General features: G+C 71.1%; 55 protein-coding genes (2 of these 55 cut by a window edge). 31 read left to right on the top strand and 24 right to left on the bottom strand.

The window, feature by feature from the left end; all coding sequences use genetic code 11:
• Positions 1-278 carry the 5' end (the start) of a SigB/SigF/SigG family RNA polymerase sigma factor gene (locus tag IF04_RS0114535; RefSeq protein ID WP_425428417.1) on the bottom strand. The gene continues 616 nt to the left of window position 1, outside the view, so the window shows 278 of its 894 coding nt (coding positions 1-278); it begins with the start codon at positions 276-278; the stop codon falls past the left edge of the window.
• Positions 279-622: 344 nt separating this feature from the next.
• On the bottom strand, positions 623-856 hold the full coding sequence (locus IF04_RS0114530) for a hypothetical protein (RefSeq protein ID WP_030256082.1): 234 nt from the start codon (positions 854-856) through the stop codon (positions 623-625).
• Between the two features lie 217 nt (positions 857-1,073).
• On the opposite strand from IF04_RS0114530, the gene IF04_RS0114525 reads away from it, so the two are divergent.
• Positions 1,074-1,793 (top strand): L,D-transpeptidase family protein, encoded by a 720-nt coding sequence (locus tag IF04_RS0114525; protein ID WP_030256079.1) that lies wholly within the window; start codon positions 1,074-1,076, stop codon positions 1,791-1,793.
• Between the two features lie 89 nt (positions 1,794-1,882).
• On the opposite strand, the gene IF04_RS0114520 is transcribed toward IF04_RS0114525, so the two are convergent.
• Entirely contained in the window at positions 1,883-2,836 is a 954-nt protein-coding gene (locus tag IF04_RS0114520; protein WP_030256076.1) for a MerR family transcriptional regulator, read from the bottom strand.
• Between the two features lie 144 nt (positions 2,837-2,980).
• Here IF04_RS0114520 and IF04_RS0114515 point away from each other — a divergent pair, with 144 nt between their 5' ends.
• From IF04_RS0114515 to IF04_RS0114505, 3 genes are all read left to right on the top strand, one after another.
• Positions 2,981-3,628, top strand: a complete 648-nt coding sequence (locus tag IF04_RS0114515) for an RNA polymerase sigma factor (RefSeq protein ID WP_051831238.1) — start codon at positions 2,981-2,983, stop codon at positions 3,626-3,628.
• Positions 3,629-3,828: 200 nt separating this feature from the next.
• Positions 3,829-4,476 (top strand): HNH endonuclease family protein, encoded by a 648-nt coding sequence (locus tag IF04_RS0114510; protein ID WP_030256071.1) that lies wholly within the window; start codon positions 3,829-3,831, stop codon positions 4,474-4,476.
• Positions 4,477-4,569: 93 nt separating this feature from the next.
• A complete protein-coding gene (locus IF04_RS0114505) occupies positions 4,570-4,914 on the top strand; it encodes an MmcQ/YjbR family DNA-binding protein (RefSeq protein ID WP_030256067.1) in 345 nt (114 codons plus the stop codon).
• Between the two features lie 61 nt (positions 4,915-4,975).
• Here the strand turns inward: IF04_RS0114505 and IF04_RS0114500 are convergent, their stop codons facing one another.
• On the bottom strand, positions 4,976-5,530 hold the full coding sequence (locus tag IF04_RS0114500) for a MarR family winged helix-turn-helix transcriptional regulator (protein WP_245654401.1): 555 nt from the start codon (positions 5,528-5,530) through the stop codon (positions 4,976-4,978).
• Between the two features lie 16 nt (positions 5,531-5,546).
• Between IF04_RS0114500 and IF04_RS0114495 the strand changes: the two genes are divergently transcribed.
• Together IF04_RS0114495 and IF04_RS0114490 are read left to right on the top strand one after the other, a co-directional pair.
• Complete coding sequence (locus IF04_RS0114495; protein WP_078600289.1) at positions 5,547-6,869, top strand: multidrug effflux MFS transporter; 1,323 nt, start codon at positions 5,547-5,549, stop codon at positions 6,867-6,869.
• Between the two features lie 171 nt (positions 6,870-7,040).
• Positions 7,041-8,045 (top strand): alpha/beta fold hydrolase, encoded by a 1,005-nt coding sequence (locus IF04_RS0114490; RefSeq protein ID WP_030256058.1) that lies wholly within the window; start codon positions 7,041-7,043, stop codon positions 8,043-8,045.
• Positions 8,046-8,193: 148 nt separating this feature from the next.
• On the opposite strand, the gene sbnA is transcribed toward IF04_RS0114490, so the two are convergent.
• From sbnA to IF04_RS0114455, 6 genes are all read right to left on the bottom strand, one after another.
• The gene (gene sbnA, locus IF04_RS0114485; RefSeq protein ID WP_030256055.1) at positions 8,194-9,180 is read right to left on the bottom strand and encodes a 2,3-diaminopropionate biosynthesis protein SbnA; all 987 of its coding nucleotides are present in this window, start codon (positions 9,178-9,180) and stop codon (positions 8,194-8,196) included.
• A 52-nt stretch (positions 9,181-9,232) separates the two neighbouring features.
• Positions 9,233-10,303: a 2,3-diaminopropionate biosynthesis protein SbnB gene (sbnB, locus tag IF04_RS0114480; protein ID WP_030256051.1), complete on the bottom strand. Its 1,071-nt coding sequence runs from the start codon at positions 10,301-10,303 to the stop codon at positions 9,233-9,235.
• On the bottom strand, positions 10,300-11,304 hold the full coding sequence (locus IF04_RS0114475; protein WP_030256048.1) for a TauD/TfdA family dioxygenase: 1,005 nt from the start codon (positions 11,302-11,304) through the stop codon (positions 10,300-10,302). Before IF04_RS0114475 ends, sbnB begins: the two co-directional genes overlap by 4 nt.
• Before the next feature lie 23 nt (positions 11,305-11,327).
• Complete coding sequence (locus IF04_RS0114470) at positions 11,328-14,579, bottom strand: non-ribosomal peptide synthetase (RefSeq protein ID WP_030256045.1); 3,252 nt, start codon at positions 14,577-14,579, stop codon at positions 11,328-11,330.
• Between the two features lie 147 nt (positions 14,580-14,726).
• Positions 14,727-17,177, bottom strand: coding sequence for a Pls/PosA family non-ribosomal peptide synthetase (locus IF04_RS0114465; RefSeq protein WP_030256041.1), 2,451 nt, complete (start codon positions 17,175-17,177; stop codon positions 14,727-14,729).
• Between the two features lie 1,147 nt (positions 17,178-18,324).
• Positions 18,325-19,320, bottom strand: coding sequence for an alpha/beta fold hydrolase (locus tag IF04_RS0114455; RefSeq protein ID WP_030256036.1), 996 nt, complete (start codon positions 19,318-19,320; stop codon positions 18,325-18,327).
• 571 nt (positions 19,321-19,891) lie between these two features.
• On the opposite strand from IF04_RS0114455, the gene IF04_RS0114450 reads away from it, so the two are divergent.
• The 6 genes from IF04_RS0114450 to IF04_RS0114425 all read left to right on the top strand — a co-directional run bounded on the left by IF04_RS0114450 (position 19,892) and on the right by IF04_RS0114425 (position 28,754).
• Complete coding sequence (locus tag IF04_RS0114450) at positions 19,892-21,289, top strand: tetratricopeptide repeat protein (protein ID WP_030256034.1); 1,398 nt, start codon at positions 19,892-19,894, stop codon at positions 21,287-21,289.
• 750 nt (positions 21,290-22,039) lie between these two features.
• A complete protein-coding gene (locus IF04_RS0114445) occupies positions 22,040-22,936 on the top strand; it encodes a Rossmann-fold NAD(P)-binding domain-containing protein (RefSeq protein WP_051831237.1) in 897 nt (298 codons plus the stop codon).
• Between the two features lie 78 nt (positions 22,937-23,014).
• Positions 23,015-24,247, top strand: a complete 1,233-nt coding sequence (locus IF04_RS0114440) for a glycosyltransferase (RefSeq protein WP_030256024.1) — start codon at positions 23,015-23,017, stop codon at positions 24,245-24,247.
• A complete protein-coding gene (locus IF04_RS0114435) occupies positions 24,244-26,049 on the top strand; it encodes a right-handed parallel beta-helix repeat-containing protein (protein WP_030256021.1) in 1,806 nt (601 codons plus the stop codon). Before IF04_RS0114440 ends, IF04_RS0114435 begins: the two co-directional genes overlap by 4 nt.
• A gap of 78 nt (positions 26,050-26,127) precedes the next feature.
• Entirely contained in the window at positions 26,128-27,816 is a 1,689-nt protein-coding gene (locus IF04_RS0114430; RefSeq protein ID WP_030256017.1) for a right-handed parallel beta-helix repeat-containing protein, read from the top strand.
• Between the two features lie 71 nt (positions 27,817-27,887).
• Entirely contained in the window at positions 27,888-28,754 is an 867-nt protein-coding gene (locus tag IF04_RS0114425) for a polysaccharide lyase (protein WP_030256012.1), read from the top strand.
• 25 nt (positions 28,755-28,779) lie between these two features.
• Here IF04_RS0114425 and IF04_RS0114420 read toward each other — a convergent pair whose 3' ends face one another.
• Complete coding sequence (locus tag IF04_RS0114420; RefSeq protein ID WP_030256009.1) at positions 28,780-29,796, bottom strand: LacI family DNA-binding transcriptional regulator; 1,017 nt, start codon at positions 29,794-29,796, stop codon at positions 28,780-28,782.
• 241 nt (positions 29,797-30,037) lie between these two features.
• Here IF04_RS0114420 and IF04_RS0114415 point away from each other — a divergent pair, with 241 nt between their 5' ends.
• Genes IF04_RS0114415 through IF04_RS0114400 form a run of 4 tightly spaced genes read left to right on the top strand, consistent with a single transcriptional unit; the run spans position 30,038 to position 34,665 of the window.
• Positions 30,038-31,354: an ABC transporter substrate-binding protein gene (locus IF04_RS0114415; RefSeq protein WP_051831236.1), complete on the top strand. Its 1,317-nt coding sequence runs from the start codon at positions 30,038-30,040 to the stop codon at positions 31,352-31,354.
• Between the two features lie 25 nt (positions 31,355-31,379).
• A complete protein-coding gene (locus IF04_RS0114410; RefSeq protein WP_051831235.1) occupies positions 31,380-32,330 on the top strand; it encodes a carbohydrate ABC transporter permease in 951 nt (316 codons plus the stop codon).
• Positions 32,237-33,172 carry a carbohydrate ABC transporter permease gene (locus tag IF04_RS0114405; RefSeq protein WP_051831252.1) on the top strand — a complete coding sequence of 312 codons (936 nt, stop codon included), beginning with the start codon at positions 32,237-32,239 and terminating at the stop codon, positions 33,170-33,172. The genes IF04_RS0114410 and IF04_RS0114405 overlap by 94 nt, the downstream gene beginning before the upstream one ends.
• Entirely contained in the window at positions 33,169-34,665 is a 1,497-nt protein-coding gene (locus IF04_RS0114400; RefSeq protein WP_078600285.1) for a GH1 family beta-glucosidase, read from the top strand. The genes IF04_RS0114405 and IF04_RS0114400 overlap by 4 nt, the downstream gene beginning before the upstream one ends.
• 21 nt (positions 34,666-34,686) lie before the next feature.
• On the opposite strand, the gene IF04_RS0114395 is transcribed toward IF04_RS0114400, so the two are convergent.
• The 3 genes from IF04_RS0114395 to IF04_RS0114385 all read right to left on the bottom strand — a co-directional run bounded on the left by IF04_RS0114395 (position 34,687) and on the right by IF04_RS0114385 (position 36,222).
• A complete protein-coding gene (locus tag IF04_RS0114395; RefSeq protein ID WP_030255999.1) occupies positions 34,687-34,920 on the bottom strand; it encodes a DM13 domain-containing protein in 234 nt (77 codons plus the stop codon).
• Positions 34,921-34,940: 20 nt separating this feature from the next.
• Complete coding sequence (locus IF04_RS0114390; protein ID WP_030255996.1) at positions 34,941-35,624, bottom strand: TNT domain-containing protein; 684 nt, start codon at positions 35,622-35,624, stop codon at positions 34,941-34,943.
• Positions 35,625-35,895: 271 nt separating this feature from the next.
• Complete coding sequence (locus IF04_RS0114385; RefSeq protein ID WP_157847650.1) at positions 35,896-36,222, bottom strand: hypothetical protein; 327 nt, start codon at positions 36,220-36,222, stop codon at positions 35,896-35,898.
• A 292-nt stretch (positions 36,223-36,514) separates the two neighbouring features.
• Between IF04_RS0114385 and IF04_RS40375 the strand changes: the two genes are divergently transcribed.
• Positions 36,515-36,592 carry a 50S ribosomal protein bL37 gene (locus IF04_RS40375; protein WP_370443954.1) on the top strand — a complete coding sequence of 26 codons (78 nt, stop codon included), beginning with the start codon at positions 36,515-36,517 and terminating at the stop codon, positions 36,590-36,592.
• Between the two features lie 80 nt (positions 36,593-36,672).
• Here the strand turns inward: IF04_RS40375 and IF04_RS0114380 are convergent, their stop codons facing one another.
• On the bottom strand, positions 36,673-36,960 hold the full coding sequence (locus IF04_RS0114380) for a hypothetical protein (protein ID WP_030255990.1): 288 nt from the start codon (positions 36,958-36,960) through the stop codon (positions 36,673-36,675).
• 97 nt (positions 36,961-37,057) lie between these two features.
• Positions 37,058-37,465 carry a DUF3224 domain-containing protein gene (locus tag IF04_RS0114375; RefSeq protein WP_030255987.1) on the bottom strand — a complete coding sequence of 136 codons (408 nt, stop codon included), beginning with the start codon at positions 37,463-37,465 and terminating at the stop codon, positions 37,058-37,060.
• Positions 37,466-37,575: 110 nt separating this feature from the next.
• On the opposite strand from IF04_RS0114375, the gene IF04_RS0114370 reads away from it, so the two are divergent.
• Positions 37,576-38,553, top strand: a complete 978-nt coding sequence (locus IF04_RS0114370; protein ID WP_030255982.1) for a helix-turn-helix transcriptional regulator — start codon at positions 37,576-37,578, stop codon at positions 38,551-38,553.
• A 68-nt stretch (positions 38,554-38,621) separates the two neighbouring features.
• On the opposite strand, the gene IF04_RS0114365 is transcribed toward IF04_RS0114370, so the two are convergent.
• Positions 38,622-39,191 carry a TetR family transcriptional regulator gene (locus IF04_RS0114365; RefSeq protein ID WP_030255979.1) on the bottom strand — a complete coding sequence of 190 codons (570 nt, stop codon included), beginning with the start codon at positions 39,189-39,191 and terminating at the stop codon, positions 38,622-38,624.
• Positions 39,192-39,285: 94 nt separating this feature from the next.
• On the opposite strand from IF04_RS0114365, the gene IF04_RS0114360 reads away from it, so the two are divergent.
• Positions 39,286-40,509 (top strand): FAD-dependent monooxygenase, encoded by a 1,224-nt coding sequence (locus IF04_RS0114360; RefSeq protein ID WP_030255976.1) that lies wholly within the window; start codon positions 39,286-39,288, stop codon positions 40,507-40,509.
• A gap of 100 nt (positions 40,510-40,609) precedes the next feature.
• Here IF04_RS0114360 and IF04_RS0114355 read toward each other — a convergent pair whose 3' ends face one another.
• Positions 40,610-40,840: a hypothetical protein gene (locus IF04_RS0114355; protein ID WP_030255973.1), complete on the bottom strand. Its 231-nt coding sequence runs from the start codon at positions 40,838-40,840 to the stop codon at positions 40,610-40,612.
• A gap of 132 nt (positions 40,841-40,972) precedes the next feature.
• A complete protein-coding gene (locus tag IF04_RS0114350) occupies positions 40,973-41,857 on the bottom strand; it encodes a helix-turn-helix transcriptional regulator (protein WP_030255969.1) in 885 nt (294 codons plus the stop codon).
• A gap of 99 nt (positions 41,858-41,956) precedes the next feature.
• Here IF04_RS0114350 and IF04_RS0114345 point away from each other — a divergent pair, with 99 nt between their 5' ends.
• Genes IF04_RS0114345 through IF04_RS0114335 form a run of 3 tightly spaced genes read left to right on the top strand, consistent with a single transcriptional unit; the run spans position 41,957 to position 44,239 of the window.
• Positions 41,957-42,586, top strand: coding sequence for a non-oxidative hydroxyarylic acid decarboxylases subunit B (locus tag IF04_RS0114345; RefSeq protein WP_051831234.1), 630 nt, complete (start codon positions 41,957-41,959; stop codon positions 42,584-42,586).
• Positions 42,556-43,980, top strand: coding sequence for a non-oxidative hydroxyarylic acid decarboxylases subunit C (locus IF04_RS0114340; RefSeq protein ID WP_030255962.1), 1,425 nt, complete (start codon positions 42,556-42,558; stop codon positions 43,978-43,980). The genes IF04_RS0114345 and IF04_RS0114340 overlap by 31 nt, the downstream gene beginning before the upstream one ends.
• A gap of 31 nt (positions 43,981-44,011) precedes the next feature.
• Positions 44,012-44,239 carry a non-oxidative hydroxyarylic acid decarboxylases subunit D gene (locus IF04_RS0114335; RefSeq protein WP_030255958.1) on the top strand — a complete coding sequence of 76 codons (228 nt, stop codon included), beginning with the start codon at positions 44,012-44,014 and terminating at the stop codon, positions 44,237-44,239.
• A 28-nt stretch (positions 44,240-44,267) separates the two neighbouring features.
• Here the strand turns inward: IF04_RS0114335 and IF04_RS0114330 are convergent, their stop codons facing one another.
• From IF04_RS0114330 to IF04_RS0114320, 3 genes are all read right to left on the bottom strand, one after another.
• Positions 44,268-44,516, bottom strand: coding sequence for a hypothetical protein (locus tag IF04_RS0114330; protein ID WP_030255954.1), 249 nt, complete (start codon positions 44,514-44,516; stop codon positions 44,268-44,270).
• A 120-nt stretch (positions 44,517-44,636) separates the two neighbouring features.
• Entirely contained in the window at positions 44,637-44,990 is a 354-nt protein-coding gene (locus IF04_RS0114325) for a hypothetical protein (protein WP_030255952.1), read from the bottom strand.
• 139 nt (positions 44,991-45,129) lie between these two features.
• A complete protein-coding gene (locus IF04_RS0114320; RefSeq protein WP_030255948.1) occupies positions 45,130-45,675 on the bottom strand; it encodes a MarR family winged helix-turn-helix transcriptional regulator in 546 nt (181 codons plus the stop codon).
• 76 nt (positions 45,676-45,751) lie between these two features.
• Here IF04_RS0114320 and IF04_RS0114315 point away from each other — a divergent pair, with 76 nt between their 5' ends.
• The 4 genes from IF04_RS0114315 to IF04_RS0114300 all read left to right on the top strand — a co-directional run bounded on the left by IF04_RS0114315 (position 45,752) and on the right by IF04_RS0114300 (position 48,284).
• A complete protein-coding gene (locus IF04_RS0114315; RefSeq protein WP_030255945.1) occupies positions 45,752-46,477 on the top strand; it encodes an SDR family NAD(P)-dependent oxidoreductase in 726 nt (241 codons plus the stop codon).
• Between the two features lie 77 nt (positions 46,478-46,554).
• Positions 46,555-47,373: an SDR family NAD(P)-dependent oxidoreductase gene (locus IF04_RS0114310; protein WP_030255942.1), complete on the top strand. Its 819-nt coding sequence runs from the start codon at positions 46,555-46,557 to the stop codon at positions 47,371-47,373.
• Between the two features lie 73 nt (positions 47,374-47,446).
• Positions 47,447-47,851 carry a nitroreductase family deazaflavin-dependent oxidoreductase gene (locus IF04_RS0114305; protein WP_030255939.1) on the top strand — a complete coding sequence of 135 codons (405 nt, stop codon included), beginning with the start codon at positions 47,447-47,449 and terminating at the stop codon, positions 47,849-47,851.
• A gap of 100 nt (positions 47,852-47,951) precedes the next feature.
• Positions 47,952-48,284, top strand: coding sequence for a DUF3140 domain-containing protein (locus tag IF04_RS0114300; RefSeq protein WP_030255936.1), 333 nt, complete (start codon positions 47,952-47,954; stop codon positions 48,282-48,284).
• A gap of 7 nt (positions 48,285-48,291) precedes the next feature.
• Here the strand turns inward: IF04_RS0114300 and IF04_RS0114295 are convergent, their stop codons facing one another.
• Positions 48,292-49,239, bottom strand: coding sequence for a LysR family transcriptional regulator (locus IF04_RS0114295; RefSeq protein ID WP_051831233.1), 948 nt, complete (start codon positions 49,237-49,239; stop codon positions 48,292-48,294).
• Positions 49,240-49,414: 175 nt separating this feature from the next.
• On the opposite strand from IF04_RS0114295, the gene IF04_RS0114290 reads away from it, so the two are divergent.
• From IF04_RS0114290 to IF04_RS0114280, 3 genes are all read left to right on the top strand, one after another.
• Entirely contained in the window at positions 49,415-50,131 is a 717-nt protein-coding gene (locus tag IF04_RS0114290; RefSeq protein ID WP_051831232.1) for a CatB-related O-acetyltransferase, read from the top strand.
• 305 nt (positions 50,132-50,436) lie between these two features.
• Entirely contained in the window at positions 50,437-51,864 is a 1,428-nt protein-coding gene (locus tag IF04_RS0114285) for an amino acid permease (protein ID WP_030255926.1), read from the top strand.
• 66 nt (positions 51,865-51,930) lie between these two features.
• Positions 51,931-53,643 carry a DUF885 domain-containing protein gene (locus tag IF04_RS0114280; RefSeq protein ID WP_051831231.1) on the top strand — a complete coding sequence of 571 codons (1,713 nt, stop codon included), beginning with the start codon at positions 51,931-51,933 and terminating at the stop codon, positions 53,641-53,643.
• Between the two features lie 18 nt (positions 53,644-53,661).
• On the opposite strand, the gene IF04_RS0114275 is transcribed toward IF04_RS0114280, so the two are convergent.
• A complete protein-coding gene (locus IF04_RS0114275) occupies positions 53,662-54,519 on the bottom strand; it encodes an SDR family oxidoreductase (protein WP_030255921.1) in 858 nt (285 codons plus the stop codon).
• A gap of 88 nt (positions 54,520-54,607) precedes the next feature.
• Here IF04_RS0114275 and IF04_RS0114270 point away from each other — a divergent pair, with 88 nt between their 5' ends.
• Both IF04_RS0114270 and IF04_RS0114265 read left to right on the top strand, forming a co-directional pair.
• Positions 54,608-55,288, top strand: coding sequence for a CatB-related O-acetyltransferase (locus tag IF04_RS0114270; RefSeq protein WP_030255918.1), 681 nt, complete (start codon positions 54,608-54,610; stop codon positions 55,286-55,288).
• Between the two features lie 32 nt (positions 55,289-55,320).
• Positions 55,321-55,522, top strand: the 5' portion of a protein-coding gene (locus IF04_RS0114265; RefSeq protein WP_030255915.1) for an Lrp/AsnC family transcriptional regulator. 254 nt of this gene lie beyond the right edge of the window; only the first 202 of its 456 coding nucleotides appear in the window; it begins with the start codon at positions 55,321-55,323; its stop codon lies off the right edge, out of view.

The raw sequence follows: 55,522 nt of genomic DNA, 5'->3' as shown, positions 1-55,522 counted from the left end.
TCGCCGCGGTTGCGGAAGCGCAGCGCGAGGCGCTCGGCCATCGGCATCCACGCGCAGACCAGCCGCTGGGCGAGGTCCTCGCGCTCGGGGCCGTCGGGCAGGGCGGCCAGGCGGCGGAAGTCGGCTTCCGTGTCCGGGGCGTCGTGGTGCGGGTGCCGGCCACGGCGGCGAGGGGTGGGGGTGGTCTCGCGCTGCCGGCGAGTCCGGCGGGCGGGCTTGCCCGGCGGGCGAGTACGGGACGTCTCCCCGTGGCGACGGGCGGTGGAGCGCCGCGCCACGGTGGTCTCGGCCGCCGCCGGTTCCTGCGCGGGGCGCGTGTCCTCGTTCTGAAACTCGGCCTGGACCTCGGCCTGAATCTCGGCCGGAATCTCGGTCCGGTTCGTGCTCTGGGGCTCGTCGGTGGCCGTAGACGTGTTCGTGATTGTGGGGGACGTGCTGAGCATGGTCCTGGCTCTCCCTGGTCCTCGACACTCTTCTTGCCGGGTCCGTGGGCGGAGCAGCGACCAGCCAGACGCGCCCGACAGGAAGCCACTTCTCCCACGGGGCGTGCCTACAAGTCCGAAGCACGTGATTTTCTGCCTGCCCGACAGTGCGGGCGGTAAACACATCCTCTTGGACGCGGTCAGGCACTTACGGTTGCTGCCGCGATGTCCGGGGTGTCCACGGTGTCCGGGGTGTCCGGGGTGTGGACGACCACTCGTAGGCGTACCAGCGCGACACCCAGTACGAACAGGAAAAGGACCAGCAGGCAGACGGGACGGAAGGCGACCGTCTGGAAGTTCAGGGCCGCGGCCAGGGCCGGGTAGATCGAGCCGCTGGCGGCCTCCAGGCCCTGTTCGGCAAGACGCGCCGTCACCTCGTAGTGGTAGACGCCCCGTAGCCGTGGTCACCGAGGTGCCGCACCACCGATCATGGCCACCACCGGGGCCTGTTGTTCGGTAATCGCCGGTTTTGGTGGCTGATTGGCGTCTAATCTGAGGAAGTGCGGGACTCATGAGGTGTTCGTGGCCTCATGCGGCGCAATCACCCATTGGCGGACGCCCTGGACGGCGTCGAGACGGAAGCGGTGGTCCATGACGAGTAGTCGAATATCTCGCGGAAGACGCGGGGCTGTTTACGCGGCGGCGGCCGGGTTGCTGTCGCCGCTCTTAGTGGTCGGGCTGCAGTCGGCGCCCGCACACGCCGCCTCCGGTTCCTGGTGCGGTGGCCTGCAGGGGCCGTACCAGAAAGCGGCCGAGAGGTTTCTCGGGCGGAAGGCCGACGGCAGACAGTCGGTCGGCGACTGCCGCGCGATCCGGGATTTCCAGCGTGCGCACGGCATTTACCCGCAGTACGGATACGCGGGGCCGGTCACCTGGAACGTGATGAAGGTCGTGAAGCAGCAGCGGGCCGCAGGGAAGAACCCCAATCGGGCGGGCAACTGCCCCGTGAACAAAGGCCGCATCGCGTGCGTGGACCTGACCCGGCAGATCAGCTGGATCCAGGACGGCCGCAAGCTCGTCAAGGGCCCCGTGCCGGTACGCACAGGGCGGAACAAGCACGAGACGCGCACCGGACTGCACCAGGTCTACTGGCGTCACAAGGACCACGTCTCCTCGCTGTACGACGTGCCGATGCCGTACAGCCAGTTCTTCGACGGCGGCGAGGCGTTCCATGCCATCGACGGCAGCGTGTGGTCGGCACCCGGCTCGCACGGCTGCGTCAACATGCGGCCCGCTGACGCGAAGAGCTACTGGAAGCTGCTGAAGACGGGCGACGAGGTGTACGTCTACGGGCGCAAGGCCGGCACCTGACGTTGTCCATCGCCGTCCCCGTCCTGGCATTGCCGGACGGGGACGGCGCACCCCGGAAGTGCGTCGACACGACCGGTCGGCCGGCGTGACTAGTTGGTCGGCGCGGGGCTGTTGGCCTCGTGGAGTTGCGTCAGGGCCGTGAGGGCGTCGTGCAGGGTGAGGGGGTGCCGCATTCCTGCCGGCGGGGGACCTGCTGTCCAGCCGGGGCCGCAGAGGAGTACGGCGGGCTGGCGGCGGGCGCCCCTCATGCCCCACCGTGTGGCGGCCACCTGCCTGGCGAGGGGCTGGCCGGCGGTGCCGCGTACCTGGGACCAGAGGACGATTGCCGGGGGCCCGGTGCGCCGTACGGCCGCAGCGAGCGCATCTATAGGCACTGCCGCGCCGAACATACGGGTGGGCAGGCCGCGTTCGGAGAGCGCGGCGTTGAGCGCTTCGAGAGGCAGCGTGTGCTGCTCCTCCGGTACGCAGGCCAGGAGCAGCGGCGTGGCGCCCGGCGTCGGGGGTGCGGTAACACGGCGGAGCGCTGTGGAGACGTGCCAGGACAGCAGGTGTTCGGCCTCCACGTAGCGGTCGCTGGACGTGGTTTCCCATTTGCGGCCGACGGCGTGCAGGGTCGGCACCATCACCTGTTCCCAGGCCGTGACCAACCCGTGCGCGTCGATGAGGGACGTCAACCGGTGGGACACCGCCGGGGCGTCGAGTCGGGTGGCGGCGCGGATGAGGCCCCGGCACTCCAGGCGCGCGTCACCGGGGCGCAGAGCGCTGCGTAAGGAGGCAGCCGGGAGCGCGGGCTGTCCCTCGTCGTGCTCAGCTCGTCGACTCGCTGACGTGGCCCATTGCTTGGCGATACGGGCGGCCTCGGCCGGGGGCACGCCGGCGGACGTGAGGCGGCACATCTCCTCCAGTACGGCGACGTCCTGCGGGGTCCAGCGCCGGTGCTGTCCCTCGGGGCGCACGGCGGGGCCGAGACCGTAACGCCGTTCCCAGGAGCGCAGGGTGGTGGGCGCGACGCCGAGGCGCCTGGCGAGGTCGCCCGTCGTCATCGCAGTACCGGAACCAGAACCCGTGTGTCCGCGCTCCACGGGCCGAGCATACGACGCACAAACGACGCGAGTTGCCGGGACGGAGGAAGCGTTTTCAGGATGGTGCCGCCGTTCCGCCAGGCCTTGCCAGGAGGCGCAGCCGTCATGTCCGCAGACCGTACCGCCGCGCCCCGACCGGCACCGCAGCCCTCACCCGATCCGCAGCCCACAGACGCCCCGACGCCGGACCCGCTCACGGACGAGGAACTCGTGCGCCGGCTCGCCGCGGGCAGCGAGGCGTGCCTGGCCATCGCGTACCACCGCTGGCAGCCGCTGGTCCTCGCCCTGGCCCGGAGGGCGCTGGGCGACTCGCAGGAGGCCGAAGACGTCACCCAGCAGGTCTTCCTCGCCGTGTGGCGGCACCGGCACCGGTACCGGGCGGGCCGCGGACCGGTCACCGGGTGGCTGATCGGGATCGCCCGGCACAAGATCGCGGATACGTTGGCGGCACGCACGCGCCGGGCGCGGCTGATCGTTGCGGCGGGTTCGGCCCTGTCGCCCGCCGACGAGGCGATCGGCCGACCGGACGAGGCACTCGACCGCGTACTGGTGAGCCGGGAGCTGGCCCGGCTGCCGGAGCCGCAACAACAGGTGCTGCGCATGGCCTTCTACGACGACCTCACCCAGGCGCAGATCGCGGAACGCACTGGCTGGCCCCTCGGCACGGTCAAGAGCCACGTCCGTCGTGGCCTGCACCAGCTCCGCCGCGGCCTGGAGCCGGGCCGGAGCGGCGCTGTCGAGCCGAAGAACTGACCCAGCGGGCGGCAACGGGCGGGACGCCGGCCCTTCTCAGGCGGGTCGGTCTGTGGTGTCGGCGTGCCGCCGTGCAGTCACGCAGATTTCACCTCCGGCGTCTACCCGCATAGACGGAAGCGGAGCACTATGAACCCGCCACTCCCCCGCAGTTGTTGTGCTCGGAACACCGTCGTCCGTCTCGGAACGTGGAGCGTGTCATGCACATATCCGTTCGTCGTCGTGGTGCCGTCGCCACGAGTGTGGTGGCCGCTGCCACCGCCGCCTTGACTCTCTTCAGCACCGTCCCCGCGCAGGCCGCGTTGCCCACTCCGGTGAGCGCCGCTACCGCCCGTTCGTATCTGGCATCGCTCAGCGTCGGTGCTGAGCATTCGCGGGACGGGTACAGCCGCGACCTGTTCCCGCACTGGATCACCATCAGCGGGGCGTGCAACACCCGCGAGACGGTGCTCAAGCGCGATGGCACGAACGTCGTCACGGACTCCTCCTGTGCCGCGACCAGCGGTAGCTGGTACTCGCCCTACGACGGCGCCACGTGGTCGGCCGCCTCCGATGTCGACATCGACCACCTCGTGCCGCTCGCCGAGGCGTGGGACTCCGGCGCGTACGCCTGGACCACCGCCAAGCGGCAGAACTTCGCGAACGACCTCACGCGGCCGCAGCTGCTCGCCGTCACCGACAACGTCAACCAGTCCAAGGGCGACCAGGACCCGGCCACCTGGTGGCCCTCCCGCACCACCTACAAGTGCACCTACGCGCGGGCCTGGGTCCAGGTGAAGTACTCCTACGGGATGAGCGTCGACTCCGCCGAGAAGAGTGCGCTGTCGTCGGTGCTCAACGGATGCTGATCACCGCTTGAGCAGGGGCTGTTCCGGCCGGCCGGGTCGGCCGGGCGGGCGTTCCGGCGGGCCGATGTCAGTGGTGCGGTTTACGGTGATCCCATGCCCGACTCCGATGACGTACGCCGGATCGCCCTCTCCCTGCCGGAGACGGTGGAGAAGGAAGCCTGGAGCATGCCCACCTTCCGGGTCGCCGGGAAGATGTACCTCACGCTCCCCGACGACGAGACCTCGTTCGCCGTGCGATGTCCCGTCCTGGAGCGCGGAGAGCTGATAGCGGCGGAGCCGGAGAAGTTCTGGGTGCCGCCGCACGAGGCGAGTTCCGCCTGGGTGCGGGTGCGGCCGGCCGCGCTGGAGGACCTGGACGAGCTGCGGGACATCGTCGTGGACTCCTGGCGGCAGGCCGCGCCGAGCCGTCTTCTGGACACTGTCTCGGGGGCGGGCTGACCGGACACCGTTTCCGGGGCGGGTTGAGCGCGCCCCGGACGCGGGTGTCTCCTCGGTTCGCTCAGGACGGGGAGGCGTGCTGGAGCACCTCGGCGAGGCGGGCCAGGGCGTCCAGTACGCGTTCGCGGTCCTCGCCCAGGCCCTCCAGCAGCTCGGCTTCGATGGCGAGCTGGCGGGGGAAGAGCGCGTCGACGGCGTCCTTGCCGGCCTGGGTGACGGTGACGAGGGCGGCGCGGCGGTCCGCCGGGTTCGGCGTGCGGGCGATGAAGCCGCGCTTCTCCAGCTTGGCCAGCGCCTTGCTGGCGCCGGCCCGGGAGATGCTCATGTGCTCGGCGAGGCGGCGGGCGATCACCGGCTCGTCCGCGTGCCGGAGCGGGATGAGCAGGTCCACCTCGGGTGCGGTGAGCGGCGCCCCCTCGTAGAGCGGTTCGACCGCGCGGTCGACCAGGGCCGTGATCTGCTTGAGCAGTGCCACCACCTCCATCGGCGAGGTGTCCAGCCCGGGATGGTGCGCGGCCCACTGCTCGCGGACGCGGGAGGGGGGAGGCAGCATGTCGGCGATCAGCGCCTTTCGGATCTCGGCGAGTGCGGCTTGTTTCGTTAACTGGTGAACCATCGGTTATCTTTTTGCCATGATATCTCGCTCTCCCGCTGCCGCGGACCCTGCGCACGCCCCTCCGGGCACACCCAGCACACCCAGCACATCCGGCACATCCGGCACCGCCCCGGCCGCGGCACCGAGGCGTGCCGGCGCGCTGATTGCCGTGCTCGGTGCGCTCACCGCCGTGGCCCCACTCGCGACCGACATGTACGTGCCGGGCTTCCCCGCCATGGGTGCCTCGTTGCACGCCGGCAGCTCAGCGATCCAGCTCACCATGACCGCCTTCCTGGCCGGGCTCGTCGTCGGCCAGCTCGTCATCGGACCGCTGAGCGACAGCCTCGGGCGCCGGCGGCTGCTCGTGGCGGGTTCCGCGGGTTTCGCACTGTTCTCGTTGGTGTGCACGGTCGCGCCCGGCGTGGAGGTACTGACCGTCGCCCGCTTCCTTCAGGGGGCGACCGGCGCCGCCGGCATGGTGCTGGCCCGGGCGGTGCTCACCGACCGCTTCCACGGGGCCGACATCCCGCGCTACTTCGCCCTGCTCTCACAGATCCTCGGCGTCGCGCCGGTGGCCGCGCCCGTGCTCGGCGGCGCGGTCCTGTCGGTGTCCACGTGGCGGGCCGTCTTCGTCGTCCTCACCGTCATCGGCGTGCTGCTCCTGTTGGCAGTGCTGGCCAAGGTGCCGGAGTCGCTGCCTCCGGAGCGGCGGCACGCCGGCGGGGTGAGTGGCACGTTCCGGGCGATGGGCCGGCTGCTGGGCTCCCGGGCCTTCATGGGGTACGTGCTCGTGCTCGGCTGCACGGCGGCCGCGCTGTTCTCGTACATCGCCGGCTCCAGCTTCGTCTTCGAGAACCTGCACGGCGTCTCCCCCACCACGTATTCGCTGATCTTCGCCGTCAACGCCCTCGGCATGCTGGCCGCCGGGGCGGTGTTCGGGCGGCTGGCGCGCCGGGTGCGGCTGAACGTTCTGCTGGTCGCCGGGGTGGCGCTGGCCGCCGTCGGCGCGCTCGCGCAGGTCGTGCTGCTCGCGGTCGCGGGCGAGACCTTCGCCGGGACGTGGCTGTCCCTGTTCGTGACCACGTGCGGCATCGGGCTGGTCTTCCCCGCCACCATGAGCCTCGGGCAGACGCTGGGCCGGTCGGCGCCCGGTGCGGCCTCCGCGCTGCTGGGCGGCCTCCAGTTCCTGTTCGGCGCGATCGCTTCGCCTTTGGTCGGCCTGTTCGGGGAGGACAGTTCCGCGCCGATGGCACTGATCATGCTCGGCGCGCTCGTGGCGGCCGGTGGCTGTCTGCTCGTCCTCGTCCGCCCCTGGCGCGGCGCCGGCGAGGTCGCCGCGCGGGAGAGCGCCGGCGGCTGACGACCGGCTCCCCGCAAGGCCGGTCGCGCCCGGCGGAAGGTCCCCATGACGGGGCCTCAACTCCCCCGATCGAGAAGGCGGAAAGCGGAACAAGGCCGTCTCCCGGACCGTTCATGAAGTGTGACCGTGACCCAAGGTCACGTAACGCAACGCACGAGCGCAGGAGGACAGGTGACCCCTTCCGTCGAGGCCCCTTCCGTCGAGCACCGGTTCGTCGAGGTCAACGGCGTCCGGCTGCACATCGCCGAGCAGGGGCAGGGGCCGCTGGTCCTGCTGCTGCACGGCTTCCCGGAGTCGTGGTACTCCTGGCGGCACCAGTTCGGGCCGCTGGCCGCGGCCGGGTACCGGGTCGTCGCCCCCGATCAGCGCGGCTACGCCCGCAGCGAGCAGCCGGCGGACATCTCCGCGTACACCATGCTGCATCTCACCGGGGACGTGATCGGGCTGATACGGGCCCTCGGTGAGGAGCAGGCGGTCGTGGTCGGGCACGACTGGGGCGCGCCGGTCGCCTGGACGACCGCCATGCTCCGCCCGGACGTGGTGCGCGGCGTCGCCGGGCTGAGCGTGCCGCCGGTGCCGCGCGGCACGGCCGCCCCGCTGCCGGCCCTGCGCGCCCAGCTCGGCGAGGGGTTCTACCAGCAGTACTTCCAGGAGCCCGGGGTCGCGGACGCCGAGCTGGCCCGGGACGTGCGGTCGACGTTCCGCCGGCTGCTGTACGGCGGTTCCGGGGACAGCCCGCTCACCGACCCGCCGGTGCCGTGGGTGATCCCCGAGGGCCATTCGGTGCTGGACACGATGCCGGAGCCGAAGGAGTTGCCCGGCTGGCTCACCGACGCCGACCTCGACGCCTTCACGCGCGATTACGCCCAGCACGACGACCGGGCGTTCACGGGCGGCCTCAACTGGTACCGGAACATCGACCGCAACTGGGAGCTGCTCGCGCCGTTCCACGGCCGGGGCATCGACATACCCGCGCTGTACGTCGCCGGGGACCGGGACCTGGTCCGGGCGTTCCCCGGCATGGACCGGCTGCTCCCGGCCCTGGACCAGGTACTGCCGCGGCTGCACGCCAATGTCACACTGCCCGGCTGCGGCCACTGGACGCAGCAGGAGCATCCCGAAGAGGTGAACGCGGCACTGCTGGACTTCCTCGCGCAGCTGCCCGTACGCGACTGAGGACGGCGTCGAGGACGTATTGGAGGACGTACTGCGTGTTCGGCTGTCTCGTCGAGCGCGCGTCCGCGCTCCGGCGAACGCCGTGCCCACCGGCCCCCTTGCGTAGCGGGGCCGGTGGGCGCGGGGGCAGCGCCTCACGGCGCGTGCGTCAGGCCGAGCGGGTGCCGGCCGTCAGCTCGTCGGCGCTGAGGATCTCCTCTCCGTACAGGTCCTGGAGCCAGTTGGTCTGGTAGATGGTGTCGAGGTAGCGCTCGCCGAGGTCAGGGGCGATGGCCACCGCTGTCACGTCGCGGTCCTCATGACGCGCCAGCCAGTCGGTCGCGCCGCTGACCACCGTGCCGGTGGAACCGCCGAACAGGAATCCGCTGCGGGCCAGACGGTGGCAGGCGCGGACGGTGTCGGCCTCCTCCACCTGGATCACCTCGTCCACGTAGGACTCGTCCAGCAGCGCCGGGCGGACGCTGGTGCCCAGGCCCGGGATCATCCGGCGGCCGGGCGGGCCGCCGAAGGTGACCGAGCCGACGCTGTCGACGGCGATCACGCGGACCCTGCGGTGGTACTCCCAGAAGTAGCGCGCGCAGCCCATCAGCGTGCCGGTGGTGCCGGCGCCGACGAACAGCACGTCCAAGTCCGGGAATTGACGGGCGATGGCCGGTGCGGTGGTGCGGTAGTGCGCCTTCCAGTTACCCGGGTTGGTGTACTGGTTCAGCCAGACGTACCGGTCGTCGGAGGCGCACAGGGCACGCACGTAATCGATCCGCGCGCCCAGCCAGCCGCCGTGGGTGTCCGGTTCGGCGATGATGTGCACCTGGCTGCCCAGGGCTTCCATCATCCGCCGGGACGACAGATTGCAGCGCGGGTCGGTCACGCAGACGAACCCGTAGCCCTTGCTTGCCGCGATCATGCTGAGTGCCACGCCCAGGTTTCCGGACGAGGACTCCACCAGGACCGATCCCGGCAACAGTGCACCCTCGCGCTCCGCGGCCTCGACCATCTCCGCCGCTGCCTTCAGCTTGATCGACCCGGCGAAGTTGAACCCCTCGCACTTCAGGAACAGTGGCTGTCCGAAGGTGGATCGCAGATCGACGTAGAGCTCTTCCTCATTGAAGTCCAGGGGAACTGATATGACTGGCACGATGACCCCCTCATTTGATGACCCCCCATGTGCGGCCGTAGGACCCGGCCGCTCATCCGTACCGGCGCAGCTCGTGGAAGAAGCCGTCGATGACGTGCAGCTCCCCCGAGCGGACCACTTCGTCGTAGACGTACTTGCCGACCGCCAGGTCCAGGACCCCCAGTCCGAACGGCGAGAAGACCAGCGGGCGGTCCGCCGGCGGCCGCACCTCCCCCGCCATCACCTCGGCCAGCGTCCCGTGCAGGAAGTCCCTGCTGCCGGAGAGCTGTTCGGCCAGGTGCGGTGAGGTATCGGCCTTCAGGCAGTGTTCGACGTCGTCGACGATGTTGGACGAGGCGAGCACGATCTGCGGCGCGAGGTCGCGCAGCGAGACGTGCAGCACCAGTGGATGGTGTGCGAACCACGACACGTCGCTGACGTGCGGCCGGCCCGCGACCGTGGCGAAGATCACCAGGTCGCTGTGGCGGATCAGCTGCTCGGCGCTGTCGTGGACGGTGATCCGGCCGTTGGTGCCGGACTGTTCGAGGTACGTGCGGAAGCCCGCGGCGCTGTCGGCGGACACGTCGTGCACGCCGATGTCCTCGAACTCCCAGCCGGTGGCGGCCAGGAAGGTGTGGATGTAGCGGGCGATGAGGCCCGTACCGAAGAAGCCGACCCGCACGGGCCGCGGCCGGCCGCGGGTGAGCCAGTCGGCCGCCGACGCCGCCGAGGCGGCCGTGCGGGTGGCGGAGATGATCGAGCTCTCCAGGCAGGCGAACGGGTACCCGGTGTCGTGGTCGTTGAGGATCAGGACCGCCGACGCCCGGGGAATGCCGGCCGCGACGTTCTCGGGAAAGCTCGATATCCATTTCAGGCCGTCGACCGGTTCCTGGCCGCCCACCGATGCGGGCAGCGCGATGATCCGCGAGGACGGCCGGTCGGGGAACCGCAGGAAGTACGAGGGCGGGTTGACCGTGTCGCCGGCGCCGTGCAGCCGGTAGGTGGCCTCGACCAGGTCGACGAGCTCCCGCTCGCGGCCCTGCAGGGCGCGCTGGACCTGGGAGCCGGAGACCACCGCGAACGGCGGCACCTTCTTCGGCCCCTGGCCGGTGGCTTCGTCGGCGGTGGGGTGGATGGTCGTCACCGGGCACTCACCTCGATGGTGGGCGCGCAGTCGGCCAGCCGCACCCCGTCGGCCATCGCCACCAGCACCTCGCGCGGTCCTTCGAAGGGTTCCCTGCTGTGCGCGGTACGGATGTTGTCCACCAGGAGCAGATCGCCGGCCTGCCAGGGCTCGCGGGCGGTGTGCTCCTCGTAGACCTTGTTGAGCAATTGCACGATGTCCTCTCCGATGGGGTCGCCGTTGCCGAAGCGCGTGTTGAACGGCAGCCCGTCGGGGCCGTAGACCTCCACCAGGTACTCGTGCACCTCGGGCTCCATGGTCCATTCGTTCAGGAAGGCGATCTGGTTGAACCAGCAGCGCCGGCCGGTGACCGGGTGGCGTACCACGGCACTGCGGCGCTGGCGGGTGCGCAGGCCGTTGTCGTCCTGCCATTCGAAGTCGATCGCGTTCGCGCGGCAGTACCGCTCGACAGCTTCGCGGCTGTCGGTGCCGAACGCCTCCTCCCAGGACGCGCCGATCTCTTCGTTGTAACTGCGGGTGAGCAGCCAGCCCTCCCGCTCGAAGCGCCGCACCAGTTCGGTGGGGAGCGCGTCGAGCACGGCGGACGCGTCGGCCACCGTGGTGGCCCCGCCCTCGGCCGGCGCGGTCAGGCAGGCGAACATCATCAGGCCGGGGAAGGTGAGGGTGTAACTCAGCTCGTGGTGCATGCACATCTGCTGGTTCGGCGGCCATTTGGTGGAGGAGTAGACCCCCTCCTCGGGATAGGACCGCCGGGGCGCGAACGCCTCCTGCTCGCGCACCATGCCGGTGGCCAGCCGCCGGAAGACGGCTCCGGTACCGGCCGGATCCCGTAACCCGAGGCCGCGGACGAGCAGTGCGCCGTGTTCGGCAACGGCGGCGCGCAGGGCGTCCCGGTGCTCGGCGACCCAGCGCGGCGCGTCACCGGTGGTCTCGGCCCGCAGCATCGGGGGCCTGCCTGGCTGGCGTTCCACGTCGAGCAGGGACGCCGGGAATTGCGACATTTCCGATCTTCCTTTCGTTGTTATCAAGAAGAAGCCAACAAAGCGGCGGCGGCCTGTACGGCCTGTGCCGCCCGGTCGGGGCGGGTGCGCAGGAAGTAGTGGCCGCCGTCGGGCAGTTCGTGCAGGCCCACGTCCTCGGCGAGCAGCTGCCAGTCCTGGTGGCGGAGGCCGGCGTCGGCCGTGGCCGGGTCGTCGGCGGCGACGACCACGGTGACCGGCGCGGACAGCTTCTCCGCCGGCGGGTCCTGCAGCAGGCCGGCGAAGTACCGGTGGGCGGCGAGGCAGTCGTGGCGGTAGGCCGCGCCGACGTGCTCGGCGCGCTGGGCGTCCAGTTCCTCCAGTTCGGTGTAGCCGCCCTCCGCCGACAGCTGCGCGGCGATCGAAGCGTTGTCGCGGCCGGCGAGTACGGTCATGGCGGCGCGCCGGGCGGCGGCGTCGCCGGGCAGCTGGGCTGCGAGGAAGAGGCGCTGGACGGTCACGCCGCGCTGTTCCAGGCGCCGGGCCGTCTCGGCCGCGAAGGCGGTGCCCGAGGAGTGGCCCCACAGCAGTACGTTGTCCAGGCCGCGCCGGACGATCTCGGTGGCGGCCTGCTCGGCGACGTCCTCCAGGGAGACGAACGGCTCGCTGTGCGCCGTGAGGTCGTGCCCGGGCAGTTCCACGGCGTACACCGCGCGCCCGGTGCCGCGCAGGGCGCGGGCCAGCGGCTGGAAGTTGACCGCGTTGCCGCCGGCGTACGGGAAGCACACCAGCGCCCCGGCGCTGTCGCCGCCCGGTTCCGCGAGGGCGTGCAGCAGCCCTTCGCGGCGTACGGAGCGGCCGTCGACCACGTCGGCCAGGTCGGCGAGGACCGGGTGGCGGGTGACGTCCTTCAGGGAGACGGCGCGCTTCAGGGTGACGGCGAGCTTCACCGCCGACAGCGAGGTGCCGCCGCGGTCGAAGAAGTGGTCGCGTCGGCCGATGCGTTCCTGCGGGATGCCGAGCACGGTGGACCAGGCGGCGGCCAGCCGCCGTTCGGTGGCGGTGCGCGGCGCGTGGTAGTCCTCCTCGGCCATCCCCAGCCGGCCGGCCAGCGCGGTGAGCGCCTTGCGGTCGATCTTGCTGTTGGCGGTCAGCGGCAGGCTGTCCAGGTGGTGGAAGGCGGTGGGCACCATGTAGCCGGGCAGCGACTCCCCCAGCCCCTGGCGCAGTGTGGTGACCTCCAGTTCGCGTCCGGAGTAGAAGGCGATCAGGTGCTTGCTGCGGTCGGCGCGCTCGGCGACGACCACGGCGCCGTCCCGCACCCCGGCCATCCGCAGCAGTGCGTTCTCGATCTCGCCGATCTCGATGCGGAAGCCGCGGATCTTGACCTGGGTGTCCCGGCGGCCGAGGAACTCCAGCTTGCCCTCCGCCTGCCAGCGGCCCCGGTCCCCGCTGCGGTACAGCCGGGCGCCGGGCCGGTGCGGGTCGGGCAGGAACGCCTGCCGGGTCCGCTCCGGGTCGTTGACGTAGCCGCGGCCGACGCAGACGCCGGAGAAGACGATCTCGCCGGGGGCACCGAGCGGTACCGGGGCGAGGTGGTCGTCGACGACGTGGACGTGCACATTGCGCACGGCGGGGCCGAGCGGTACCCGGTCGCCCTCGGGCGCGCGGTGCATCACCTCATGGTTGGTGTCGTCCGAAGTCTCGGTGAGGCCGTAGGCGTTGACCAGCTTCAGGCCCGGCAGGACCGTGAAGAACCGCTGGGCCAGCTCCTTCTTCAGGGCTTCGCCGGTGACGGACACACAGTGCAGGTCGGGCAGTTCGCGAGGAGCCGCCTCCAGCGCGGACAGCACGACTTCGAGGTAGGACGGGACGACCTGGACCACGCCGGCCCGGCCCTCGACGACGGTGTCGACGAACCGCTGGACGTCCAGTACGGCGTCCTGTCCGACCAGCAGCGTCCGGCCGCCGACCAGCAGTGCGGAGACGAGCTGCCACAGCGAGATGTCGAAGCACTGGGGTGCGGTCTGGGCGACCACCTGTCCCTCGCCGATGCCCAGGTCCTCGATCTTGGCGTAGAGATGGTTGAGCATCCCGGCGTGTTCGCACATCGCGCCCTTGGGCTCGCCGGTGGAGCCGGAGGTGAAGTAGATGTACGCGAGCTGGTCCGGCTCGATGACGATCCCGAGGTCGTCCTCGGTGTGTCCCTCCTCGTACGCGGTGCCGATGAGGAGCTTGCGGGCGCCGGGCACGGCGGCCAGCGCCTCGTCCAGGGTGTCGGTGCTGCCGGGTTCGGTCAGCACGAGGCCGCACTCCGCACGGGAGAGCGTGGTGGCGATGCGGTCGGCCGGGAAGTGCGGCTCGATGGGCAGATACACACCGCCGGCCTTGAAGACCGCCAGCACGGCGGCCATCCAGTCCAGGTTGCGTTCGGTCACCACGGCGACGGTGCCTTCCCGGCGCAGGCCCCTGGCCAGCAGGGCGCGGCCCAGCCGATTGGCGCGGGCGTTGAGCTCCCGGTACGTCCACTGCCGGGTGCCCTGTACGGCGGCGACGGCGTCCGGGTGGGCGCGTACGCGTTGCTCGAACAGCTCGTGGAAGCGGGCGTCGGGCAGCTCGCGCTGCGGTCCGGCCAGCTCTTCGAGCTGGTGGCGGAGTTCGCCGGCGGACAGCAGGCTCTGCCGTGTGTGGTCGGCGTCGGGCCCGGCGGCCAGCAGCGCCAGTGCGCGGCGGTGGTAGCCGGCGATCCGGTCCACGCACGCCGCGTCCAGCGCCTCGGTGCGGTACCGCAGCCGCAGTACCAGTTCCTCGCCGCGTGCCAAGACGCCCATCCGCAGCACGGTGTCGCCGGTCGGGTCGCCCTCGCCGCCTGTAGGGTCCCACACTGCCTCGAACTCCGGCCCTGTGACGCCCAGTTCGCGCCGGAGGTCCTCGACCGGGAACTCACGGTGCGTCAGAAGCCGCGAAACGGCGCGGTCCACGTCGTGCACCAGCGCCCGCCAGGTGGCAGCGCCCGTCGTCAGCGGGCAGGGCAGCGGCCGACCGTCCCGTACTGCGACATGTCCGGTCACCACGTCCCGCTCGCCCGCCAGTGCCGCGAGCACCTTGGCGTGCGCGGCCAGCAGAAGGGAGTCGAACGGCACCGCCAGCTCCTCCGCCAGCCGGCGTACCGCCGTGACCACCTCGGCCGGGACGCTCGCCACTTGTTCGGCGACGCCCGGTACTGGATGCCGGGTCCACCGCGGGAGCGCGGTGGCGCCGCCTCCCACGAGTACACCCCGCCAGAATTCCCGACCGCTCTCAGCCGGCTTTGCCATGGGATCTTCCCCCTCCATGCACCGCTGTCACGGTGCCGCGCGCCGCTGTCCGGAGCGGCGCGGTCGTGGTCATCTGTTTGCCGGCCGTCCCGGTCGGCCCACCGCGGTGCATGCCTTCCGGCACGCGCGGTGGTCGTGGTCGCTGGGTCATGCGGTCCGCTGGGGCGCCCGGCGTGTTTCGGCGGCCGGGTTTCCCGCCCACCGTGCGTGCTGCGGGATCTCCTCGCCCTTCATCAGGAAGGAGTCGGCGGCCAGCACCGCGCCGTCGCCCATCGTCACGCCGTAGTGGACCAGGGCGCCGATGCCCAGCGTGCAGCCGGCGCCGATCGTGCTGTGGTCGGATTTGAAGGTGCCGTCCTCCTGCGAGTGGCACTGGATCTTGCTTCCCATGTTGAGCGTGGCGTCGTCCCCGATGGCGGTGAGCGTCCGCTCCGTGATGTAGCAGCCGTCGTCGAAGACCCGCCGGCCGAGCCGGACGCCCAGCATCCGCCACAGCAGGTTCTTGAACGGGGTGCCGTTGAACGCGTTGAAGTGGGTGTCGGGCACCTTCCACAGGCGCTCGTGCCACCAGAAGTAAGGCTGGTAGATGGAGCAGAGCTGCGGCTGCAGCGGGCGGAAGCGCAGGATGATCCGCTCCATCATGCTGAAGTAGACGGCGGTGAAGACCATGCTGAGCGCCATGTACGCCGCGATCAGCAACTGCTCGGCCACGCCGTACAGTTCGATGGCCGCGACGGCCAGCACGGTGAGCACGAAGACGTGCACCCACCGCAGGAACAGGAAGAGGCCGATCGTGACGGTGTTGTGCCGGTTCTTCGCCGCGAGGCGCGTGCGGAATTCCTCGCCCGTGCGGTAGCGGTCGAAACGGGTGTCGCGCTCCACGGAGCGGGGGATCTCGAAGCTCGGCGAGCCGAGCAGCCCCACCCCTTCGCGGATCTCGCCGTCCAGCGGCACCATCACCTTCGTCGCGAGCAGGCAGTTCTCTCCGGTCCTGCCGCCCGAGGGATAGGCGATGAAGTTGCCGAGGAAGTTGTGCGCGCCGATCGTCGCCCGGGACACCCGGAAGGACGTGCTGGAGAAGTCGGCGTTGATGATGGACAGTCCGTCGGCGACCATCGTGCCGCTGCCGACGGTGGCCAGGTACGGGGTCTCGTGGGCCACGTCCGTGCCGAAGTTCGACCCGGTCTGCTCGATCCGGGACATGTTGTACCCGAGGTAGCGCAGGTAGTGGACGATGTAGGAGCTGTCACCGAAAAGCCACTTGAAGAACTTGTTGTTGGTCATCCGCGTGACGGCGCGGTGCACCGAGTAGTGGAAGCCGTACAGCGGATACACCTTGTCCGGCTCGATCATCAGGTTCAGCAGCCGCGGCACGGTGAGCAGCCAGACCAGGCCCAGCAGGGTGAAGCCGAAGAACACCACCACGGAGATGACCAGCGCGTCGAGGTAGAGCGCCGCCGAGGTGAGCCCTTCGGTGCCGGGACCCAGCCACCTGCCGAGCGCGGGGACCTCCGTCAGCAGGAAGTACATGAGCCCGACGCCCAGCGGCACGTAGACGACGCACACCTGTACCAGGGTGAGGAAGCCGTACCCGAAGCGGCGCAGGGTGCTGCAGCCGGTCGGCGCGACGCGTACGTAGTCCACGTCCGTGCGCTGCGCCGGAGAGCCGTGCCACCGCTGCCCGGCCGGTACCGCCTCGCCGCTCTGCAGGGCGGAGGTGTGGCCGAGCTGGGCGCCGTCGCCCATCGAGGTCTTGATGTCCAGCACGGTCCGCTCGCCGATGAAGACGTCCCGGCCGAGGGTGACGGGGCCGGTCTGGATCCGCCCGGCGTGCGCCCGGTAGCAGAGGAAGTACGCCTCCTTGCGGATCACCGTGTTGGCGCCGATGGTGAGCAGGTCGGTGCAGACGGGGACGGCGGGCGAGAGGATCGTGACGTTCTTGCCGATGCGCGCGCCGAGGGCCCGGAGGTACAGCACGTACAGCGGATTGCCGATGAAGAGCCGCATCGGGTTCGCGTGGATCAGTACCCGGACCGTCCAGAAACGCAGATAGGCCAGGCTCCACACCGGGAATTCCATGGGCCGCCAGCGGCCGACGAGAATCCATTTGGCCGCCACCGGAAAGAGGCACATGCCGAGGAATCCGGCACTGCCGAACACGGCCGACCGCAGATAGATGTCGACCAGTCCGGAACCGGCGGACACCCAGGTGAAACCGCGGATGGTGACCGTTCCCGCGAGGTAGGAATAGCCGAGGAAAATCAGCAGCTGGAGCGTTCCGCACAGCACGAACCGCGGTGAACTGCCGGGCGGCGTCGGGTCCTCGGGGACCGCCGGTGCCCGTTCTTCGGTGGCGGTGGACGGGACGGCCGGCAGGGACATGGCCAGGCTGCGGATGGTCGGGTGGCGGTAGACGTCCTTCATGGAGACCGACGGCAGGTCGCCGCGCTTCCTGACCCGCGCGCAGAACTGCGCCATGAGCAGGGAGTTGGCACCGAGGTCGTCGAAGAAGTGGCTGTCGACCGGGACCCGCTCGGCACTCACCAGACCGGCCAGCACCTCGGCGAGGATCCGCTCGGTGGCGGTCGTCTCCGGCAAGGTATTCCCATGATCAATAGTTGAAGATTCAACCAGGTCCGCTGTCGAGATCTCGACAGGTTTTCCCACCACGTGAGCTCCTTGTAAGTCAATGTCGTCGGCTGTGCGGGAATTCAAGGCATTCGGCCTGTGCGGTGGGGGGACTGGTGCGAATCCGTACACGGCGAGCCGGAATCGGGGCGGGGCACTGGGCCCGGACAGCTCTGCCGCCAGTACGGCGGAATCATCGACGCCCTCGGCGGCCGGCTCCCCGCGCAGGGGAGGAAACGGCCGCGAGGCACGGAGAGAAGGGGCGGACGGCCGGCGCCCGCCGCCGGGCCCGCCATCAAGGCGTGCGCTACCCGGGTTCCGGTGCGGTCGTACTGATCGCTCTCGCCGTCGTCCTCGGCGTGGCCCGGGTCCTCTGTGGGGCGAGGATCCTCGGTGCGGTGACTGGAGCCCGGCGCGGTCTCCAGGCCCTGTGCTGCGTCCGGGGCGACGGCCCGGCCGGTCGAGTCGGCCTTCAGGGCGGCCCGGTCAAAGTATCCGCACATCCTCAGGCGTCTGCTACGCGCCGGGTCCGCCCGGCGCGTGCGGTGGCTCTCCGGGGCCCGCCCGAAAGGCGCGGAACAGCTCACCCGGTGCGACGGGACACGGTGCGGCGGCACGGTCACCATGCACGCCCCCGCGGCGCGCACGGCCCGAGCCGGCCGGTCGTACGACGAGCGTTCCAGGAATTCCCCCCGTTCCCCGTGAGCGACCGGGCCCCCCGACCCGGACGCTTCCCCCCTACCAACCAGGCTGTCGTAACCCTGCATCGACGTCATGAGCACGGCTCCCCCTCGAGACGCGCATAGGTGGTGACAGCAGGTTAAGCACGCCCAGACTTGGGAACCATCCGGTGGCCGAACTCGGCGCGAACCGGTTCACCCACAGGTTTAAGTGCAGGTAGCAGGACTGAACAACGGAACCGGACGGCCTCACACGCCACGGCTCGGAGGGCGTGGGGGCGCACGCAATGAGCACGCGCCCGCGCGCGCCGCCCGCTGTCAACACCGGAGTGCGCCCCACCGCTCACCGTCGCGAGTGCAACGAGGGGCGCCAGCCGCTTCTCGGTGCAGGAGCCCGCTGGCCGGCGCCGTTCCACGGTGTGTGATTTAGCCGACTCTCACGGCCTGGAAGCCGACTTCACGGCCGGGGAACGGAGCCAGTCGATGAGGAGCCGGTTCACCTCGTCGGCGCGCTCCTGCTGGATCCAGTGGCCGCAGCCCTCCAGGAGGTGGCAGGAGACCAGGCCGGGAAGGGTCGTGGGGTACGCCTCGATGGCCTCGCGCATCCAGGTGGTGGAGGCGTCGAGGGTGCCGCCGAGGAAGAGCGATGGCTGGGTGACCGGCGCGCCGTCCCAGGGCGCGAGGTCCGCCCAGTCCCGGTCGACGTTGCGGTAACGGTTGAGCGCGCCGGTCAGGCCGGTCCGCTCGAACTCCCCCGCGTACACGTCGAGATCGGCCTCGGTGAGCCAGGACGGCAGGACGCCTGTGGGGAAACGGTCGCGGAGCCGGCCGCCTTCGGGCACGAAGAAGAGGCTGCCCTCGCCGCCGCGCGGCATCGTGTCGGCCGAGAGTCCGGCGTAGAACCCGGCCAGCCAGCCGCGCACGTCCGGTTCGATCTCGGCCTCCGCCCGGCCGGGCTCCTGGAAGTAGCCGACGTAGAACTCCTCGTCGCCGCCGAGCGCGGCGAACGCCTCGGTGGGCCGGGGCCCGCCCCGAGGGGCGTACGGCACGCTCAGCAGCCCGACGGCCGTGACGAGGTCCGGCCGGAGCAGCGCGGTGTGGGCGGCGATGGGCGAGCCCCAGTCGTGGCCCACGACGACCGCGCTCCCGGCGCCGAGGGCCTCGATGACGGCGGCGGTGTCCTCGACGTGGTCGAGCATCCGGTACGCGTCGACCGCGGCGGGCGCGGAGGAGCGGCCGTACCCGCGGACGTCGACGGCCACCGCGCGGAAGCCCGCCGCGGCGAGCGCCGGGAGCTGGTGGCGCCAGGAGTACCAGGACTCCGGGAAGCCGTGGACGAGGAGGACCAGGGGGCCGGTGCCCTGCTCCACGAGATGGATGCGGCCGGCGGGCGTGCGGACCAGGCGGTGCTGTACGGGAGTCGGCTGCGGCATGTCTCCTCCTGCGGTGGTGGCGGGTGCGGTCCCGCTTTCCGTGATCATCGGACGGCCGCGGGGCGGTGGCGAGCTTTCTTGCCGATCCGGCAAAAGCGGTGGCCGGGCGGCGGCGCGCGCACCGGTTCCGCCCGCGCCGCGGGTGACGGGATCGGCGGACCCCGGTGCCCGGTTCCGGCCGCTTCCGTGGCGGTGCGGGACCGCGACCCGCCCCGGATGGACGGTGACTGTCGCGGCGGCTGGGCTCCATGGGTACAGGCGTGTGCCGCGCGGCGGTCCCGAGCCCCGTTTTCCGGCCCCGGTCCCCCTGACCGAATCGCCCAGCGCCGTACCGGGGACGGCCCGGACGGCGGGCGGGCGCGGCGGCCGTGCGCGTGCTGGTGGCGGCGCGGGCGCGGCGCCCGTGCGCGGTCTTGCGGCGGACGGCCGGTGTCCGGATCGTGCCCGGGAGGGGCCGGCGATCGTTGGCCTGGTACGGGTGGTGGCCCTCGGGGACCGGATTCCGCTCCCGGCGGCCGCCGGTCGTCCACCATCGCTGGGGGCAGGCGGACCGGCTACGCAGGAGGGACCCATGACAGCGGACCGGCACGGGCACCGTATGAGCCATACCGGCGCCGATGCGCTCGTCCACTACGAACAGGCCCTGGATCATCTGGTGTTCTTCCGGCCCGAGGTGGCCGAAGCGGCCGGTTCGGTGCTGGCGGCGTCGCCGCGGTCGGTGATGGGCCAGGTGCTGGCCGCGTACCTCGGTGTGCTGGGTACGGAGGAGAAGGACGCGGCCGCGGCCCGGGACGCCTTCCTCCGCTTCCGCTCCGGTCTGGACGAGGCGGCCCTCACGCCCCGGGAGCGGATGCATCTCGCCGCTGCCGGCGCCTGGCTGGACGGGGATCTGCACCGCGCCGGCCGCCTGCTCGGTGACCTCACCGTCGCCCATCCCCGCGATGTGCTGGCGCTCTTCGCCGGGCATCAGCACGACTTCCTCACCGGGGACGCCCAGCGCCTGCGCGACCGCATCGGCGGGGCGCTGGGCGCCTGGGAGCCGGACGACCCGCACCGCGGCCCGCTGCTGGGCATGTACGCCTTCGGGCTGGAGGAGTCGGGGCACTACGAGCGCGCGGAAGAGGTGGGTCTGGAAGCCCTCGCGCGCCATCCGCGTGATGTGTGGGCGATCCACGGCGTGGTGCACACGTACGAGATGCGCGGCCGCTTCACCGACGGCATCCGCTTCCTCGACGCGCGCACCGACGACTGGTCGGACGGCACCCTGCTGACGGTGCACAACTGGTGGCACTACGCCCTGTACACGCTGGAACTGGGCGACGCGGCGCGGGTGCTGGAGATCTACGACGCGGCGCTGCACCACGAGGAGTCGGCGGGCGTCGCCATGGAACTGCTGGACGCCGCCGCCCTGTTGTGGCGGCTGTACCTGGCGGGCGAGCACCAGCGCGCGCGGTGGGCGCGGCTCGCCGACGCGTGGGAGCGCCGCGACGACGGCGCGCACTACGCCTTCAACGACGCGCACGCGGTCATGGCGTACGTGGGCGCGGGCCGCATCGGCCAGGCCGAGCGGCTGGTGGCGGACCGGCAGCGGTGGCTGGCCGGGGCCGCGCCGGAGGTGACCAACCGCGCGATGACCGCCGACATCGGGCTGCCGGTGTGCCGGGCGCTGATCGCGTACGGGCGGCAGGAGTTCGGCCGCGCCACCGACCTGCTGCTGCCGGTACGGCACCGGCTGCACACCTTCGGGGGCAGCCACGCGCAGCGGGACGCCGTGCAGCGCACGCTGGTCGAGGCGGCGCTGCGCGCGGGGCGTACGGAACTGGCGCGCACGCTGCTGAGCGAGCGCATCCAGCTGCGCCCCGTCTGCCCGTACAACTGGTCGGCGCAGGCGCGGCTGGAGGAGCAGCTCGGCGATCCGGCGCGGGCCGCGGCGGCGCGCGAGAAGGCCGCGGCACAGGCGGCGCAGTGAAGGCCGGCCCGCCGTGACGGTTCCGGCCAGCGGCGCGCGCTTCGCTGCCGCACACGGCGCTCGGTCCGCCGCGCACCGCGCTCGCCCAGGTCAGCGCGGCGCGACCCGCCTACGCCGCGTGCTGCCGAGGGGACGACAGGGACGGGCGTGACGGGCGCTCTGAAAGAAGCCCCGGAATACGCATTTCCGCGCGTCTGATTACCGGTCCCGGCACTCTCGCCGATTCGGACAACCTGCTGAATTCGATGGCCCCGGCACGCAGCCCACGAAAACGCTTGTCATGCCCCGGTACCCGTATCGAGGACACGGCGTACGCCCGGCTCACCGGCCGGAGTTCCGGCCTGCCGGTTTCCCGCTCCGAGCAGCGCTTTTCTGCAGGATATCGATGCCTTCCGGCCCGTACCGGAGCCGGGCATACGGAATTCAGGATTCACGGCAATTTCCTGCCCTCTCAGTAAGTCGGCTTCTGTACTGTCCGTCCCGATGAGTGCAGAGTGCGACTCAGCGCTCACATCGTCACGCAGTCGTACAGGCGCCGTCCGGCGGAGGATGCATACATGCTGATCAGGCAGGGGGGCCTGACGCACCCGGCAGCACTGTCCCGTCCGAGCTCACCGGAACGCGCGGGCCCGCCCCGTGCGCCATTGCTCCGACGGCCGTGACATCGGATCGGTTCCCTCCGGCCCGCACCTTTTTCGTTACCACTGTCGCGTCGCGTCGAGCACGCACATCCACCAGGAGGACAGCACCATGGCACGTATTTTCATCGTGGGTTCCGGCGTCGTCGGTACGGCTACCGGTAAGGGCTTTTTAGGCGCCGGCCACGAGGTGACCTTCATCGACATCTCGCACCAGCGGCTCGAATACCTGCGTTCGCAGGATCTGGACGCGCGTGACGTGCTCGATCTGCGGAATGAACCGGACGCCTTCATTTTCCTCACGCTGCCCACGCCCAACGTCGGACACCGCTACGACCTGACCGCCTTCGAGGACGGTACCGCCTCGGTGGGCGCGGCCCTGGCCGACGCCACCGGCGACCACACCGTGGTCGTCCGGTCCACCGTGCCGCCGGGCACCACCGAGGGGCTCGTCCAGACGCTGCTGGAGAAGCACTCGGGGAAGTCCGTCGGCGAGGGCTTCGCGCTGGCCGGCAACCCCGAATTCCTGCGCGCCGCCACGGCGTTGGAGGACTTCCGGCACCCGTGGATGACGGTGATCGCCTCCCGCAGCAACCGGACGGTGGAGCGGCTGACCGAGTTGCTGGCGCCGTTCGGCGGGGAGCTGCGCACCTTCTCCAACCCGGCCGCGGCCGAGCTGGTCAAGTGCGCCCACAACATCTACAACGCCACGAAGATCAGCTTCTGGAACGAGATGTGGCTGGTGAGCCAGACCCTCGGGCTGGACCTCGACCCCATCGCGCAGACCGTGGCCCGGTCCGCCGAGGGCTCGTACAACCCGCTCTACGGCATCCGCGGGGGAGCGCCGTACGGCGGGGTGTGCCTGCCCAAGGACACTCAGGGCTTCCTCGGCCTCGCCGCGTCGCTGAGCCTGGACATGCCGCTGCTCAAGGCCGTGGTCCAGGTCAACGACACGCTGATCGAGCGGGCTGACCGCGAAGCCGACGAGCTGGCCGCCGAACTGGCCTGACCGCCGCGGACACCCCCCTCGCGAGCCCCCACTCCCCCCTTGCCCGGCCTCGGCTCACCCGTCATCGAGAACGGAACCATGAGTGCCCTACTAGACACCACGCTCTACGACTTCCGGTACTACCTGGTCTACCTGCCGCTGGGCATCCTGGGCCTGGTCCGCTGGAGCTGCTGGCTCGTGCGCCGCGCGCCGGCCGCCCTGTACCGGCCGGTGCGGAACGACTTCCGGCTGCCGCTGAGCATCGTCGTTCCGGTGTACCAGGAAGACCCCGACATCTTTGCGCACGCGATCGAATCGTGGCTGGCCAACGACGTCGAGGAGATCGTCCTCGTCATCGACGTCACCGACCACGCGTGCCAGGAGGTCGCGGCCCGCTATCCCGTGACCGTCGTCATCACCGACGTGCCCGGCAAGCGCGACGCGCTGCGCCGCGGCTGGGAGGCGTGCAGCACCGACCTGGTCGCGCTGGTGGACTCCGACACCATCTGGGCGGACGACGTGGCCGCCGAGGTGTGCAAGCCGTTCGCCGACCCGAAGGTCGGCGGCGTCGGCACCCGGCAGAACGTCTACAACCCGCGGGGCTTCCTGCAGCGCGTCAACGACATGTACCTGGACTACCGGTACTTCGACGAGAACGCGGCCCAGACCGCCGTGGGCCGGGCTGTCTCCTGCCTCTCCGGCCGGACTGCGGTCTACCGCCGGGAGCTGCTGCTGGAGATATCCGACGAGTTCATGCACGAGACGTTCATGGGCGTGCCGTGCATGTCCGGCGACGACAAGCGGCTGACCACACTGACGCTGGCGCGCGGCCACCGTACGTACATGCAGCGCTCCGCCCGGGTCTGGTCGACCTTCCCCGGCACCCTGCGGATCTTCATGAAGCAGCGGCTGCGCTGGTCCCGCAACACCTGGAGATCAGATCTCAGAGCGCTGTCGTCCCGTTGGATCCGGCGCCATCCGTTCCTCGCCTTCACCATGGCCGACAAGGCGGTGAGCAGCTTCACGCTGCTGTTCGCGCCGTTCTTCATGGTGTACGCGATCATCCGCGAGGACTGGTTCTTCGTGGCCTGTCTGGCCGCCTGGTGGTGGGTCAGCCGGGCGATGAAGATGCTGCCGCACCTCGTGCGCAGGCCCTCGTCGTTCTTCCTGGTCCCCGGCTTCGTGCTGATGTCGTTCCTGATGGCCGGGGTGAAGATCTGTGCCCTGCTGACCATCCGCAGGCAGCGCTGGCTGACCCGGCAGGTGTCCGTCGTCAACGGTGTCGCGGTGCGGACCTCGCCGCAGGCCGCAGGTTCGGAGGCAGGAGCATGAAAACCGTACACCGTTTCGGGGCGGCCGCGGCCGCCCTCTCGGCCGTACTGGCCCTCGGCATCCAGGGCGCGCCGGCGGCGGCCGTCGGCCTGCCCGAGGACGTCGCCGCCTGGCAGCGCACCGGGCAGCCCGACAAGCTGATGGTGCTGCGGCCGCGCAGTGTGAGCCTGCTCAGCAACGGCGTCGTCGTGCGCCGGCTGTACCCGGGGACGCCGTCCGTCTCGCTGGGCTGGCTGGCCGCCAACGCGGGCCGGGAGTGGATCGGTTCCGAGCCCGGCCGGCCGTCCACCGTCCGCATCCGTACGGCCGTGCTGCTCGCGCCCGACACCATTCTGCGCATCGACGACCGGACGAAGAAGGTCCTGCTCACGGCGGGGCGCACGGCCAGGTCCGGGACGTGGATCAGCGGCAGCCGGGCCGCCCTGGACGTGGACAGCACCACGCTGGCCTCGGTCGCCGAGGACGGCTCCAGCCCCGCGCCGGCCAGTGCGCCCGGGCGCCCGTACCTCTCGATGGGGGCGGGCGGCCGGATGGACTTCCGCAACGCCACGGTCAGCGGGTTCGGCCGGATCGGCACGTCCGCGACCGCCGACCAGTCGGGCGTCACCTGGGCACGCGGCAGCACGGGGTCGGCGACCGGCACGACGTTCCAGGACAACCACACCGGGCTGCGGCTGGCCGGCTCCCAGGGCGTCAGCCTGAAGAACGTCACGGCCACCGGCGCCGTCGAGGACGGCATCGTGCTCAAGGGCGACCGCGGCACCAAGGTGAGCGGCCTCGCTGCCGAGTCCAACGGCCGTACGGGCATCGCCCTCGGCGGTACCGACAACCGCACCCTGACCGGCCTGAACACTCGCGACAACGACGGCGCCGGGATCAAGGCCACGCTCCAGCGCGGTCTGCGGCTGAACTCCCCCACCTCCCACTTCGACATGGGCGGCGGCATCGACCTGACGTCCTGCCGGGAGTGCGTCGTGCACAAGGCCACGGTGGAGAGCTCGTCGCGCGCCGCGGTGCGTGTCTCCGGCGGCGACAGCACGGTATCGGTACAGGATCCCGAGCTGACCGGGCACAACGGCAGCGAGCCCGGCATCCTGCTGGCCGAGGGCATCGGGGGCGCCACGGTCTCCGGCGGTTCCCTCAGCGGCTTCGACCGCGGCATCGGCATCACCGGTTCCCGTGTCCGCGTCGAACGCACCTCGTTGTCCGCCAACCGCACCGGCATCGCCATCGGCGGCGGGGCCGACCGGGTCGCACTGCGCGACGTCCGGGTGGACGGCGGCGAGACCGGCGTACTCGTCTCCGGGGCGACCCGGCACATCACCCTGAACGGCGTCCGGGTCAGCGAGGCCAGCCGCAAGGGCCTGGCCTCCAGCTCCCCCGGGCTGAAGGTCACCGGCGGCGCCCTGTCCGGCGGCACCACGGCCGTCGACCTCGGCGCCGCGGCCCGCCTGGAGAATGTGTCGATCGGCAGCTCCCACCGCGGTATGCACCTCGCAGAGGGCGTCCGGGCCTCCGGCAAGTCCCTGGACGTCCTGGCGGAGCGGCAGGGCATCGACGCGGACGCCCGGTCCCTGCTGGACCTCACCGACTCCCGTGTCCGGGCCCCGGTGGCGCTGGACGGGGACGGCGAGGTCAAGCGGCACGGCAAGACCGAGGTCTCGCTGCCGCCGTTCCCCTGGCTGGGCTTCGCGGCCCTGGTGGCCCTGGCCCTGGCCGTCGTCCTGCAGACCCTCCATCACGTCCGGCACCGCGGCACCCCACGGCCCAAGGTCGCCGGACATGTGGAGAACACGGCCTGACGCAACGTCAGCCGTGCACACACCGGCCGCCGCCCCACCGGGACGGCGGCCGGAGAACCGGAGAAGGAGTCGCACACCATGACCGACCGCTCATCCGGCGTCATCAGAACCCTGCGCGCGGGCATCGTCCTGCTGTCGGCGGGCACGCTGGTCACCGGCCTGACCGGCGTGCTCGCCCCGCCCGCACAGGCCGCGGCCTGTTCCGGACAGGTGCGGTACGCCTCCAGTACCAACACCCTCTACCTCACGTCCGGCACGTCGTCCCCGTCCGGCATCAGCACACTGTGCCCGAGCGCTCCCCTGCGCCAGGTCGACGGCTCGCCCGGCACCTGGCAGCTGGACGCCAACCTGGTCGTCCAGAACGGCGCCACCCTGGAACTGCACGGCTCCGCCGCGGGCGGTGAGGTGGACACCCTGCGGCTCAACAGCCCGGCGGGCGGCGGGCCCACCGAGGTCGCCTCCATCACCGCGCAGTACGGCACGATCGACATCGACCGCGTCGACATCACCTCGTGGGACGAGCAGGCGAACGGCCCGGACACCGACGTCTCCGCCGGTACCGGAGAGCGCGGCCGCGCCTTCATACGGGCGCTGTCCTACCTCGACGCCGACGGCACGCCCCGCCAGTCCACGATGAACATCTACCACAGCGACATCGGGTACCTCGGCTACTACGCGGCCGAGAGCTACGGCGTCGCGTACAAGGCGCGCGGCTGCGACATCAACCACCAGGACGTCTGCGACAAGCTGGACGTGCTCGGCGACCAGATCGGCAGCCGCTTCCACCACAACTACATGGGCACCTACACCTTCGGTGCCTACGGGATGACGTTCGACCGCAACGAGTACGACCACAACGTGGCGTACGGGCTCGACCCGCACGACGACTCGGACCACCTGACGATCACCAACAACCACGCGCACCACAACGGCAATCACGGGATCATCTGCTCCCAGCGTTGTGACCACCTGGAGATCGTCGGCAACGAGAGCGACCACAACGGCATCCCGCCCTACCTGCCGCCGGGCGACGACGACGCGTCGGACAACCAGGTGCACGGCATCATGCTGCACCGCGGTGTCACCGACTCCGTCGTGCGCGACAACAACGTCCACGACCAGCCCAACGGCGCGGGCATCGCGGTCTTCGACAGCAGCGACGACGTCATCGAGAACAACACCATCGCGCGAGCGAAGTTCGGGCTGCGCTACAGCGTCGGCTCGCAGGACATCACCTCGGCCGACAACACCGTCACGGACAGCGGGCAGTACGCCGTCTACACGTACCAGGGCTCGGACAAGCCCGCGTACACCAACGACACCGGCAGGCCGGCCCGGCTGACGTTCACCGGCAACACCTTCGACGGCAGCGGCAGCAACGTCCTGAAGCTCGGGCAGGCCGACGGCCTGACGTTCAGCGGGAACACCTTCACCGGTACGTTCGCCTCCGGGGCGCTGACCCAGCAGACCACCGGCACGACCTTCGACCGGAACACCACGCCGTCCGGACTCACGTACTCCGTCAAGGGTGACTCCGGCACGCGTGGGTCGATCGCCTTCCGCGACCAGAACCCGGTCAACGTGCAGCTGGACTCGGCCAGTTCAGCGGCGTTCACCGTAACTGGCCTGAAACCGGGCGCTTCGTACAAACTCACCGCCGACGGCCGTACCGTGGCCACCGGAAAGGCGGACTCGAAGGGCACCGTGACCCTGCGCGCCACGCAGGCGAGCAGCTCGGCGGTGTCCTACCGCATCGCCGCCGCCTGACAGCAGGCCGTCCCGCCGCCCGTGCGGCGGGGCGGCCGATGCCCCCGAGCCAGGACAGGAGCACCCGGCCCATGGACCGTCGGAAGTTCGTCGCCGCGGGAGCGGCCTCGCTCGCCGCCTTCCTCGCCTCGTGTTCCGGCTCGGACGACGAGAAACCCCCGCCACGGGAAACGGACGACCCCTCCGCCGAGCCGTCCCTCGACTGGGACACCGCCGCGGTGGCCCGGTTCTTCGGACCCCGGCTCAGGCCGCGCGAGGAGGGCTCCTTCGGACTGTCCCGCGCCGCGCTGCGGCACCATCCGGTGTACGGACCGGTGCTGCGGGTGCGCTATCCGGCCCGCTCGGCCAGCCCCACCGTCGCCCGCCGCTACGGCCGCCCGGAAGGCGGTGCGCAGCTCTACCTGCCGCTCCGCTCCGGCCCGACCGACTCCCTCCATCTGCGCTACTACCTGCGTTTCCCCAAGGGCTTCGACTTCGTCAAGGGCGGCAAGCTGCCCGGCCTGTACGGCGGCACGGTCACCGGCGGCCGGCGCATCCCCGACGGCGAGAACGGTCTGTCCACCCGGTACATGTGGCGGCGCAAGGGCCGCGGTGAGGTGTACGCGTACCTGCCGACCTCCGTGGAGCACGGCACCTCGCTCGGCCGCGGCAAGTGGAAGTGGCCCACCGGCCGCTGGACCTGCGTGGAGCAGTCCGTACGGCTCAACACACCGGGTGAGGACAACGGTTCGGTCGAGGTGTTCCTCGACGGCCGCCGGGTGCTCCGCGAGGACGAGCTGGAGTTCCGGACCTCGAAGAAGCTGCAGATCGAGGGCGTGTTCTTCTCGACCTTCTTCGGCGGCTCCGATCCGAGCTGGGCGACGCCGGACGCCGATTACGCGGACTTCGCGGCGTTCGCCGTCTCGCGCGAGCGCATCGGTCCGGTACGGCGCGACTGACCGGCCGCGCGCCGAGTCCGGGCCCTCAGGAGGACTCGCGGACCACCAGCTCCGTCGGCAGCGCGATCCGCTGCCGGGGCGCCGTGGGGTCGGCGATCTCGCGCAGCAGGACGCGGGCGATGGTGGTGCCCAGCTCTTCGACGGGCTGCCGGACGGTCGTCAGCGGCGGATTGGTGTGCCGGGCCAGGAAGGAATCGTCGAAGCCGACCACGGCCACGTCCTCGGGGACGCGCCGCCCGCGGGCGCGCAGCTCGCTCAGCGCGCCCACCGCCATCACATCGGAGGCCACGAAGAGGGCGTCCAGGTCCGGGACGCGGTCCAGGAGCGTGCGGACGGCGGCCCGGCCGCCCTCCTCGGTGAAGTCGGCGCGGGCCACGAGCCGTTCCTCGGGCCGCGCGCCGGCCGCGCGCAGGGCGTCCTGCCAGCCCTGGAGCCGGCCGCGGCCGACGTCCATGTCCATCGGCCCGGTGACCGTCGCGATCCTGGTGCGGCCGCGCTCCAGCAGGTGCCGTACGGCCGCGTGGGCGCCGCCCACGTTGTCGGCGCAGGCATGGCTCAGGGTCTCCCCCGGTGAGCGGCGGCCGGCGAGCACGGTGGGCAGGCCCATGTCCTCCAGCAGCGCGGGCAGCGGGTCGTGCTCGTGCACCGAGGCCAGCAGCACGCCGTCCACCCGCCGCTCCGCGACGGACGCGGTGAGCCGGTCGCGTTCGCCCTGGTCACGAACGAGGATCAGCTGGAGCTGGGTCCGGGTGTCGGCGAGTCCGATGCTCACGCCGCGGATCACGGCGGCGAAGTACGGCTCGGCGCCGAGCCGGGACTCCGATTCGGGGATGACCAGGGCGATGGAATTGGTCCTGCTGGTGACCAGGCCGCGGGCGACGGAGTTCGGTACATAGTTCAGCTCGGCTATGGCGGCCAGCACGGCGGCCCTGGCCTCGTCGCTGACGAGCGTCGAACCGTTGATGACGCGGGAGACCGTGGTGCGGCCGACGCCGGCGCGCGCCGCCACGGTTTTTATCGTCGGCCGCTGTCCGCCCGCCATCGCGCCACCCCCGCCGTGTCCCGTCCCCGCCCCGTTCACCAGCGCATTGTGCCAGACCTCCGGCGCGCTCCCGACCGTCTTCGGGCACTCCGCCGAGCGGAGCGTCAACTCCCTTCTGTGTTCAAGTCATTGACACACGCGATGGTGGCCGCCACTCTTCCAAAACATCGGTGGGCACGTTCCCAATCGCCGCTTTCGGCGAATGGGAACGTGCCCAGTTCGGCATGGCTCCGGGAGGGGAATGGCGATGAGCGTTCGGAAAACGATGACGAGAAGATCCCTGGCGGTGGTGGCGGCCGCCGCCGCGCTCGGCCTGGTCGCCGGGTGCGGCGGGAGCGGCGCCGCGGACACCGGCGGCGGGATCAAGGACGGCAAGGTCACGATCACCATGGGCCTGTACGGCGTGATGGGCTTCAAGGAGGCCGGCCTGCTGGAGCGGTACGAGAAGGAGCACCCGAACGTCACCATCAAGGCGGAGATCGCCGGGGACGAGCAGACGTACTACACCGCGCTGCAGACCCATCTCGCCGCCGGCAGCGGCCTCAAGGATATCCAAGGCATCGAGGTCGGGCGCGCCAAGGAGCTCGTGGACACCCGCGCCACCACCTTCGCCGACCTGTCGAAGGTCCCCGGAACCGGACATTTCCTTCCCTGGAAGCAGAACCAGGTCACCACGGCGGACAAGAAGGTCATCGGCCTGGGCACCGACATCGGCCCGATGGCCGTCTGCTACCGCAAGGACCTCTTCGCGCAGGCCGGGCTGCCCACCGACCGCGAAAAGGTCGCGGAGCTGTGGGCGGGCGACTGGTCGAAGTACGTCGACGCGGGGCGGAAGTTCAAGTCCGGCTTCAAGGGCGACGGCGTGGCCTTCATGGACAGTGCCAGCGGTCTGTTCAACGCCATGATCTACGGCAGCTCCCGGCAGTTCTACGACACCAAGGGCGAGCTGATCCACCGGAAGAACCCGGTCGTCACCGGCGCCTGGGACCTGGCGGCCGAGGCCGCCTCCGCTGATCTGACCGCCAAACTCCGCCAGTTCCAGCCCGGCTGGGACCCCGGGCTGGCCAACGGTACGTTCGCCACGACGGTGTGCCCGGCGTGGATGCTCGCCCACATCAGCGAGAAGGCGGGCCCGAAGAACAAGGGCAAGTGGGATGTGGCCAAGGCCCCGAAGGGTGCCAACTGGGGCGGCTCCTTCCTCGGCGTGATGGAGCAGAGCCCGGTCAAGGACGAGGCGAAGAAGCTGGTCGCGTGGCTCACCGCGCCCGAGCAGCAGGCGTATCTCTTCGAGAAGCTCGGCAACTTCCCGTCCTCGGAGAAGGCCCTGAAGGCTCCCGAAGTGGCCGATGCGAAGTCCGAGTACTTCAGCAGCGCACCCATCGGTGAGATCTTCGGCGCCGCCGCCCGGGAGATCCCCGACAAGCAGGTGCTCGGCCGCAAGGACGGCACGATCAAGGACATCTTCTCGCAGGGCCTGACGCTCATCGAGGCGCAGGGCAAGAGCAAGGACGCGGCCTGGAAGACCACCGACGACCGCATCAAGAAGGCCACCGGCTGACCGGCCGGACACCCGACACAGGAGGATTCCGGTGGCCCTGCAGACCTACCGGCGGCGTACGTTCTGGCACCGGCTGGACGTGCGCGGCGCCCCGTACGCCTTCGTCGCCCCGTTCTTCGTCGTCTTCGCCGCGTTCAGTTTCTATCCACTGCTCTACACCGCGTGGATCTCGCTGCACCGCGTCGAGCTCTCCTCCATGGACCTCATGGAGTGGGTCGGACTGGACAACTTCACAGCGCTGTGGGTCGACGAACGCTTCTGGAACGCGCTCGCCAACACCTTCACGCTCGGCGTGCTCTCCACCGTCCCGCAGCTGCTGATGGCGCTGGGCCTGGCGCATCTGCTGCACTACCGGCTGCGCGGCTCGGCCTTCTTCCGGGTCGCGGCGCTGACGCCGTACGCGACGTCCGTGGGCGCCGCCGCGCTGGTCTTCACGATGCTCTTCGAGCGCGACTTCGGCATGATCAACTGGCTGCTGGGGCTGGTCGGCATGGACCCGGTCAACTGGGAGAACGACAAGTGGGCCGCCCAGCTCGCCATCTCCTCGATCGTCATCTGGCGCTGGACCGGATACAACGCGCTGCTCTACCTGGCGGCGATGCAGGCCGTGCCGGACGAGCGGTACGAGGCCGCCGCGCTCGACGGCGCCTCGCGCTGGCAGCAGTTCCGCATGGTCACCATCCCCGGCATCCGGTCCACGGTCGTCTTCACCATCGTGCTGTCCACGATCGGCGCAACCCAGCTCTTCGGCGAACCACTGATCTTCGGCCAAGGTCCGAACGGCATCACCGGCGGCGCCGACAACCAGTACCAGACCCTCGGCCTGTTGCTCTACGAGGAGGGCTGGAAGAACTACCAGATGGGGCGCGCCGCGACCATCGCCTGGGCGATGTTCCTGCTGCTGATCCTCGTCTTCGTCGCGCAGCGCGTCGTGAAGCGCCTCGCCGCACGCCACGTCTCAAGGAGCAGCCAGTGATGTCCCTGCGGCCCGGCGCCGGACGCCAGCACCACGCGGGACCGGTCGCCTATGTCCTGCTCGCCGTCGCGACGCTGGCTTCGCTGTTCCCGCTGTACTGGACGCTGGTGGCGGCCTCCAGTGACAACACCCGGGTGTCGCAGACGCCACCGCCGTTCCTGCCGGGCCCGCATCTCCTCGAGAACCTGGGCAAGGCGTGGCAGGACGCGGCGCTGGGCCGGGCCATGGCCAACAGCCTGATCGTGGCCGGCGTCATCGCCCTGTCGACCGTACTGTTCGCCACCCTCGCCGGCTTCGCCTTCGCCAAGCTCCGCTTCCGGGGACGCAACGTCCTGCTCATGCTGGTCATCGGCACGATGATGGTGCCGCCGCAGCTGGGTGTCGTGCCGCTGTTCATGATGATGAGCGAGCTGGGCTGGGGCCAGCGGCTGCCGTCGGTCATCTTCCCCACGCTGGTCAGCGCGGTGGGCGTGTTCTTCATGCGGCAGTACCTGGCCGAGGCGCTGCCCGACGAGCTGGTCGAGGCGGGCCGGGTGGACGGCGCGCATTCGCTCCGCATCTTCTGGAGCATCGTGCTGCCGGTCGCCCGGCCGGCCATGGCCGTCCTCTTCATGATCACCTTCGTGCACGCGTGGAACGACTTCTTCTGGCCGTTCATCGCGCTGGACATGACCAACCCGACGGTCCCCGTCGCACTGACCCAGCTCAGCGCGGGTTACGTCCGCGACCAGTCGCTCATCATGGCGGGCGCGCTGCTCGGCACGCTGCCCCTGCTGGCGATGTTCCTCGTCTTCGGCCGCCAGATCGTGGGCGGGATCATGCAGGGCGCGGTGAAGGGATGACCGCCCGGCCCGTCTCCCCCGTTTCTCCCTCTTTCGAAAGGAACCCCTTGACCACCGCATCCGCATCTCGAGAGCTCGCCGCCCGTTCGTTCCCGCCCGGCTTCCTCTGGGGCACGGCCACCGCCGCCTACCAGGTCGAGGGCGCGGCCGCCGAGGACGGCCGCACGCCCTCCATCTGGGACACCTTCGCGCGCACGCCGGGCAAGGTACGCAACGGCGACACCGGCGACATCGCCACGGACCACTACCACCGCTGGCGCGAGGACGTCGCCCTGATGGCCGAGCTGGGCGTGGGCGCGTACCGCTTCTCGCTGTCCTGGCCGCGCATCCAGCCGACCGGGCGCGGCCCGGCCGTCCAGAAGGGCCTGGACTTCTACCGCCGGCTGGCCGACGAGCTGCTGGACAAGGGCATCCAGCCGGTGGTCACGCTGTACCACTGGGACCTGCCGCAGGAGCTGGAGGACGCGGGCGGCTGGCCGGAGCGGGCGACCGCCGACCGGTTCGCCGAGTACGCCGCGCTGGCCGCCGACGCGCTGGGCGACCGGGTCGGCACCTGGATCACACTCAACGAGCCCTGGTGCAGCGCCTTCCTGGGCCATGCCTCCGGGGTGCACGCGCCGGGACGTACCGAACCGGTCGCCGCGCTGCGCGCCGCACACCACCTCAACCTCGCGCACGGCACCGCGGTGCAGGCGCTGCGCGCGGCGCTGCCGGCCACGGCCGACATCGCGATCACGCTCAACATCCACCAGGTACGGGCACGCACCGACAGCCCCCAGGACACGGACGCGGCGCGCCGCATCGACGCGCTGGCCAACCGGGTGTTCACCGGCCCGCTGCTGCACGGCGCGTACCCGGACGACCTGCTGGCCGACACGGCGCGGCTGACCGACTGGTCCTTCGTACGGGACGGCGACACCGCGGCGATCCGGCAGCCGCTGGACTTCCTGGGCGTCAACTACTACACGCCGACGCTGGTGTCCGCGGCGGACGGCACGGAGCCCGACCACTCCGCCGACGGCCACGGCGAGAGCGGCCACAGCCCCTGGCCGGGCGCCGACGAGGTGGTCTTCCACCGTCCGCCGGGCCGTACGACGGCGATGGGCTGGGCGGTCGATCCGAGCGGTCTGTACGACCTGCTGCTGCGGCTGAAGGGTGACGTTCCGGACCTGCCGCTGATGATCACCGAGAACGGCATCGCGTGCGACGACTACGCCGACCCGAGCGGCGCGGTGCACGACCCGGACCGGATCGCGTATCTACACGGCCATCTGGCAGCCGTGCACCGCGCGATCGAGGCCGGCGTGGACGTCCGCGGCTACTTCCTGTGGTCGCTGCTGGACAACTTCGAGTGGGGCCACGGCTACAGCAAGCGCTTCGGCGCGGTGTACGTGGACTACCCCACCGGGCGCCGCATCCCGAAGGCGAGCGCCCGGTGGTACGCGAAGGTGTCCCGCACGAACGCCCTGCCGGCAGCGGCGGACCTCGAGTGACGGCGGAACCGGGCGTGGCCCTCACGTCAGGAGGGCCAGCAGGTGGGTGCAGGCCGTGGCTTCGTCCGGGTGGCGGGCGATGACCTCGTAACGGCCGCGTTCGTACGCACCGGTCTCCCACGCCCCGTCCGGCGTCCTGCGCAGATACAGGAAGTCGGGGGGCGTGGGGGCCGGCTCGTGCACGCCCTCGAGGCGGTAGTGGCCGTCGGCCACCCCGGCCGCGCGCAGCGCGGACCGCAGCTGCTGCCGGTCCATGGCGTCGTCCGCCGTCCGGTCTACGCGTCCGCCCGCGTGAGGTAGCGGTGGTCCAGCAGCCACTTCACGTTGAGCCGCTGGCCCTCGCCCGGGTTCAGGAACACCGCGTCCAGCTTGATCTGCTGGCCGCCGCCGGGCTGTTCGAACCAGGGGGCGATGCTGCCCTGCCACACCCAGAACGGCTTGATCACCTTGTACGTGTGGTAGTCGCACGGCGAGGCGGCTTCGCGGGTGTTGAGGTTCTGCGGGGGCAGCGCGCGCTCGGCGTACGGGTCGCCGGCCGGCGCCAGGTACCCGCCGAACTCGGAGCCGAAGCGGTCCAGCCGCTGCCCGGTGCGCAGCTTCGCGGGCTCCTTGTCGATCTCGCCGTTGACCTCGGCGAATCCGTCATTGGGCGGGTACTTCCAGCTGCCCGAGTCCGCCGGCCCCTCCCAGTACTTCTTCAGGAAGGCGGCGGGCGACAGCGCGCCCGTCCGGTGGTACCCCTTCAGCAGCGGGCCCACCGGCGCCAGGTTCTTGTTCGGCAGCCACTTCGGGCCGAGCCGCGCGTCACCGTTGAACTTGCCGGTGCAGGGCTGGGGGCGGGCGGCGGCCTCGGCCGCCGGGCGCTTCTCCTGCTGCTGCGGCGCGGCGCTCGCGGCGGGGGCGGCCGCCAGCCCGGCGGCCAGGCCGAGCGCGGCGAGCAGGGTACGGAGTCGGTTCACTCAGGGCTCCTTGTGCGGTCGTGCAGACCTGCTGCGTGGGGACGGCATACCGGGCGGACGGCGTGCACGGGTGTACGCGTACACGCTGCTGATACGCCATCAGCTCGGGCCGTTCCGCACGGTAACCGGTCGTTCACGCAGGGCGGTAGCACGCTACGCCGATTTCCGGCCACCTGCCGCGAGCAGGACGACGGGCCCCACACAGCAACGCAGCAGGGGCCGCCCGCGAGGGCGACCCCTGCCACGTGTGCTCTTTTGGCGGGCCGGTTCTTCAGAGGCCCAGCAGCCCCAGGCCCAGCAGGCCGCCCTTGCCGCCACCGCCGAGGAGGCCGCTGTTGCCCTGCTGCTTCGGCTGGCCCGGCTGCTGCGGCTCCCCTGGCATTGCGTTCTGCTCCTGCCCCGGGGTGGCGCCCGGCTGCTCGGTCACCGTGTCGCCCGCCATGCCGGTCGGGCCGTTGACGGGGTCTTCGTCGCCGGGGTCGGCGACCTGCACTGCGCCGGCGGCGGACGCCGGTGCGTAGGCGGCGGCCACGGGGGCGCCGAGAAGGACGATCATGGAGGCGGCGGCTGCCGCACCTGCCGCGAGTCGGGTACGCACGGTGCTCTCTCCCTCGCATCATGGATGTGACGTGTCCGTCCTTCCGCGCGGTGGCGCCTGGCTAACGGAACTTCACTCGACTACCGGCGCGGAGATCACTGGATCGCACGGTGCCCCAGGCGGGCGCCGGTCGTTGCACCGTGAGGTGGTGGTCGCATCACCGTGAGGTGGTTCACGCGAAAGAGGTGGCGTTGCGCGTTCGCTGCTGGGTACGGGCCCCCGAGATCGCCGAGCGGGATACCGGTATGAAAGGGTGGAAACTCGGCTAAAGCAACGCGAGAAAGGAGCCGTCATGTCGTCCAAGCGCCGCCGCAAGAAGAAGGCACGTCGCAAGAACGGTGCCAACCACGGCAGCCGTCCGCAGTCCTGAAGGACCGGATGCCGGCAGGAGGCCGGCGGGCCATGGCCCGCCGGCCTCCTGCTACCCCTCGTCCTACCTCTCGTCGGGCTTTACTGAGGGGTACTCCCCGTACCGCCGGGGCGTGTGGTCGTCGTCCGCTGCTCCCTCTTGATCTTTCTCGGGACCAGTCCCACCAGGCCGAGCAGCCCCAGCAGACCCCACAGGCCGTATCCCCCGCCGCCGCCGTCATCCTCGTCGTAGCCGCCGTCCGGCTCCGTCACCGTCTGCGACGCAGCGACGGACGCCACCGACGTGTACTGCGGCGCCGCCGCTGCCGGGCCCGCCAGCAGCACACCCGTCAGCACCGCCGTACCGGCGGACAGCACGATCCTGCGCATGATGACCTCTTCTCGTCGGGGAGACCCCCACACGCCCCATGGCACCACCGCCCCTTGGCCATCGCTTCCGCACCACCCCCGTCCGGGTGAATGGGCGTCAGTCCAGGTCGTACTCGAAGGTGTACGGGACGGACGGTGCGCCGTGCACGGCGGTGAAGGCGCCGGTTCCGCGCAGCCCGGCCAGCTCTCCGGTGCCCGTCCCCGGCACCACCTCGAAGGCGCAGCGCACGGTGCCGTCGGGCTCGAACGAGCCGCGCTCCTCGACAACGAAGGTGCCCTCGCGTCCGTCGACGCTGCCGGTCAGCAGCTCCATGCCGGTGAACGTGCCGGTCTTCTCGGTGGCGTAGACGATCGTGTACTCGCACGTCGTGCGGGCGGCCTCGATGCCCCCGGCGAAGGAGTTGGTGACGGAGGCGTGCGCGAGCTTCGGGTGCGCCTCGGCCGGGCCGAGGGTGCGCTCCTGCCAGTCGGCGTAGGTGAAGTGACCGGTGGTCTGTGCGGGCATGGCCGCCCTTTCGATCGGTCGCACGGCCTGCGCCGCGCGGTGTGCGACCAGCCTGTCCGCCGTACCTGACACCTTCTGTCAGGTACCCGGTGCACCGGACAATGGCGTCCATGCGTGCCGACCGACTTCTCTCCCTGCTTCTCCTGCTCCAGAGCCGCGGGCGGATGACGGCGTCCGAACTCGCCGCGGAGCTGGAGGTGTCGGTCCGTACCGTGTACCGGGACATCGAGGCGCTCGGCGCGTCGGGCGTCCCGGTGTGCGCCGACCGCGGCCCCGTCGGCGGCTACCGCCTGATGGACGGCTACCGCACACGGCTCACCGGGCTCACCGACGCGGAGGCCGACGCGCTCTTCCTCGCCGGGGCGCCGGGCGCAGCAGGCGAGTTGGGCCTCGGCTCGGTGCTGGCCACCGCACAGCTCAAGCTGCAAGCAGCGCTGCCGGCCGGGCTGGCGGACCGGTCGCGGCGCATCCAGGACCGGTTCCATCTGGACGCATCCGCGTGGTTCCGCGAGGCCGACCCGGTCCCCCATCTCGGCCGCGTCGCACAGGCGGTGTGGGAACAGCGCGTACTGCGCGTCCAGTACCGCAAGTGGGGCGGTGCCGGCCATCGCGCGCTCGACCTCGGCCCGCTCGGCCTCGTCCTCAAGGGCGGCATCTGGTACTTGGTGGCCATAGCGGGCGAGCCGATCCGCACCTATCGGATATCCCGCCTGGTGTCCGTCGACGTCACGGAGCAGCTCTTCGACCGGCCGGCGGAATTCGACCTGGCCGCGCATTGGGCGGAGTCCTCCCGCCGCCTGGAGACCGCGCTCCAGCAGGGCGTCGCGCAACTGCGGATCTCGCCCCGCGGCCGGCAGCTGCTGCCCATGCAGTTCGGGGCGGCGGGCACGCGGGCCCTCGCGGCGGCCGGGCCGCCCGACGACGAGGGCTGGGTCCGGGTCGAGATGGCGGTCGAGACACCGTCCGTCGCGGTCGGTGACCTGCTCAGACTGGGCACGGAGGCAGAGGTCCTCGGCCCGCCCGAGCTACGCGCGGCCGTGGCCCGGACGGTGACCGAACTGACGCACCGTTACACGGCGACGCCCTGAGAGCCGGTGCCCGGACCCCGGCCGGGCGCCGCCGCAGGCGCTGACCCGGAAGGCCGCGCACGGCCCGTTCAGCCGGCCGGGCTCGTGGCGTCCTCGATGAGACGGTGCGCCGCGGCGTCGATGCGGGCCGTGTCGCCGGTGACCAGGCGGTCTTGGCACAGCCCGCGCAGGCCCGAGACCAGCAGCGTGGCCCGCACCCTGGCGTCCTCTTCCGCATGGCCGAGCCGTACGTAGGCGGCGGCGATCGGGCCGACCATGACCTCGACCGCGTCGGCGGCCAGCGCTCCGTACGGCTCCGACTGTGTGGTGGCCAGGCTGAGCAGTTGCAGCAGCATGCGGACGAGGCCGCGCTGCCTGCCGACCGTGATCGCCTCCCACAGGGCGTGGGCGGCGCGGTGCAGCCCCGCCGCGTCGTCGACGCCGCCGAACATCGCCTCGGCGTCGGGCCTGCTGGCCGCCAGGGCCTGGGCCAGCAGGTTCTCCCGGCTGCCGAAGTAGTACAGCAGCATCCGTTTGCTGGTGCCCACCGCTTCCGCAAGTGGGCTCAACGACAGGCCCGCCAGGCCGTGGTGCTCCAGATGCTGCACCACCTTCGCCAGCAGTTCGGTCCGTTTCCGTGAATCGGTCGCACGAGGCACCCCTTGACCGTACCGATCGGTACACCTACAGTCCAACGCGAACCGTTGATGTACCGATCGGTACATCAACAGCGGTGAGACGAGGAGGCGAGGCATGGGCGCAACGAGCCCGGACATTGCGATCGTGGGAGCCAGTATCGGCGGGCTCACCCTGGCGCTCGCCCTGCGGGCACGCGGCATCGACGCGGAAATCCACGAGCAGGCACCGCAGTTGCGGGAGGTCGGCGCGGCGGTGGCGCTGTCGGCGAACGCCACCCGGCTGCTCGCCCGGCTCGGCCTGGACGCGGAGCTGACGGCCGCCGGCGCCCAGCCCACCGAGCTGGTGTACCGGCACTGGCGGGACGGCCGCCGCATCGCCGCGCACCCGGTCGGCGACGCGTACCGCGCCCGGTTCGGCGGCCCCTACCTGGGCGTGCACCGCGCGGCCTTCCAACGCATCCTCGGCGACGCCTGGGGCAGCGAGCGGCTGCACCTGGGCACGGCGGTCAGCGGGGTGCGCGAGGACACAACGACCGAGGACGGCGGGATACGTCTGGATCTCGCGGACGGCCGGAGCGTGCGGGCCGGCCTCGTCGTCGGCGCGGACGGCGTGCACTCCACCGTGCGGCGCCATGTCACGGCCGAGGACGTCACCGCGTACTCCGGCACGAGCGGCTTTCGCGGCCTGGTACCGGCCGGGGCGCTGCCCTCGCTGCCGGACCCGGAGGCCATCCAGTTCTGGATGGGACCCGGCGCGCATGTGCTGCATTACCCCATCGACAGCGCCGGTACGGTCAACTTCCTCGCGGTGGTGGAGGGGCCGGAGCGGTGGACCGCGGACACCTGGCGGGCAGCGGCCGCGCCCGGGGAGCTCCTCGCGGCGTTCGACGGCTGGCATCCGGCGATCACCGAGATGCTCGCGGGCGCGCCGCAGAGCGCGCGGTGGGGTCTCTTCGGGCAGGCGCCGCTGCGGCGGTGGAGCCGCGGCCGGGCGGTGCTGATCGGGGACGCGGCACACGCAATGCTGCCGCACCACGGGCAGGGCGCCAACCAGACCATCGAGGACGCCGTGACGCTGGCGGACTGCCTGGCCGACGCGCGGGAGGCCGGCGGATCCGACGCGTACGGCGTGGCCCTGCAACGGTACGAAGGGCTCCGGCGGGTGCGCACCCGTCAGGTGCAGCGCAGCTCCTGGGTCACTTCCGGCCTGCTGCACCTTCCCGACGGGCCGGCGGCCGAGCGGCGGGACCGGAAGCTGGCCACGGTGCCGGCGGACTTCGGCTGGATCCACGCCCATGACGTGCAGCGGGAGCCGGTGGCGGGCCCGCCCGCTTCCTGACGATGCGTCATACCCCAGTAAGCACAGTGGCGGTGCCGCCCCCGCACTGGGGCAACACCGCCACCGGACGGCACGACAGCTCAGCCGTCGCCCGGGCCGGTCAGTGCATGCCCGCGTGGACGAAGCCCATCCAGTAGGCAGCGGCCCGCGCGTCGCCCACGGTCACGACCCCGTCGTGCCCGCCGACGCTGGTCATGCTGCTCGCCGAGCCGCTCATCCCCCCGCCGGCGCTGTCGTGGTCGTTGTGCGCGGAGGCGACGCCGCTCATCGGGACGATGGCTGCCGAGGCCAGGGCGAGAGACGCAGCGGTACGAGCGAAGATCTTGCGCATGTCATACCTCTTCAGGTAGGTGGGTTGATCGCCCCCATGCTTCTCCGCCCTACCGCTCCCCGAAGCGCGGCGCTCGGGCAATTGACCCTGATGGCCGACCGCGTTCCGCCTGGTCACCGAGTCGTCGGATTGTCACTCCGCACGTGCCTGTTGTGCCGCGCCGCGGGCCACCGCGCGGAACTGCTGCGGCGTGCGGCCGTCGCGCTTGCGGAAGAACTTGGAGAAGTCGCCCGGCTCGCGGAAGCCGAGCCGGCGGGAGACCTCGGCCGCCGGGGCGTCGGTGTGCACCAGGAGGCGCTTGGCCTCCAGGAGGATGCGGGCGTCGAGGTACTGCTTGGCGGTCAGGCCGGTGGCGGCCAGCGTGGCGCGGGTGAGGGTACGGACGTTGTAGCCGAGCGCGGTGGCGTAGTCGGCGACGCGGTGCGTGTCGGCGAAGTCGCGCTCGACGGCGGCGTGGTAATGCGCGAAGGCGCCGCCGGGACGGTGCGCGGCGGGGGGCTCGGGGCGCGCGTGGGCGAGCCGCAGCAGCAGCACGGCCAGCAGCAGACGCAGTGCCTCGATGTGTGCCTGGAGGGGGATGGAGGCCAGGTCGGCGTACTCGTGGGTGAGGTGGCGCAGGGCGAGCTGGGTGGCGCGGGCGTGCGGCCCGTCCGGCAGCAGCGGGGTCTGCTCGAAGGGCGCCTCGGCGTCGGCGAAGCCGGGCTGCCAGATCACGATGGTGCCGCGCGCGGCCGCCAGGTCCTCGGGGACGTACTGGTGCACCTGGCCCGGCTGGATCCACAGCCAGCTGCCGGCGTGCAGGACGTGCTCGGAGAAGTCCACGGTGTGCCGCAGGGTGCCGGAGCGGACGTGGATGAGGTGGTGGAAGCCGGGGCGCTGCGGGGACCCGAGATCGATGCCGCGGCGGTGTCCGCGGGCCCGCAGTTCGGCGAAGTCCAGGACGTCCATGCCAATGGGCGCCCCGAGAGACGGCCGGTAGGCGACGTCCGTGATCGAGAGCTGTCCGTTTTTTCCCATGCTGAGTCCGTAGCGTACCGCTGTCGTCCCCGTACCCCCTCCTACGGTCGCACAAGAGGCAGCGAGGAGCCGGAAGCTGCCGGAGAGCTGAGGTGCGACGTGCGGCTGATCGTGGGAATGACCGGGGCGACCGGGGCCGTCTTCGGGATACGGGTGCTGGAACACCTGGCCGAGCTGCCGGAGGTGGAGACCCATCTCGTACTGAGCCGCTGGGCCCGGTCCACGATCGAGCTGGAGACCGGGCGGAGCGCGCGCGAGGTCGCCGGGCTGGCCGATGTCGTGCACAGCCCCGAGGACCAGGGCGCGGCCATCTCGTCCGGGTCGTTCCGGACGGACGGCATGATCATCGTGCCCTGCTCGATGAAGACGCTCGCCGGGATCCGGGCCGGTTACGCCGACGGGCTGGTCGGCCGCGCCGCCGACGTCGTACTGAAGGAGCGCCGCAGGCTGGTGGTCGTCCCGCGGGAGACGCCGCTCAGCGAGATCCATCTGGAGAACATGCTGGCGCTGGCGCGGATGGGCGTGCAGATCGTGCCGCCGATGCCCGCCTTCTACAACCACCCCGCCTCGGTCGACGACATCGTCGACCACATCACCGCCCGCATCGTCGACCAGTTCGACCTGCCGGCGCCCGCCGCCAAGCGGTGGCAGGGCATGCGGGCGGCGCGGAACAACAGCAAGAACAGCAAGGAGCAGACATGGCCTACGACGACCTCCGCAGCTTTCTGACCGCCCTGGAGGGCGAGGGCCAGCTACTGCGCATCACCGATGAGGTGCTGCCCGAGCCGGACCTGGCAGCGGCCGCCAACGCGGCGGGCCGGATCGGCGAGGGTGCCCCCGCCCTGTACTTCGACAATGTCAAGGGCTTCACCGACGCCCGGATCGCGCTGAACGTGCACGGCTCCTGGCGCAACCACGCCCTCGCGCTCGGCCTGCCCGCGGCCACCTCGGTCAAGGACCAGGTCGAGGAGTTCGCGCGACGCTGGGACGACTTCCCCGTCGCGCCCGAGCGCCGCGAGGACGCGCCCTGGCGCGAGAACACGCAGGAGGGCGCGGACGTCGACCTCTTCGAGGTCCTCCCGCTCTTCCGCCTCAACGACGGGGACGGCGGCTTCTACCTCGACAAGGCCGCGGTCGTCTCCCGCGACCCCGACGACCCGGACCACTTCGGCAAGCAGAACGTCGGCACGTACCGCCTGGAGGTCATCGGCCGCGACCGGCTCGCCATCCAGCCGGTCCCGGTGCACGACGTGGCACTGCATCTGAAGGCGGCCGAGAGCCGCGACGAGGACCTGCCCATCGCGATCACACTGGGCAACGAGCCGGTGATCTCGATCGTGGCCGGTATGCCGATGGGGTACGACCGTTCCGAGTACGAGATGGCCGGCGCGCTGCGCGGCGCGCCCGCGCCGATCGCCACCGCGCCGCTCACCGGCTTCGACGTGCCCTGGGGCTCGGAGGTCGTCATCGAGGGCGTGATCGAGGGCCGCAAGCGGCAGATCGAGGGGCCGTTCGGCGAGTTCACCGGCCATTACTCGGGCGGCCGCCGGATGCCGGTGGTCCGCATCGACCGTATCTCGTACCGCACGAACCCGGTCTTCGAGTCGCTCTACCTGGGCATGCCGTGGACCGAGGTGGACTACCTCGTCGGGCCCAACACCTGCGTGCCGCTGCTGAAGCAGCTGCGCGCGGAGTTCCCCGAGGTGCAGGCCGTCAACGCGATGTACACGCACGGCCTGGCCGTGATCATCTCGACGGCGAAGCGGTACGGCGGCTTCGCCAAGGCGGTCGGGATGCGCGCGATGACCACGCGCCACGGGCTGGGGTACGTCGCCCAGGTGATCCTCGTCGACGAGGACGTCGACCCCTTCAACCTGCCGCAGGTGATGTGGGCGATGTCGTCGAAGGTCAACCCGGCGGACGACGTAGTGATCATCCCGAACCTCTCGGTCGTGGAACTGGCGCCGTCCGCCTCCCCCGCCGGCATCACCAGCAAGATGATCATCGACGCCACGACCCCGGTCTCGCCCGACAACCGCGGCAACTTCAGCACGCCGGTCCGCGACCTGCCCGAGACCAAGGAGTGGATCGGCCGGCTGAACTCCCTCCTGGCCGCCCGCTGACACCACGACCACACGACTCCCCGAGGTACTCATGATCTGCCCCCGCTGCGCGCACGACGCGCTCGACACCCTCGCCCACTCCCCCGTCCCCGGCGTCTGGGACGTGCTCCAGTGCGCCCGCTGCCTGTACACCTGGCGCACCACCGAGCCCGCCCGCCGTACCCGGCGCGACGCGTACCCCGCGCAGTTCCGCCTCACCCAGGAGGACATGGACAACGCCATCGAGGTCCCGGCGGTGCCCCCGCTGCACGCCGGCTGACAGCGGCTCTCAGCCGTTGCAGAGGATCTCAGTCGTTGTAGAGCTCGAGGTCGCCGTCCCTGCCGGTCTCGATGGACGCCGAGTACGACCATGCGCCGCAGGTGTGCGTTCCGTGCGGCGCGGCGCCGTCGCAGTGGTGGAACGTCTTGGTGACGACGATCCTGCTCTTCAGGAAGTCCTCGTCGTCATCGTGCGCGGTCGCCGTACCACCACTGCTCAGGACGAGTGCCGTCACGGGGAGTGCGACCGCGGCCAGGCGCAGAGCGGAGCGCTTCATCGATACCTCCATCGGTTGCCACAGGAGGAGGCGGCGTTCCCTCGCCACCTCATTGGTCGATGAGTAGCCAAGTCGCTGAATCGACACACGTACCGCCACCCGAACGGCGGGCCCCGCGTCCTACGGCTGCACCGAAATCTCCCCGATGCCGGTGCCGAGGCGGCCGCAGTGTGCGGTGGACTGCCCCGACTGTCCGGGGTTCAGCGTGACGTGCTCGCCGTCCACATCGGGCGCCCAGCCGCAGACCAGATGCACCCAGAAGGTCTGCGGCGCGCCGCCGTTGTTCCGGCAGAGCGCATAACCGGTGTACTCGTCGTTGGCGTGCTTACCGGTGTCGCAGGACAAGCCGGGCGGCACAGCGGCGGCGGCGTACGCGATGGCGGACGGCGAAGAAGTGGCGGCCGGGACGGCGAGCGCGGTCACCATGACGGCGGCGGCCGCGATGGCCTTCATCCCTGTGGCGGTCAGCTTCATGGTCTCTCCTGGACTTTCTCGGGCCGGGCCCGTACTCCCTGGAGCGCTACGGAACTCCGGTCGTATGCCAGGAATTGCTCCCACCCGCGCGCCCGCGGAAAACCAGGGAGATCGTGACGCTGAGTGAGGAACAGCGTGGTCAGCCGGAGTCGGCGGTGCGCGTCCTGACGTCCGTGAGCAGCTTGTCCAGCAGCGCGGCGAGAGTGGCGCGTTCGGACGCCGACAGGCCGGCCACGAGGGTGGCTTCGCGGCCGAGCACCTCGTCGACGGAGTGCTCGACGAGCGCGTGGCCCTCGTCGGTCAGCGACACCAGGACGGCCCGGCTCCCGGGCCCGGCCGGGGCCCGCCGGACGAGTCCGCCGCGCTCGGCGCGCGCGACCCGCTGAGAGATCGCGCCCGCGGTGACCAACGTCCGCCGGGCGATCTCCCGCGTGCTGAGGGAGTACGGCGGTCCGGCACGGCGGATGACGGACAGCAGGTCGAGGGTGGCCGTGTCGATGCCCGCGGCGCGGAGCGCCCGGTCGCGGTCGATCGCGAAGAGCTTCCCCAGCCACCAAATCGGCGTCACGATCTCGATCGAATCGGTGGGCGTACCCGGCCGCTCCCGCTGCCAGGCGGCCGCGATCTCGGCGGCGGGGTACGACGGGACGGCTCCGCTCGCGGCGCCGCCGAGATCCTCGCCCATGGTGCGCTCCCGCTGCCGTAGTCTACGTTTAGATCTAAACATAGCAGTGCGCAGAAGTTCTCAGGGGAGGAACCTCATGACTCGCACCGTGCTCGTCACCGGCGGCACCAGCGGCATCGGACGCGCCGTCGCCAAGGCGTTCGCCGCCGACGGGGCGAAGGTCTTCATCACCGGGCGCCACGCCGACACCGTGGAACGCACCGCGGCGGAGCTGGGCGTCCAGGGCGTCGTCTGTGACGCGACCGATCCCGGACAGGCCACCGCCCTCGCGGCCCGGATCGGCGCGACGGGCCGGCTCGACGTCCTGGTGAACGCGGCGGGCGGCCTGTTCGACGCCTCATCGGCCGAGGGCTCGCCGCTGGAGAAGCTGCGCGCCGAATGGCACGGCCACCTCTCCCAGAACGTGCTCGGCGCGGTGCTGACCACCGCGGCGGTACGGGAGCTCCTCGCCGACGGCAGCTCCGTGATCAGCATCGGGTCGATCGGTGCTGAGCGCGGCGGCGGCTCGTACGGCGCGGCCAAGGCCGCCCTCCAGGCGTGGAACGCCGCGTTCTCCGCCGAGGTGGGGCCGCACGGCATCACCACGAACGTGATCTCCTCCGGTTACGTCACCGGCACCGCCTTCTTCGGCGGACAGCTCCCGGACGCCCGGCACGACAGGCTGGTCCAGGAGACGCACAACAAGCGCCCGGGCACGCCGGAGGACATCGCCCAGACGGTCTTCTTCCTCGCCTCCCCCGGGGCCCGGCACATCACCGGGCAGACGATCCACGTCAACGGCGGCGCCTTCACCACGCGTTGACGTGCGCCGGAAGGCTACCGGAATAAGGTGTTCCGGTAGCTTCGCGTGCGCCGATCAGTGAAGGAGTGAGTGCGGGCATGGAGACGACCGGAGCCGGCAGCCCGGGTACGGCCGTGGTGACCGGGGCCTCGTCGGGGATCGGTACGCGGTATGCCGAGCGGCTTGCCGAGGCGGGTTGGGACTTGGTGCTCGTGGCGCGGCGGGGGCAGCGGCTGGAGGAGCTTGCCGGGCGGTTGCGGGAGACGGCAGGGGTTGCCGTCGAGACGCTCGTCGCCGACTTGGCCGTGCCGGAGGATCTGACGCGGACGGCCGAGCGGGTCGCGGCCGAGGACGTGGCGCTGCTGGTCAACAACGCGGGCATCAACGGCTACGGATACTTCACCGAGGTCGACCCGGTGCTGCTGACGCGGGTGCTGAACGTCAATGTCACGGCGCTGACGGTGCTGACCCGGGCCGCCGTGCCCGGGATGCTGAAGCGCGGCCGGGGCGCGGTGGTCAATGTCGCCTCCCGGCTGGCCTTCGCCGGCTCGCTGCCGCCCGATCCGCTCCCCCGGCGCGCCGTCTACGGCGGCACGAAGGGGTACGTCGTCACCTTCACCCGGACCCTCGCGGCCGAGCTGGCGGGCACTCCGCTGCGCATCCAGGTGCTGTGCCCGGGGCTCACCGCCACCGAGTTCCATCTGACGACGGGTGAGGAGCCGGTCGCGGGGACGGAGCAGCGGGTTCACGCGGAGGGGGGAATGCCGGTGGACGAGGTGGTGACGGCCTCGCTGGCAGCGCTGGAGCGGGGTGAGGTGGTGTGCGTACCGGGTCTGGCGGACGCCGACGAGGCGCTGGACCGGCTGGTCGCGGCCGAGGCGGGGATGCGGGGCATGCCGGGCGCAGATCGGCGCTGAATCGAGGTGTACTCCGCGCTGCACGATGGCAGGTTTGTCCTGTCCCTGTTCGTCCGTAAGAAGGAGTCGGCCGATGCTGTTCGGCAAGGAGCATGTGAAGCGGTACGTCGAGACCGATGGCGCGGAAGGGCACGAGTGGCAGGGCACCACGACGCTCATCCTCACCACCACCGGCCGCAAGAGCGGCGAGCAGCGCAGCACGCCGCTGATCTACCAGCGCTTCGGTGACGATCTGCTGGTCGTCGCCTCCAAGGGCGGCTCGGACGTGCCGCCCCTGTGGTACCTGAACCTCCAGGCGGACCCCGAGGTGCGGGTGCAGGTGAAGGGCGACCGGTTCACCGCGCGCGCCCGTACCGCGACGCCGGAGGAGAAGCCGGCGATGTGGGAGACGATGGCGGCGACCTGGCCGCAGTACGACGAGTACCAGCAGAAGACCGACCGGGACATCCCGGTCGTGGTGCTGGAACGTACTGGCTGACGGCCGGGTGACGCGGGGTTTGCCCCGCTGGGTCGCGGGATACCTGTGCGGCGTACATTCCGGGTGATTCCGGGCGGTCGTGAGCCCGAGGAGGCATGTCGTGACAGCGCAGGTCAGCACCGAGCTGTGGGACGCGTTCCACTCCGTCGTCAATATGACGTCGCGTGAGCTGCAGGAGTGGCTGAGCGTCCAGGCCGCAGGGCAGGAGTCGGAGGTGGTGCCCGATCAGGCCGGTGCGCCGCTCGGGCGGCACGTACTGGAGATCCTCGGCAAGCGCCGTACCGACCTCACGGAGGACGACGTGCAGGTCATGCGGCGGGTGTGCGAGATCGTGGAGACCCAGCGGGCCGAGCACCGCGACCCGCAGGCGGGCGGCGCCGACTGGCGCCACGGCCTGATGAACATCGGCCACGACCCGCTCAAGCCCGCCTGACGGTCCGTTACCGGATCCGGTCCAGGACCGTGCGGGTCGCCCTGCGCAGTGCGGTCACTATCGGCCGGTCGCGGTCGCGGGTCCGCCAGGCGAGGGCCGTGTGGCACGGCGGCAGGTCGGTGACCTCGGCGTAGGCGACGCCGTGCCGCTGGTAGAGCCAGCGGGCCGGCTCCGGCGGGAACTGCACTCCCTCGCCGAGCGCGATGGCCGTGAGCGCGGGCTCGAACTCGGCGATCTGGTGGGCCGTGTAGCGGGCGGGGCTGCCGTCGGGGCGCGGGTCGACCCCCCAGAAGTCCCGCCAGACCTTGGGGATTTCCGGCGACCACCCGATGTTCCGCCGCCCGCTGAGCCGGCTCAGCGTCAGCGGGCCCGCGTCCGCGAGCGGGTCGGAGGCGGCCAGGCACACGACACGGCGCAGGTCGGCGAGGTGCTGGGTCTGGATCCCGGGCGGCACGGGCGGGAAGAGGAACGCCGCGTCCACACCGCCCGCGAGGACGGTGGCCGCGGAGTCCGCGAAGCCCATCCGGGCGATCTCGACCTCGATCCCCGGATGCCGCGCCTTCAGCTCCTCCAGGATCTCCGGGATCGGGTGGATGGAGGTGATGGCCTCGAAGGAGCCGATGACCACCCGGCCCGAGAGGGTACGGATGCGCTCGCCGGCGACCTGTCGCAGCCGGTCGGCGGCCTGCACCATCGCCCGGATTTCCGGGAGCAGTTCCTGTCCTGAGGGGGTCAGCCCCGCCGTGCGCGTCGTGCGGTCGACCAGGGTCAGCCCGAGGCGCCGCTCCAGCGAGCGGATCTGCTGCGAGAAGGCGGGCTGCGTCATGAATACCCGCTTGGCCGCCCGGCCGAAGTGCATCTCCTCGGCCAGCAGCAGAAACAGTCTCAGTTGATGTGTACTCGGGTCCGTCGGTGCACTGTTCTCCCGGCCGGTCGGGCCGGCGTCCCCCGCCATGGGCGCATCGTAACAACGCGCACCCTGCCCGTTACCGCGGAAAGCCGGCCTCCCGCGGCGGCGGGCACAAAAGTCTCACACCCCTTTACCGGCAGCACACCGGCGGCACACAACCAGCGGCACCCGTGAGAAATCCGGGAGACCCTGCGCAGCCGCGCTGTTAGCGTCCGCGCCCATGACCGATGTCTTCAAGGATTTCACCGAAGTGCAGCGCATCGACACCGATCCCGAGGTGGCGGCGCATCCGCTGATCTCGCTGGAGGAGGGCCGGCACAGCTGGTACAGCGGCTATCACCACCAGGAGTCGTTCGCCGCGCGGCTGCGCTACGCCTTCGACGACCGCACGGAGTACGGCTCCACGGGCGTGCCCCTGGACCGGCTGCGGATCGGGAACTTCTGCCAGTTCGCCTCGGGCACGGCGTTTCTGCTGGGCGGCAATCACGGGCACGACACCCACGCCGACGCGGTGATGCCGTACGGCTTCAACTTCTTCGCACACGAGCACGACGCCTGGGCGCCGGCCGGCGACACCGTCGTCGGGCACGAGGTGTGGATCGGGTACGAGGCGGTCGTGCTGCCCGGTGTGCGCATCGGGACCGGCTCGATCATCGGCGCGCGCGCCGTCGTCGCCAAGGATGTCGCCCCCTACTCCGTCGTGGTGGGCAACAACAGGATGGTCCGGCACCGCTTCGACCCGCTGCGCCGCAAGCTGCTCTGGCGGATCGGCTGGTGGAACTGGAGCGACGAGCGGATCGCGGAAGCGCTCCCACTCCTCCAGGGCCGCGACGTGGCGCAGCTGGCCCGGTATGCCGGAATCGACCCGGAGGACGTCGCGGCGGACCCCGATCCGTGCACGCTGACCGGCGCCAAGGCCGTTCCGCACCGCCCTTGACCTGCGCGTTTGTGCACGTGTCGAAAGGTCCGGCGGGCAGGGTGTGACATCTGTACATGGTGAGCGGGGGAAATTCTCCCTAGCGTCTGCGTAACGCAAGATCGAACCCCCGTGACCTCCCGGGTGATCCCCGGGGGCCGGGGAATCCCGGGACACCGGGCCCCGGATGCCGGGCGTCCGCCCGCAGCGCGCCGCCGGCTCCCCGCCTCCCCCACGCGACGCACCTCATCGCGGCCCGCCGCACCCCGCGGCGCGCCGCGCCCTGCCCCGCAGGGATGGAATCCCACCGAAATGCCGAGGACCGTATGAGCACGCAACCGACGACCGACGTGGCGCCACCCCCACCGTCCGCCCCCGGCGACGGCCCGTCGGACGGCCTGCAGGCCGGTCTCAAGAACCGCCATTTGTCCATGATCGCGATCGGCGGGGTGATCGGCGCCGGCCTGTTCGTCGGCTCCGGCTCCGGCATCGCCGCCGCCGGACCCGCCATCCTCCTGTCGTACGCCCTGGTCGGCGCGCTGGTCGTGTGCGTGATGCGGATGCTGGGCGAGATGGCCGCGGCCTATCCCAGCTCCGGGTCGTTCTCCGCGTACGCGGACCGGGCGCTCGGCCGCTGGGCCGGCTTCTCGATCGGCTGGCTGTACTGGTTCTTCTGGGTGGTGGTGCTGGCCGTCGAGGCGACGGCCGGCGCGAAGATCCTGGAGGGCTGGATACCGGCCGTGCCGCAGTGGGGCTGGGCGCTGATCGTGATGGTGGTGCTCACCGCGACGAACCTGGCGTCGGTCGCCTCTTACGGTGAATTCGAGTTCTGGTTCGCCGGGATCAAGGTCGTCGCGATCGCCGCCTTCGTCGCGATCGGCCTGCTGGCCGTCTTCGGCGTGCTGCCCGGCGCGCACAGCGAGACCGCGGGGATCGCGAACCTCACCGAACACGGCGGGTTCATGCCGAACGGTCCGGGGTCGATCCTGACCGGCGTGCTCATGGTGGTCTTCTCCTTCATGGGCAGCGAGATCGTCACGCTCGCCGCCGGCGAGTCGGAGAACCCGCAGCGCGCCGTCACCAAGGCGACCAACAGCGTCATCTGGCGCATCGGGGTCTTCTACCTCGGCTCGATCTTCGTCGTGGTCAGCCTGCTGCCGTGGAACGACAAGTCGATCACCAAGGACGGCAGCTACGTCGCGGCCCTGAACACGATCGGCATCCCGCACGCCGGTGAGGTCATGAACGTCATCGTGCTGACGGCGGTGCTCTCCTGTCTCAACTCCGGTCTCTACACCGCCTCCCGCATGGCCTTCTCGCTCGGCCAGCGCGGCGACGCGCCCAAGGCGTTCGCGCGGACCAGCGCCCGCGGCGTGCCGCGTGCCGCGATCCTCTCCTCCGTCCTCTTCGGCTTCGTCGCGGTCTTCTTCAACTACGAGTGGCCGGACACCGTCTTCGCCTTCCTGCTGAACTCCTCCGGCGCGGTCGCGCTGTTCGTGTGGCTGGTCATCTGTTTCGCACAGCTGCGGATGCGCGGGATGATCCTGCGGGACGACCCGTCGAAGCTGGTCGTGAAGATGTGGCTGTTCCCGTATCTGACCTGGGCGACGATCGGCATGATCTCGTTCGTGCTGGTCTACATGCTGACCGACCCCGCCGGGCGGCAGCAGGTCACGCTGTCGCTGCTGGCCGCCGTGCTCGTGGTGGGCATCGCGTTGGTACGGGACCGGATCCGCGGTTCGCGGACGGCGTAGCCCCGGACAGTCACGTAACCAGTATTGCTGGTGACGCGGTGGGCCCATCCGTACCAGGATGGGCCCATGTCCGAACCCAACGCTTCCACCGGTCGGGCCGGCTCCGCCGCCGAGCCGCTGCCCCGCCAGGTCGCCGACGCCTACGTCGACGCCCTGATCGCCCTCGACCCCATCACCGGCACCTTCCTCGGCGCACCGGAGAGCTCCGGCAAGCTGCCCGACTTCTCCCCCACGGGGCAGGAGGAGCTGGCCCAGCTCGCCCGTACGACGCTCGACCGGCTCGCCGCCGCCGAGGCGCGGCCGGGCGGCGACAGTGACGGCGAGCGGCGCTGCGCCCGGCTGCTGCGCGAGCGGCTGACCGCCGAACTCGCCGTCCATGAGGCGGGCGAGGGCCTGCGCGCCGTCAGCAACCTCAGCTCGCCGCTGCACTCCGTACGCGACATCTTCACCCTCACGCCGACCGCGACGGACGAGGACTGGGCGGCCGTCGTGCAGCGGCTGCGCGCGGTGCCCGCGGCGCTGGAGGGGTACCGCGCCTCCCTCGGCGAGGGCCTGAAGCGGGGACTGCCGGCCGGTCCGCGGCAGGTGCGGACGGTGCTCGGGCAGCTGGGCGAGTGGATCGGTACGGACCGCAGCTGGTTCGCCGACTTCGCCGCGACCGGACCCGAGAGCCTGCGCGCCGAGCTGGACGCCGCGGCCGGCTTCGCCACCGGCGCGCTCACCGAGCTGCGCGACTGGCTGCGCGACACCTACGCGCCGGCCGTCGAGGGCGCCCCCGACGTGGTGGGCCGCGAGCGGTACGCCCGTCTCGCCCGCTACTACAACGGCAGCGACCCGGACCTGGACGAGGCGTACGCGTACGGCTGGTCCGAATTCCACCGGCTGCTCGCCGAGATGGAGAAGGAGGCCGCGAAGGTCCTCCCGGGCGCGAAGACCCCGTGGGAGGCGCTGGCCTGGCTGGACGAGCACGGCGAGATGGTCGAGGGCGTCGAGGAGACCCGCGAGTGGCTCCAGTCGCTGATGGACGAGGCCATCGAGAAGCTGGACGGCACGCACTTCGAACTGGCCGAGCGGGTCAAGCGGGTGGAGTCGCGGATCGCGCCGGCGGGCACCGCGGCCGCGCCGTACTACACCAGCCCTTCGCTGGACTTCACGCGCCCGGGCCGCACGTGGCTGCCGACCATGGGCGAGACCCGCTTCCAGGTGTACGACCTGGTCTCGACCTGGTACCACGAGGGCGTGCCCGGCCACCACCTCCAGCTCGCGCAGTGGGCGCACGTCAGCGACCAGCTCTCCCGCTACCAGACCACGGTCGGCATGGTCAGCGCCAACGCCGAGGGCTGGGCGCTGTACGCCGAGCGGCTGATGGACGAGCTGGGCTTCCTCAGCAACGCCGAGCGGCGCCTGGGCTACCTGGACGCCCAGATGATGCGCGCGATCCGCGTGATCATCGACATCGGCATGCACCTGGAGCTGGAGATCCCGAAGGACTCGCCGTTCCGGCCGGGCGAGCGCTGGACGCCGGAGCTGGCGCAGGAGTTCATGGACGCGCACTGCGGCCGTCCGTCGGACTTCGTGGAGAGCGAGATCATCCGCTACCAGGGCATGCCGGGCCAGGCGATCGGCTACAAGCTGGGCGAGCGTGCCTGGCTGAACGGCCGCGAGGCCGCCCGCCGCCGGCACGGCGCCGCCTTCGACCCGAAGAAGTGGCACATGGCGGCGCTCTCCCAGGGCTCGCTGGGCCTGGACGACCTGGAGAGCGAGCTGTCGGCGCTGTAGGCCGGGCGGCCGGGGTCCTCAGTGCTGGAAGCCGCCTGCCGAGTTGATGACCTCGCCCGTGATCCAGGCCGCCTCGTCCGTCGCCAGCCAGGCGATGAGCCGGGCCGGGTCGTCGGGCGCTCCCCACGCGCCGCCGGGGAAGCGCCGGGCGACCCACTCGCGGAGCTCGCCGACGGCGTAACCGGTGTCGACGGGGCCGGGGTTGACGGTGTTCACCGTGACGCCGAGCGGCGCGAAGGTGGTGGCGAGCGTACGGGTGGCCGACGCCAGCGCGCCCTTGGCCAGGCCGTACGCCACCTCGCCCGGCATCCCGCCACCCTGGTCCTGCCCGGAGGTCATCATCACGATGCGGCCGCCGGGCTGCTCGGGGGTGCGGTGCCGGGCGTACGCCTGGGCCAGCAGGATCACCGACCGGGTGTCGATCGCCCAGTGCGCGTCCAGCATGGCCGCGTCGATGGTGTCGAGCGTGCCGTCGCCGCCGCTGAGCGCGTGGTTGGCGACGAGGATGTCCACCCGGCCGCCGAGCGCGTCCGCGGCGGCGCCGACGAGGCGGGCCGGGGCTTCAGGGTCGGCGAGGTCGGCCGGTCCGTGCGTCACGATCGCGCCGGGAACGGCCACTTCCCAGACGCCTGCCGCGACCGCTTCGGGCCCGCCCGGGTCGGCGCCCCACGGCTGCCGCGCGTCGTGCGGGACATGGTGGTGCAGATACATGCTCGCGCCGTACGCGGCCAGCCGGCGGGCGACGGCATAGCCGATGCCGCCGCGCCGGCTGGCCCCGGTGACCAGCGCGGTACGGCCACGCAGCGGATACGGGGCGCGGCGCAGCGCGTCGGCGGACGGGGACGGGGGCGGGGACGATTCGGGGTCATGCGTCATGGCCATGGTCGACCACCCTGGCCGCCGAGGCGGCCTCTGTCATCTCGTTTTCCGTGTGTTTCCCCTTCTCTTGAGAAAAGGTGTCGACATGTCGCAGGCTCCTCTCCCCGCCGACCCGACCGTGCTGCACCCGATGCCCGGGCAGCCACGGGTCGTGCTGCTCAAACCGCTCGTCACCTCGCCGCTGATCGAGGTGGGCGAGTTCTCGTACTACGACGATCCGGATGATCCGACCGCGTTCGAGACCCGTAACGTGCTGTACCACTACGGGCCGGAGCGGCTGGTCATCGGGAAGTTCTGCGCGCTGGGCGAGGGTGTGCGGTTCCTGATGAACGGTGCCAACCACCGGATGGACGGCCCGTCGACCTTCCCCTTCCCGATCATGGGCGGCTCGTGGGCCGAGCACTTCGACCTGATCAGCGGTCTGCCCGGCCGTGGGGACACCGTCGTCGGCAATGACGTCTGGTTCGGCTACCGGTCGACGGTGATGCCCGGTGTGCGCATCGGCCATGGCGCGGTCATCGCCTCCGGGTCGGTCGTCGTCGACGACGTGCCCGATTACGGCATCGTCGGCGGCAATCCGGCCCGGCTGCTGCGCCGCCGGTACAGCGAGGCGGACATCGCCCGCCTGCTGGACATCGCCTGGTGGGACTGGCCGCTCGACCACCTCACCCGGCACCTCCGTACCGTCATGTCCGGCAGCGTCGACGAACTGGCGGCCGCGGCGCCCGGCCGCGCCGAAATGGATCTTCCCCGGGAAAACCCTTGATCCACGAGGGATTCCGCTGCTAGACAGCGATCATGACTAGCTCTTCCCGGTACTCCCCCGACGCCACCGACCGGCGCATACTCGACGCCCTGCAGCAGGACGGGCGGGCGGGCTACGCCGAGCTGGCGCGGGCGGTGAACATGTCGGCCAGCGCCGTCACCGAACGGGTGCGGCGGCTGGAGGAGGCCGGGGTGATCCGCGGGTACGCGGTCGTGGTGGACCCCGAGCGGATCG

This window comes from Streptomyces violens, assembly GCF_000717745.1.
Taxonomy (GTDB): Bacteria; Actinomycetota; Actinomycetes; order Streptomycetales; family Streptomycetaceae; genus Streptomyces; species Streptomyces violens.
The sequence above is the reverse complement of the archived record's forward strand: the minus strand, read 5'-3'. Positions and strand labels throughout refer to the sequence as shown.

Bases quoted from the DNA above. Each gene is read 5' to 3' on its own strand.
- IF04_RS0114525 (WP_030256079.1), top strand. From the start codon at position 1,074: ATGACGAGTAGTCGAATATCTCGCGGAAGACGCGGGGCTGTTTACGCG.
- IF04_RS0114520 (WP_030256076.1), bottom strand. From the start codon at position 2,836: ATGACGACGGGCGACCTCGCCAGGCGCCTCGGCGTCGCGCCCACCACC.
- IF04_RS0114515 (WP_051831238.1), top strand. From the start codon at position 2,981: ATGTCCGCAGACCGTACCGCCGCGCCCCGACCGGCACCGCAGCCCTCA.
- IF04_RS0114510 (WP_030256071.1), top strand. From the start codon at position 3,829: ATGCACATATCCGTTCGTCGTCGTGGTGCCGTCGCCACGAGTGTGGTG.
- IF04_RS0114505 (WP_030256067.1), top strand. From the start codon at position 4,570: ATGCCCGACTCCGATGACGTACGCCGGATCGCCCTCTCCCTGCCGGAG.
- IF04_RS0114500 (WP_245654401.1), bottom strand. From the start codon at position 5,530: ATGGTTCACCAGTTAACGAAACAAGCCGCACTCGCCGAGATCCGAAAG.
- IF04_RS0114495 (WP_078600289.1), top strand. From the start codon at position 5,547: ATGATATCTCGCTCTCCCGCTGCCGCGGACCCTGCGCACGCCCCTCCG.
- IF04_RS0114475 (WP_030256048.1), bottom strand. From the start codon at position 11,304: ATGTCGCAATTCCCGGCGTCCCTGCTCGACGTGGAACGCCAGCCAGGC.
- IF04_RS0114470 (WP_030256045.1), bottom strand. From the start codon at position 14,579: ATGGCAAAGCCGGCTGAGAGCGGTCGGGAATTCTGGCGGGGTGTACTC.
- IF04_RS0114455 (WP_030256036.1), bottom strand. From the start codon at position 19,320: ATGCCGCAGCCGACTCCCGTACAGCACCGCCTGGTCCGCACGCCCGCC.
- IF04_RS0114450 (WP_030256034.1), top strand. From the start codon at position 19,892: ATGACAGCGGACCGGCACGGGCACCGTATGAGCCATACCGGCGCCGAT.
- IF04_RS0114445 (WP_051831237.1), top strand. From the start codon at position 22,040: ATGGCACGTATTTTCATCGTGGGTTCCGGCGTCGTCGGTACGGCTACC.
- IF04_RS0114440 (WP_030256024.1), top strand. From the start codon at position 23,015: ATGAGTGCCCTACTAGACACCACGCTCTACGACTTCCGGTACTACCTG.
- IF04_RS0114435 (WP_030256021.1), top strand. From the start codon at position 24,244: ATGAAAACCGTACACCGTTTCGGGGCGGCCGCGGCCGCCCTCTCGGCC.
- IF04_RS0114430 (WP_030256017.1), top strand. From the start codon at position 26,128: ATGACCGACCGCTCATCCGGCGTCATCAGAACCCTGCGCGCGGGCATC.
- IF04_RS0114425 (WP_030256012.1), top strand. From the start codon at position 27,888: ATGGACCGTCGGAAGTTCGTCGCCGCGGGAGCGGCCTCGCTCGCCGCC.
- IF04_RS0114420 (WP_030256009.1), bottom strand. From the start codon at position 29,796: ATGGCGGGCGGACAGCGGCCGACGATAAAAACCGTGGCGGCGCGCGCC.
- IF04_RS0114415 (WP_051831236.1), top strand. From the start codon at position 30,038: ATGGCGATGAGCGTTCGGAAAACGATGACGAGAAGATCCCTGGCGGTG.
- IF04_RS0114400 (WP_078600285.1), top strand. From the start codon at position 33,169: ATGACCGCCCGGCCCGTCTCCCCCGTTTCTCCCTCTTTCGAAAGGAAC.
- IF04_RS0114395 (WP_030255999.1), bottom strand. From the start codon at position 34,920: ATGGACCGGCAGCAGCTGCGGTCCGCGCTGCGCGCGGCCGGGGTGGCC.
- IF04_RS40375 (WP_370443954.1), top strand. From the start codon at position 36,515: ATGTCGTCCAAGCGCCGCCGCAAGAAGAAGGCACGTCGCAAGAACGGT.
- IF04_RS0114380 (WP_030255990.1), bottom strand. From the start codon at position 36,960: ATGCGCAGGATCGTGCTGTCCGCCGGTACGGCGGTGCTGACGGGTGTG.
- IF04_RS0114375 (WP_030255987.1), bottom strand. From the start codon at position 37,465: ATGCCCGCACAGACCACCGGTCACTTCACCTACGCCGACTGGCAGGAG.
- IF04_RS0114370 (WP_030255982.1), top strand. From the start codon at position 37,576: ATGCGTGCCGACCGACTTCTCTCCCTGCTTCTCCTGCTCCAGAGCCGC.
- IF04_RS0114360 (WP_030255976.1), top strand. From the start codon at position 39,286: ATGGGCGCAACGAGCCCGGACATTGCGATCGTGGGAGCCAGTATCGGC.
- IF04_RS0114355 (WP_030255973.1), bottom strand. From the start codon at position 40,840: ATGCGCAAGATCTTCGCTCGTACCGCTGCGTCTCTCGCCCTGGCCTCG.
- IF04_RS0114350 (WP_030255969.1), bottom strand. From the start codon at position 41,857: ATGGGAAAAAACGGACAGCTCTCGATCACGGACGTCGCCTACCGGCCG.
- IF04_RS0114340 (WP_030255962.1), top strand. From the start codon at position 42,556: ATGGCCTACGACGACCTCCGCAGCTTTCTGACCGCCCTGGAGGGCGAG.
- IF04_RS0114335 (WP_030255958.1), top strand. From the start codon at position 44,012: ATGATCTGCCCCCGCTGCGCGCACGACGCGCTCGACACCCTCGCCCAC.
- IF04_RS0114330 (WP_030255954.1), bottom strand. From the start codon at position 44,516: ATGAAGCGCTCCGCTCTGCGCCTGGCCGCGGTCGCACTCCCCGTGACG.
- IF04_RS0114325 (WP_030255952.1), bottom strand. From the start codon at position 44,990: ATGAAGCTGACCGCCACAGGGATGAAGGCCATCGCGGCCGCCGCCGTC.
- IF04_RS0114320 (WP_030255948.1), bottom strand. From the start codon at position 45,675: ATGGGCGAGGATCTCGGCGGCGCCGCGAGCGGAGCCGTCCCGTCGTAC.
- IF04_RS0114315 (WP_030255945.1), top strand. From the start codon at position 45,752: ATGACTCGCACCGTGCTCGTCACCGGCGGCACCAGCGGCATCGGACGC.
- IF04_RS0114310 (WP_030255942.1), top strand. From the start codon at position 46,555: ATGGAGACGACCGGAGCCGGCAGCCCGGGTACGGCCGTGGTGACCGGG.
- IF04_RS0114305 (WP_030255939.1), top strand. From the start codon at position 47,447: ATGCTGTTCGGCAAGGAGCATGTGAAGCGGTACGTCGAGACCGATGGC.
- IF04_RS0114295 (WP_051831233.1), bottom strand. From the start codon at position 49,239: ATGGCGGGGGACGCCGGCCCGACCGGCCGGGAGAACAGTGCACCGACG.
- IF04_RS0114290 (WP_051831232.1), top strand. From the start codon at position 49,415: ATGACCGATGTCTTCAAGGATTTCACCGAAGTGCAGCGCATCGACACC.
- IF04_RS0114285 (WP_030255926.1), top strand. From the start codon at position 50,437: ATGAGCACGCAACCGACGACCGACGTGGCGCCACCCCCACCGTCCGCC.
- IF04_RS0114280 (WP_051831231.1), top strand. From the start codon at position 51,931: ATGTCCGAACCCAACGCTTCCACCGGTCGGGCCGGCTCCGCCGCCGAG.
- IF04_RS0114275 (WP_030255921.1), bottom strand. From the start codon at position 54,519: ATGACGCATGACCCCGAATCGTCCCCGCCCCCGTCCCCGTCCGCCGAC.
- IF04_RS0114270 (WP_030255918.1), top strand. From the start codon at position 54,608: ATGTCGCAGGCTCCTCTCCCCGCCGACCCGACCGTGCTGCACCCGATG.